Consider the following 57671-nt stretch of genomic DNA (forward strand, 5'->3'; position numbering starts at 1 on the left):
GTAACCCTCTCCAGGCTCCATGAATCTCGTAATACCCACCTGCTTCCTGGCTATCATCCCAGAACCAAGATGTGATAATGCTAACGTCTTTCCCATTTAAAACAACGGGTATTGAATAACGATTGTATGCATCTGTCTCTTCCTTAACATTCAGGGAAACAAGTTGACCATTTAAACCAGGCCACCATCCTGTGAAATTATCCTCGACTATTCCTGTGTCTGGATCGTAAATAACGTTATTGTCCATCCCGAGGTGAAGAATCTCTGTCTCATTTTCATCTAAGTAATAACCTAACGTACTATAAATATGTTCAATGCTTTCGTAGTCATTTTCACTAATTTGAACGGTGAATACATCATCGTCTCCAGTAGAAAGATCTTCGATGTTAATCGTATCAGTTTCATTGCTTAAGCCGGATGTATACTCTCGGATAAACGTACCGTAATCCTCTGAAAACTCAAACTCGAAATACGTTGATAGATTCTGAGAAAAGTTTTGCTTATCCTTGAAAGGAAAATAGATTGAAAGCCCTTCACCATATTGACGAGTCTCTCCATTTACTTTATAGACAACGGCTTCTTTAATAGCTGTTAAAAGAAGATCGGCTTCAGGATAGTCCTTCGTCATATTTCTAGCAAAATGCCCTAAATCAAATAAGTCTGAATAGCCTTCATTGGCACTTCCGCCTCCGTAGCTTTCGGCTTTACTAAGACTCCCGGATATCATATTTCGATCGGACGGCGTCTGTAAGTCAGGAGTTGCTACTTCCATGAGGTCATCAAGGGCATTCAACACGGCATCTATCTTTGATAAATCGGTTACTGATAATGTCACTGTGTCATCAGTATCTTGCTCTTCGGCTTGCTCGTAAAATCCGTCGGCAATGACCTTTCCAAGGGCAGATCCATCCATAGAAGGATTCTGAATTAACCCATCTAAAATAGCGGCATAATTCCAGCCGTGTCCAGGTTCTAATTCTTCAGAAGCTACTAAATTGTTACCAAAAGGACTAACGGTGTACGCAACTTCTAAAGAGGCCATAAGACACGCATCAAAACCGATAACTTCAAATATCACCCCTGTTTGATCATAAGCATCTTGCAGAGCGGTATGTAATTCCTTTAGAGAGAGGTGGTCTAGGTCATTTACTTCATCAACACCAAACCCACCAAGAGGCCCTCCACCATGGTTCCATAGATTCAGTACATATTTTTCTGCGGGGAAATTGTGAATCGTCCAAACGATAAAATCCGTTAAGGTTTGAGGGTTTCCGATACTCTGATTCCCTATGTCTGCTAAATTGGTTAAACTGCCTTCTTCCACTTGCCATACTTGATTTTGAGTGGGGTCAATTTCTTCATTTAGCCATTGCTTTGTTCCTCCTGTTTGAACAATCACGTTTAAATTCTCACTTGAGCCAATTTCCATCATCTCATCTAAATCAGAAGAACCGGCACCATACAATTCATTGGTCTCTTCATCGACGGTGCTTTCTAAGTCTGTGCCATTTAGAAACACCATAAACGTGTAGTCCGCTTGTTCTGTTCTTATTGGTTCACTGCTAATGTCTAACGTTTTTTCTACTTTACTTATACCCTGTTCGTCATGGACGGCCGTTGTTACCTCTTCATCTGCACAGCCTGTCAAAACAAAGATGAATAGAACACTAGTCCATACCCAGCGAATATTGAATCGATCCCAACCCATTCGTTCACCTGCTTATTTTTTATAAGAAACAAGAAAATTCTATCATTTTTTCAACCAAATATGTGAAGTCTTTTATCACGTTCTATATTGAATAGAGATAGATTAAGCTTTCCGTGCCTTATTAAAGAGGTGTAATCCTATGAATCATTGAGGGAGGAACAGTTCTTGCTCTAACACATCGGCAATCCTTTTACTAGCTAGCCCATCACCATAGGGGTTACTCGCCTTACTCATTCTTTTATATTCTTCTTCATCATCAAGGAGTAATTTAAAATGATGATAGATTGTCTCCTCATCTGTGCCTACTAATTTCAACGTACCAGCGTTGATGCCTTCAGGACGTTCAGTAGTGTCCCGCATTACTAGCACAGGCTTACCTAAAGTTGGGGCTTCCTCTTGAATGCCACCACTATCAGTCAAGATTAAGTATGATCTAGAAAGGAAATTATGAAAATCAAGGACATCTAATGGCTCGATCATTCTTACTCGTTCCGTCTCTCCTAAGATTTCAAAGGCCACTTCTCTAACAGTGGGGTTCTTATGAATCGGATAAATAACCTTAATATCTGAATACTCATCGACAATTCGCTTGATGGCTTTGAACATATTTCGCATTGGTTCACCAAGGTTTTCTCTTCTATGAGCAGTAATCATAATAAGTCTGTTTTCGGCTGTCCAATCCAGTTGTTCATGAAAATAATCTTTTCTAACAGTAGTTTGGAGTGCATCGATTGCTGTATTACCAGTTACATGGATCGTTAATGGGTCTTTTCCTTCTCTGATTAGATTGGATCTAGCCATTTCTGTTGGTGCAAAATGATACTTAGCAACAATTCCCACTGCTTGACGATTGAACTCTTCAGGAAACGGTGAGTTGATCGTATACGTGCGTAAACCCGCTTCAACATGGCCAATAGGAATGTTTAAATAGAAGCAAGCTAAAGTTGTTACAAAGGTCGTAGTCGTATCGCCATGAACCAAAACCACGTTAGGCTTCACTTCCTGTAATACCGTTCTCATTCCTTCTAAAATATTGATGGTTACATCAAACAAAGTCTGTTTTTCTTTCATGATTGCTAGGTTATAGTCTGGAACGACACGGAAAGCATCCATGACTTGATTGAGCATTTCCCGATGTTGTCCAGTCACACAAACGATTGTCTTTAGTGAATTGCGGTTTTTTAGCTCTTTTACTAAAGGACACATTTTAATTGCTTCTGGACGTGTCCCGAATACGACCATTATCTTCTTTTTCACTGCAATCTCCTTTTATCTATTCTTTATAGTTTTTAAGGTTTTTCGTCGTAATCCTGTCGCGATTAAGCTTTATTTAACATATAAAACCCAATTATTTTACAGGTGGTTTCTCAAAAAAACGTTATATCCAATTATAACTAGTTAATGCTATAATTTCTCATGGTTATTTTAAAAATTATCTGAAAATGAAGTTAGAAGCGTTCTGCTTGAAGAAAAGAGGTATTGGAGTGTGAAGCAAAAATTCTGGAAAAGGATTTTTTTCATTACAGTCACAATTATTGTAGTTGTCTTGGCGACTGGTTATTTTTTGACGTTTACAGGTGAAAATATCTATCCAAATGCCAACAAGAAGCATGCGATGATTCGACTTGAAGATGTTGGACCGGGTGGAGAGTATAACAGTTTTGAAGATTTAGGAAAGTTACGAGCTGTTATGGATTACTTAGAGTCTAATCAAATTCCATTTCATGTAGCGGTTATTCCAAGGATGATAAATGTGGAAAAGGACGGGACTTGGACGGAAAAAGGAATAGATGATCCTAATCCTAATTCGTTCGTTGAGGCATTTATTCAGCTGCTTCAAAAAGCCGAGCAGCAAGGTGCTATTTTGGGGATGCATGGGTATAGCCATCAGTATGGTAGTTCTATAAATATAGATAACAATCACATTTCTGGAATCGGCTCAGAATTTGATGTGGAGGGTGCACCGGAAACGAAGAGGCCGTCATATGCAGCGGAACGAATTACGAATAGTTTAGCAGCCTTTGAAAAAGCTGGTATTCAACCGGCTTTTTGGGAGTCCCCTCATTATCAAGATACACGAGAGCAGGAGAAGGTATTTCGTTCTTATATGGGGATTTTGTATCAGCCTGATTTCTTTTCCTTACGATCCCTCAAGGATATCAATGCATATGATACAACAAATTTGTATGGACAGAGTAGCCTAGGTTCCATTTATGTACCTGCCCCGTTCAGTTATGTGACTGATGAAGCCTCCCTTGATCGAATCCTTTTAAAAGCGTCTAAAGATAATGGATTAGGTTCTTTGTTCTTTCATCCATTTTTAGAATTTCCTTTTTTAGTGGAGGTCTTAGGAACGGATGGAAAGCAGGTGATGCAGGATGGGTTACCTTTATATAAATATAGCGATGAAGATGAAAAAAACTCGTACCTTCATAGGTTGGTTGAAGGCTTCGGAAGGGAGGGATATTCTTGGAAATCACTCCATGAGGTTATTCCGTTTACCCCTGCTCATCGTGTGATTCTGCCGTTAGACTCACAACAAGAGCGTGTGTTGACTGGGGACATAACGGATGATAATCATGCAGATATGCTCGTCGTCAAGAATCGTCGTGCGATAGTGATACCAGGTAGATTCACCTTTCCTAGGAATCAACAACAGCATGCATCTGAGGTTTGGTTAGAGTATGAGTTTACTTTGGAGGATCAGGTACTTCTATTAGATTGGAATAAGGACGGCAAAGAAGACTTGGCCATTTATAATCAACAAACTGGAGAGTTGAGAGTTGGAATGGCTAAGGAAGGTCATTTTGAAATCCCAATTTCTCTTGGGAAACTACCGACTGAACTTGAGTCACTTCAAGTATTTCATTCATTTGAGGATCCTGGATTCGTTGCTAGAGAAGATGACCAAATCCTGTTTATTCATTTTCAAAATGATGAACTTGTGATTAAAAAGGAAAAGGTCTCTCGAGCGGATGACGCCGATTTATACATTGGTAGCTTTCAAAACTCAAAACAAGATGATCTGCTCTTTGTATCCCTTAAAGAACAATCTGCAGCTATTTTCCACTATCAAAGCAATGGACGCCTTTCAAAGGCTAATTCAGTCGAAGGAGTGAATTGGGCTAGGGACGCTCAATTATTAGTTGGCGATCCGGATGGAAACGGTATAAGCGATCTCATTTTGTATGATGCCAAAACAGGTATATGGCAAGAATACATGAACCAAGGAGAAGCTCAGTTTTACTTGTTGGAGAACAGCTTTGGGCCATGGGCTAAGGGAAAAGGACGAAAGGGTGTGGTCACCGATTTTGATGGTAATGGAAAAACAGATATTGCATCATATGATGAAGTCAATCAATTGATTGACATAGCTTTGTCATTTCAAAAGTGAATTCGAGAGGAAGAAAGTGTGAATGCAACAATTCTTTATAGGCATTGCTAATCTATTTCAAATTATTATTTTTTCGGTTAGTATCTATCAAATTATCATCAGTTTGGCTGGTTTTAAGAAACAGAAAGTGGACATGAGAGAAAAGCCTGCTCCAGAAAAGTCATTTGCTATTCTTGTTGCTGCTCATAATGAAGAGCAGGTTATTGCTCCTTTACTTGAAAATCTCAAAAAATTGGATTATCCCAAGGACTTATATGAAGTCATTGTCATTTGTGATAACTGTACAGACCAGACTGCAGAAATTGTAACAAAGCATGGTGTAAAGGCAATGGAAAGGTTTGACGAAGATAGAAAGGGCAAAGGCTATGCCATGGAGTGGATGTTGAATCAACTATGGCAACAGGAACGGCAATTTGATGCAATCATTGTATTTGATGCTGATAATTTAGTTAGCAAAAACTTTCTTCTTGAAATGAATCACAAGCTGATGGACGGTCACCGTGTCATCCAAAGTTATGTTGAAACAAAAAATCCCTATGATTCTTGGGTTACACTCTCATATGCGATCACATATTGGTACATTAATAGAATGTGGCAGCAAGCTAGACATAATTGGGGGATGGCAAGCACACTTGCGGGAACGGGAATGTGTTTTGAATCGAATTTACTTAAGGAAATGGGATGGGATGCCACATCGCTTACTGAAGATGTAGAGTTTACCGCTCGTTGCATTGGTAATGAGGTCTATCCAACATGGGCTAATCAAGCTATTGTATATGACGAAAAGCCGATTAAACTAATGAGCTCAGTTAGACAACGACTCCGTTGGATGAGGGGACATACAGATTGTGCACGGAGATACATGAAACCACTCTTATTACAAGCCATTCGAACACGTAGGTTTGCTCAGTTTGATGCCGTGATGTACTTGTTCCAACCAATCCGGTTCGTTTTTGTTGCAGCTGTGTGGGTGATGTCATTTCTGCAATTAGCTACACCGCTATACACACAGTTTGCATTTCTAAAGACGATACCTGATGAAGGTTGGATTATACTCAATATTGCCTTATTTCTACAATTTCCTATAGTGATGTTAATGGAAAGACGACCTTTAAAGTCTTATTGGGGACTGATCCTTTTCCCTGTATTTCAATTAACTTGGTTCCCGATTACTTTAATGGGGCTGTTCACAAGTAAGAATAAATCATGGAATCATACTATTCATACTCGTTCTATCCGCTTAGAGGATATGGAAGGATAAACAAGTTTACTAAGACTTAACGATTTAGCTAACATAGACCCTAACAAGACGAGGCTAGGACAAAAGTGATTTAACTAATAGCAAATCCGAACAATGGTGGTTGGAGGACGTAAACCGCTCCTGAAATATACTTCGCTTTCCGCGGGAAGCCGGTGAGCCTCCTCGTGCTTCGCACTGTGGGGTCTCACCTTTGGCTTTTGGGTCCCACAGGAGTCTACGTATATTTCATCCGCTTCGTGATTGCATTATTCGGTATTTCAGTTAGGTACTTTAGTTATGTCCCAACCTCGTTTTTACCTTATAGAGAAAAGAAAGACAAACTTTCACTAATCCAAACCATCTTTCGGTTTTTCTTTATGCTTTCTGTTTTTAACCTCGGTAAAAATAGTATCTGCCATCGTTGTTTGAGGTTTCGATGGTTCATTATGAGGAAGCGGCTGAGTTGATTCAATCAGCGATTTTATCATTAGAATATCCTCTTTAGTAGCATATTGTTTATCAGGCTTTAACATAAACCCTAATTGACCGTTCGCTTCAATTGTCGCCCACTGCAAATCAGAAAAATGCTGAATGTTTTGTTGTCTCATTCGTACTTCAAGCATATCGACCGTCAACCTTAGCTTCTTTAAATTACTTTCGTTTACTTGGCCATTTTCAACAACTATAAGTGATTTCCCATAAATAAACGTCTCCAGAGCATCGTATTTTAAAGCGATGGACTCAATAAAAAGAAGTGTAATAACCATTAAAAATGTAATGATCATCGTAATCCAGATATTCCTATCGCCAACAGGTTGAATAATTAATGACCCTACGGCTATCATCATCACTGTCTGAGCAACAGTAAGCTGGGAAATTGATTTTCGTCCAGCCAACCGTAAAATCAGGACTCCTCCTACAACAACGACAATCGCTTTCCATATGAAGTTTAAATCCACAAGAGGCCCCTTTCTCTAAGCATTTTCTAACTCAATTTATTAAGTCTATTAGCTATATAATTTCTATTTTTACCCATTGTTTAAAAAATATTTAAATAAAGGATTGACTACGACCAGTGTTGCATGGTAAATTTATTTCAACTTAAAAAAGTTCTATATCTAAATAAATTGCAATGGTATCTTTGAAACTTTATCATCTACTTGCTAAAGAGATCCTAGTACTCGTCGTTGCTTTTTTTTGGATATATATTTCAGTATTGAAATAAATTAAAACTAAATGGAGGAATGTTAAAATGGCAAAATGGACAGTTGATCAATCGCACTCACACATTAATTTTGAAGTAAAGCACATGATGGTATCAAAAGTAAGAGGACAATTTAATTCATACACAGCAAATGTGGAAGGTGCTGACTTAACGGACTTAACAACAGCTTCTGTTGAATTCAAGTTTGACGTAGCAAGTATCAATACAAGTAGTGAAGATCGTGATAATCACTTAAAATCAGGTGATTTCTTTGATGTAGAAACGTACCCAACAATTGATTTCAAATCAACGAACATCGCAAAAGACGGTGATGACTACAAAGTAACGGGTGACCTTACGATTAGAGACGTAACAAAATCAGTTACATTTGATGTGGAGTATGGTGGAAAAGGCAAAAACCCTTGGGGAGTAGATGTTTACGGATTCGAAGGGCAAACAAAAATTAACCGTGAAGAATTTGGTCTGACTTGGAATGCAGCACTTGAAACAGGTGGCGTTCTTGTCGGTAAAGACATTAAAATCAATGTTGAATTAGAGTTAAATCCAGCTGAATAAGTAATTTTCGTTGAAGAGGCTAGGACATAATAAAAGTGTTTAACTGAAACTCGGAATAATAGATCAGAACTGTGTTTCTACCCAGTCATGTTTATTCCGCTTTTCATTAAGTTAAACACTTTTTGTCCTGGTCTCCTAATATTTTAGCCTTCTATACCGCTAGTCAAAACCCACTCCCAAACCAAATCTATCCACGAACCCCTCATCACTCACTGCCCTCAAGCTCCAACTCATACGTATCAAATGTACAATCAGCAGTAACAATACATTGATTAAAATAGTCGTTATATTTGATTGATCCACGATAATTGACATGGCTTGGATCGCTGAAATATTTCTCATCTAATAACAGAACACTACTAGTGATTTTATCCTTATCTATCTGATTATACAGTTCAGTCATCTTACCAAATGAAAGGTTCTCAATCATTTTTCTCCCTTGAGGCATTGGTGAGAAGAAAAAATGGTAATCGATATTACTACTCTCTAATTTCTCTAGCAATCTCTTGAAATATACTTGTGTCAGCACAGGAATTTCCTGAGTCGTATATGTATGAATGTACTCACCGTAATGAATGGCATCTGCTGTGTTAATTTGATTATTAATTTCAGAGAAATCGAGTGTATCCTTTCCGAATAAAAAGAAACCTTTGTTATCTTTCAGTTTCTCGATCATTTGACCATCGCTAAGACGATTATTTAATCTTCTCCTTATACCTTCGATTAACGTTCCATTATCTTTATAAAAGTAGTCATTAAATGGGAAGGAATTGATACGTCTATACTTTTCCAATGCACTGCTATCATAGGTTGATAGATCTATTGCTTCGTCTTTCTTGGCAACGAATCGTATGAACCGTTCACCGAGTGTCGTTTGTACGTTTGTATCGTGAGAAGTCAAATTCATTGGATTAAGTTCAATGTATATTTTTTTAGGCTTAATGTCTTGTTCTAGTAACCGTTCAACAAAAAAGTAAACTGAGGGGGCCGTAGCACCCCCAACTGATAAATTAACGGTTTCGGTATTGTAATTCCTACTGAGATATGAAGGGTTTAATGCTAATGTTCGAGACGTACCAATGATTAAGTAGTCATAGCTGTAGGTGTTGATATTATCGATCATACTTGATTTTGCTTTCCATGTGGCCCGTTCTAAATCATAGACAAATTGCTGAGCTGTGTACCTCAAGCTATATGTTAAAGATAGGAAGGTTAAGAGAATAGCCAGAAAGACAATCACCCATTTTTTATCGTTCATATACACACCTCTAAAAATTAAAGTATAAAAATTCACTGACTTTGTTTAGTTGGAGAACGGCATATGTGAAAATAGCTGCTGAAAATAATAATGTTCTTATGTTTGGCTTAAAGTTCTCTTTTAGTTGGATTGAATTTTTAAAGAATAAGACCAGAGTCATCGCTATCACGATTGCGGTTAGAGAAAGGATTGTTTCTAGACTTTCGAATGTTCCGACTGTGAAATTGTTTACAGCAAACATCGCCTCTAAAACATTAATAGCGTCCTCCCAGGTTGTCGCTCGAAAGAAGACCCAGGAAATATTGATAAAGTTAAACGTAATAAACCAAGCTAGTAGTTTATTCAACTTGAAGCCAAGAGACTTCCAATAACGACTAATGAGACTTGCTAGCCCGTGAAGAAAACCCCAAAACAGAAAGGTCCAGCCAGCCCCATGCCATAATCCGCTAACTAAGAAGATAATCATAATGTTTATATACGTTCTTTTTCTTCCTTTCCGGTTTCCACCAAGTGGGATATAAATATAATGTGTTAAAAAACGACTAAGAGTAATATGCCATCTTCGCCAAAAGTCTTGGATATCTAATGCTTTGTAAGGGGAGTAGAAATTCACTGGTAATATGATGTTAAATAATAATGCAGCCCCTATTGCCATATCGGTATAGCCACTAAAATCAAAGTACAGTTGAAAGGTATAAGAAAGGGATGTAATCCACCCTTCAGTGAGGGTTAAGGCTTCTGTTTGCTCATATCCTTTTGAAGCCCAAACAGCAAATGTATCAGCAATTGCCACTTTTTTAAATAAACCAATTGAAAAGATGAAAATCCCAAGAGAAATATTCCTATAACGAACAACTTTATTTCGTAGCATTTTAAATTGAGGCATCATTTCTTTGTGATGAACAATGGGACCAGCAATCAGTTGCGGGAAGAACGTGACGAAAAGAGCATAATCTAAGAACTGATAATCCTTTGTTTCTCGTCGATATGCATCTACAAGATAAGCAATTTGCTGAAAGGTGAAAAAGCTAATAGCTAAGGGCAAGGCTAATTTCAAGAGTGCAGTATTGGTTGTAAATAATGCATTTATGTTTGTTATGAAAAAGTCTGAGTATTTGAAGTAAGCGAGTAAACCAACATTAAAAACGATACCTATTGTAAGAACTGTTTTCCTATTTATTCTGGAGTGTTCTTTAGTAAGTATTGAGCCAACTGTGTAGTTAAAGAACATTGAAAATAGGATTAAAGGTAAATATGCGACATTCCACCAACTATAGAAAAAGAGTGAGCTTCCGACTAACCATGCTTTAGATGCTAAAATGAATCTTGCTCTGTTAAGAAGAAAATAGATAATAAAAACAGCCGGTAAAAATGCAAAGATGAATTCAAAGGAATTAAAAAGCACCATTCTTCCCCATTTCATGAATTATTTCTTCTCTCTTCAGTGTATATAAGCTTCCTAAAATAGTAAATAGAATGAGAGAAAGCGCTATCATATCTCTACTAGCTATCCCCAAAAATATAAGACTTAGCTGTAATATGTTATAAATAAAGAAGAAAAAAGAAGAGGTGAAGATGTTGTCATTCAAACTAGAGAACCCCTATGGAGAAAATCAGACACTTGAAACAGTTATACTTAATAAGAGAAGCATAGTTGTCTTTGTCAGATACCCTGGTTGACCGGTTTGTCGCCAGCTACTTACGCAGTTGCGTAAGCATTATAGCGAAATGACGAAAACTGGCTATCAATTAATTGTTGTAGCTCCAGCGAGTGGCGACTTCTTGAAGCAGTTTGATCAAGCATTTGGGCCTTTCCCGTACCCTATTTACGGTGATCCAACTAAATATTTATACCGTAAAATGGGACATCAGTCGATGCCGAAGTGGAAGTTGTTGATGCAAGCAGGAATAGGATTTATCAAAAATGGTAAGAAAGCTTTCATGCCTGATAATACAAGACAAAGAGAGCTTGTCAAAACGGCAATGAAGTCTCAAGATATTTATATTCAGGGTGGTACATGGATATTTAATGAAAATGGCAAAGTTGTCTGGAGTCATATTGATACAGAGCCCGAAAATCATGCTTCAATTCATGACCTTCTAACTATCATTAAAAAATAGTAAGTATTAGTATGGATGTAATATAGAAGCAATAAGTTACTAGTTGACAGAATAGTAGAAAGTAAAAAATATTGAAACGTGTGCCTAGACTGAGGACGAATCTTAGAAAGTGTACTAATGAATGAACTTGTAAATGTAAATAGTAAGCCGCTGAAGGGGATACACCTCTTTTTCAGCGGCCTTTTGAGTTTATGAATGCTTCATGCTTATGAAACCTTAAATTGACTAATTTCAACATTCAAGTCATCAGCTAATTGGTATAAGTCTTTTGATGACTCTGAAACAAGCTCGGTCGATGCAAGCTGCTCCTGGCCAGAGGCTGAGATTTCCTCCGTACTCGCAGCGAAATCCTCGGCTGTATTAGCCATGTTTTGAATCTGGTTTGAGATGGTCTTTGATTTTTCATTTATTGTATCAATGGCAATGGCTGTATGCTTAAAGCTATCTACAATATTATCGTACGTGATTTTTATTTTGCTAAATGCTGATTCTGTTATTTTGAGTGCATCCTTTTGTTCCTGAATCAAGGAACTTGAGGTACTAATATTTGTAACAGCAGCATTTGATTTCTCAGTTGTTGTGACAATTAATTCAGTAATTTCCTTTGCTGATTTTGAAGACTGCTCAGCTAATTTTCTAATTTCCTTCGCAACAACTGCAAATCCTCTCCCTGCATCTCCGGCTCGACTAGCTTCGATCGAGGCATTTAATGCTAGCAAATTCGTTTGTTCAGAGATTGAGGTACAATGCCACTAACATTTTCGATGACCTCACTTAGCTCTTTAATGGATTGATTAGCTTCAGTAGAAACATTAATATTTTGATCCATTTTTATAATTTGTAAATCAATTGTCTTTTGTCCCTCGATCACGGCATCAAGTGAAGCAACTGCCTGATCAGCACCTGATGAAGCTTCATCCGTGATATGTTCAATAAGCTTTACCATCTCTAACAGCGATTCATTAATATCATTAATGGTTTCTGATTGCTCGTTATTACCAATCGCAATACTATCAATTGTTGAGACAACCTGACCGATCGAAATGGCGTTTTCTTCTGTTCTTTTTGTTAAGTCATTAGAATGAGTGGTGACTGTTGATGAAATGTCCTGTAGTCTCATGACCATCTCCCTCAGTACCTTTCTTGTTTCCCTGAAAGCCAAAGCCATCTGTCCTATTTCGTCTTTTGTCATTACTTTCTCTATAGCTTGTTCATGATCCTCACGTAAATCGAGCTTGGATGTTCTTTCAACAATATCAGTCATTGTTAAAATAGGTTTTGAAATTATTTTTCCTAATATATATGAAAGAATAACTCCAATTACTAATGAAATAGCTAACCCAATTAAAATAGGAGTTGGAAGAAGGAAGCCTCCTTGTACTGTAGCTACGGCATCAGTAGTCTCTTCAATAGGTGCCGTCGCAGTCCCGCCCCTCATAACTAATGAACCAATGACATTAATGGATGCAACAATAATTGAATTAATTAATGATAAAAGAATAATTTTAGTAGAAATCTTAGTGTTTGTTTCCTCCAAGTAAGTAGATTAATTAAGTGAATAAGTCGAATTTAGATTGTATATAGTCCTTCTTTTAGATTGCAATGAACTGATTTTGCTATCTCGCTCTAATACGTTAAAAAAGGCATCAACAACGTATGGATCAAACTGTGTACTCTTATGCTGTTGAAGTTCATCAAGAACCGAGGTCCAGTCTGCCTGTGTTCGGTAATTTCTTCTTGATGTCATTGCGTCAAAAGCATCTGCGACAGCCATAATTCTAGCTTCAAGTGGTATTGCATTCCCCTTTAAACCATGAGGATAGCCAGTACCATCGAATCGCTCATGATGATATTGGATCATGTTTAAGATGCCGCTCTGTTTAAAACGATGGATATGCTTAACTAAATTAAAGCCTATGACGGGGTGCTGCTTAATCTGATCATACTCTTGATCAGTTAATGCAGATGGTTTGTTTAAAACGGCTTCTGGAATGCCAATTTTTCCAATATCATGAAGCAGGCCACCATAATAAATATTTTCACAAACTCTTCTCGGAAGCTTCATTTCTAGTGCGATCTTTTTTGAGTAATCTGCGACATTTTGAGAGTGAAATGCTGTGTATTCATCTCTTGAGTCTAGTGATTTTGCTAAACTATTAATAAGGTCAATTGTGCTTTTTTTCTCATTAAAATATTTTTCAAGCAATGTCACAATAAAAGCGGCAGTCACAAATGATGTGAACCAATGAAAGAAAAACATATGTAGATTCATATGTGAAAAATTCGGCTCACCTAGAAGGGCAATAAAGCCACTAGAGATCGCTTGGATCGATAGCTTCCGAAATGACAATGCAGAAAACGTTAAGATAATAAGATTAATTCCAAAGCTCAAATCTCTGTTATCAAAGAATTGGTTAGCATAGAAGTAGATAGGAATCATCAGAAGAAATAACCAACGGTAAATATATGTTTTTTCTATTAGTAAAGATAATCTGGATTTCAATCAGGCTCGACTCCTTTGAAGTGGTTTCCTATTAGTAATATAGGTTGCAAACCTTAAAAGAACCTTAAGCCAATATTTAGGATGCCGATTCAAACTAATCATGTTTGCTCATTTATTAATTGGGGTAACTGGTAGTAGTGAGGATTTATTTTTAAGAAGGAGGATGAATAATGAGCGATAAGCGTCGAGTTAACCAAAGTAGTAAAGAAGAACAATTGGACAAGTTCACAGTAGATGATCAAGGAAAAGATCTGACGACGAATCAAGGCTTGAAGGTGTCTGAAGATGAATTTTCTTTGAAAGCTGGTGAACGTGGCCCGACTTTAATGGAAGACTTCCATTTCCGTGAAAAAATGACTCATTTTGACCATGAACGAATCCCTGAACGGATTGTCCATGCACGTGGTTATGCTGCTCATGGTGAGTTTGAAGTGTATGAGTCAATGAAAGAATATACGAAGGCAGGGTTTTTACAGGATCCTAACAAAAAAACACCAGTTTTTGTTCGGTTTTCAACCGTTGCTGGTTCACGTGGGTCTGGCGAACTAGCAAGAGATGCCCGTGGCTTCTCTACAAAATTTTATACAGAGGAAGGCAATTATGACTTAGTTGGTAATAATATTCCTGTCTTTTTCATTCAAGATGCGATCAAATTTCCTGATTTGGTTCATGCCCTTAAGCCTGAGCCACATAATGAAATGCCACAAGCGGCTTCTGCTCATGATACCTTTTGGGATTTCATTGCAAACAATCAAGAATCAGCTCATATGATTATGTGGGCAATGTCAGATCGTGCGATACCGAGGAGCTTTCGAATGATGGAAGGCTTTGGGGTTCATACATTTCGCTTTGTGAATGAAGAAGGTAGAGCTCATTTTGTGAAATTCCATTGGAAGCCTGTTCTTGGAACCCATTCTGTCGTTTGGGATGAGGCTCAAAAGCTTAACGGGAAAGACCCTGACTTCCATCGTCGCGACCTATGGGAAGCAATTGAAAACGGCGATTATCCAGAATATGAATTAGGTGTGCAAATTCTAGCTGAGGAAGATGAATTTAAGTTTGATTTTGATATTCTAGATCCGACGAAGCTTTGGCCAGAGGAAGACATCCCGGTCAAACGTATTGGAAAGATGACATTAAATCGTAATGTTGATAATGTATTTGCTGAAACGGAGCAAGTTGCCTTTCACCCAGGTCACGTCGTACCAGGAATTGATTTCTCAAATGATCCATTACTACAAGGGCGCTTATTCTCTTATACAGATACACAATTAATTCGTCTCGGTGGGCCGAATTTTCATGAGTTACCAATTAACCGTCCTGTCTGTCCGTTCCATAACAATCAGCGTGATGGATATGGTCGTCAAACAATTAACAAGGGACCGGTTAGCTATCACCAAAATTCTCTAGCAAATAATACACCAAGACCAGTAAGTGAGGCTGAGGGTGGTTATAAGCATTATCAAGAGAAAATGGAAGGTCATAAAGTAAGGGCTCGAAGCCAAAGCTTTGAAGATCACTTTTCTCAAGCGACTTTGTTCTGGAATAGCATGAGTGAAACTGAGAAAGGCCATATTATTCAAGCCTTCAGTTTCGAGCTTGGTAAAGTGAAGAGCAAATCCGTACAGCAACAAGTAGTGGATATGTTTGGACATGTTAGTAATAGACTTGCGACAACGGTTGCTGAAGCAATTGGGGCAACACCACCACAGGTAGAGGATAGTGGGGTAACCAAAGCATCGGCTGCTTTAAGTCAGCTGAATACGAAGATGAAGCCAGCTACTCGTAAGGTTGCGGTTCTTATTGATCACGACTTTGATGAGAGTGTTGTTAATCCAGTGTTGGAGAACTTAAAGGATGTTGGAGCACAGCCCGAGTTTGTAAGTGGAAAGTTAGGAATGGTAAAAGGAAGTAATGGGAAAGAGATTGAAATTAATCATACGTTACTAACTGCAGATTCTGTATTGTTCGATGCTATTTATATCGTTGGTCCATTTAACGAGAACAGTACCTTTTACAAGCAAACCTTACCGTTTGTTAAAGAAGCTTATACACACTTCAAACCAATTGGTGCAACAGAAGAAGGTAAAAGCATACTTATCTCAAACCAAATTGAGCAGGGCCAAGGTGTAATTTACGGCCTAGAGCAAAAGGAATTCTCAGAGAAGTTTATTGATGCAATTTCTGCACATAGACATTGGGATCGTCAAGTCGTTTAAATATTGAGAAGGGTGACTCAGGGCAATGCTTTTTGAGTCACCCTTCTTTTCTATCTCTTACTTGTTTGTGCTATGCTGTTTATTTGGTAATTTACGATTTGCGTGGGCTTTCCCTTGGCGTTTTTCGTTTTGCTTAGCTTTTTGCTGATCTTCATGTAACTTCTCAACAAATTCATGAGTATCCATTAGAAACCCTCCTTCGAAATCATTCATTGTTAATTTCCCTCAAAAATCATCGTCAATGCATGTAAGTAACTGGAATCGATTGAAGTGAGTGATTATTACAAAATGATTCATACTAGGAGTAACAAAGATCAAATCAAATACCAGACTTATGCTGTGAAATTACCGTCATAGCTTAGCATGATTGCTGACTTTACTCCGTCTATTGTTGAAATATGGTTAATAAAGTCCATGTCGGCTTCCTTTACTCTAATTTCGTAAGTGACTTCATAGTCATCACCTGGCATCACTGATTTTGATTTTATGACATGTTTTTTTGTGTGGCCTGAGACAACGTGCTGTAATGAGTTTTCAACGGAAATATCTTCATATTTAATAACAAGCAAATAGGGATTTTCAATTGTAATTTTATTAATAAAGATGATAAAAACAAGTCCAATTAAGATTGATCCAACAATGGCTAGTGGAATGAAGCCAGCTCCGCATAGAATTCCTGCAACAATTGCCCAAAACATATAGACGATATCAATCGGATCTTTAATTGGTGTGCGAAAGCGGACAATCGACAGGGCTCCAACCATCCCGAGTGAAAGCAAAACATTCGATGAGATTCCCATAATAATTAAGGCAGTAGCCATAGTCATAATAATTAACGAAATATTATACGTATGGGAATAGATGACTCCTGAGAATGTCTTTTTATATACAAAATAAACGAACAATCCGACTACAAATGCCACTAGTAATCCAATCAGTGAATCAACAATTGAAAAGCTACTCGTTTTCTCTAAAATACTTGATTTGAAAATATCATTAAAATTTATACTATCCATTTTCATTTCCTCCAGTAGATGATCGTCTTTAATCTGAATTAAGTATTAACCGTACATTCGGCTTATTTGGTATTTTGAATACGTTCCAAGACGTCTGTCTCCTACCTGTAATAGCTGCTTAATGATAGTTGGAATATATTCATCGAATTTCACCTCAAGAATGACGATATCGGAGTTCGTTTCCACCATAGCCAAATCAGGGTTAAGTACGTCATTATTACGAAAGCTTGTTTTAATCGAACTATCAAAGGTGACACGGACATTCCCATACTTGTAAATGAAAACTTCCCGTTCATAATCAACAACAGTAATTGGCTTAATCTGGTATAAACTCATTTGATAATATAATTCTTGAATAAGTGGTCTTGAATCAAACTCCATCCAATCGATATGACCACTTCTCATTTGTTCATACTCAGCAGCTGTAATTCGGCAATTTTGCTTATACGTTAAGTTATTACGCTTGCTCTTTTTTTCTAAGTTCATATAGGACGTATTTAAATCATAGAGTCGTACTCGAAACTTATCTCGTTCGTAAAAGCCTTCTTTCTTTTGGGTAAGGACCTTATTATCGAAGTTATCGAAGTAGACACTTCGGATTAAATAGGTTCCTTTACTATTAGCATGTGGATCCAAGTCCATATAATGTTTCAGCTTATTTCTAAGTAGATAACAATCCATTTTTGAGATCTCATGCTTTAATTCTCTGCGTCCTTTCAAACCAGTTAAACTACTCATATGCGGAAGCCTCTTTCCTATATTTCTTTTATGCGATGGCCTTATTATTGAGGACAAACCTTAAACAAACCTTAAAAAAAGAGAGTGAATCAAAAGGGTTGTTTGTTAACCCTTTGATCCACTCTCGTAACTATGTTCTATTATTTCGGTAATCTCACTTTAAAGGTTGTGCCTTTATGTTGGTTCTTAAAAACAGATATTGTTCCGCCATGCTTTGTCACAATCCACTGAGCAATTGATAAGCCTAAGCCGACACCACCAGTCTCACGAGAGCGTGCTTTATCCTCACGGTAAAAACGTTCAAAGATGGAATTCATATTTTTTTCATTGATTCCAATCCCGGTATCGGTAACCTCGAAAACAACCTTTTGATCCTCCATATACGTTTTTACCCCGATACTGTCATGTTCACCAGTGTACTTTAAGGCGTTATCAAGAAAGATAACGAAAAGCTGATGGAGTCTGACGTCATCTGCTTCGAAAGTGACCTTGCTATTTAGGTTAAGCCAAAAATGCTTTTCCTGTGATTCTGCTATTTCAATATAAGGGGCACAGACGCTTTTAACAAAGGAATCAAATTGAATGGTTTGTTTCGTTAATTCGGTTTCGGTTGAATCTGCCCGCGCTAGTGTTAACAAGTCAGAGGTTAGCTTAGATAATCGTCTTGTCTCAGACAAACTAAGAGCAATATTTTCGAACTTGTTGATAATTTTTTCTTCAGGCTCAGTTAGCAGTAATTCTAATTTATTTTGAATAATCGTTAACGGAGTTCGTAATTCATGCGATGCATTTTCAACGAATTCTGCTTGTTTGTTCCAGGATCTGATTATTGGCTTCATCATTTTCTTTGATAATAGATAACTTGCAGAAATGGATAAGGTAATGAAAATGGATGAACAGATGACCATAAGCTTTCCGAAATTATTTAATATGGTTTGCTCAGCATCTGTATTTATAATTAATTGTGTGTAAGCAACTTCTTCATTATCTTCGGTATCATTTTCAAAGAGAAGATATCTAAAGTGGTATTGGTCATTGATAACAATATTAGTAAATTGATTGAGGTTGGTTAGATTAAGCTCGTAATCCTGTAAATAATTCTCATAAAATAATGATCCGAGTTCATTTTGATTAACTAGTTCCCCTTCCTTCGTCCAGTCCAACACAATAATCCTTGGGTTTAGATTATTCTTTGGACGTTCTTCAATTGGGGGACCTTGATCCATCTCTTCATCACGCATTGGACGCTTTTCTTCCATAAACGGATCATTTAACTGCATTTCTTTGAAATTTAGTAACTCCTTATCTGTTTGAGAAAATAAGGTAGTCTGTACCTGACTGTAAATAATTACACTAAAGACCGTAAAAATGATCGTAAAGGCGATGAAGTTTAAAATCATAAAGGTGAGCTGCTGTTTTCTAAATACCCTATGTTTAAACATGATCCTCACCTTTTTCAGTGAGCATATAGCCTAAGCCACGGAAAGTTTTGATGTAGTGATCATAATGATACTTTTTTAAGGTTTTTCGTAAATTACTCGCATACACTTCAACAACAGTTGTAGACGTATCTGATTCAAAGCCCCAGATCCGATCAAAAATTTGTTCCTTTGTAAGAATAGTGTTCTTGTTATTAATAAAGAACTCTAGTAAGTCAAACTGTTTTCCATTTAATTTAAGTGAGTTGTCACCAATGAAGGCGGTCTTTGTTTTAACATTTAGTTTCAAATCCTTAAAGGAAATGGTATGATCCTTAAATTCTCCGTTTGATCTGCGAATGATCGCTTCCAATCGTAATAAAAGCTCAGCACGATGAAATGGTTTTACTAAATAATCATCGGCTCCAACCTTAAAACCTTGAATTTTATCATCAATTCCGTCTTTAGCCGTCAAAATAATGACGGGCGTTGTAATTTGTTTTTCTCGCATTTGTTCGAGTACTTGATAGCCGTTTAAGTGTGGAAGCATTATGTCTAAAATGATGACGTCAAAAATATTCTGTTCAGCAAGAAACAACCCCTCTTCCCCGTCAAAGGCTTGTTCTATTTCAAATAGTCCTATTGTCGTTTCTTTAATGGTTTCAGACAGTGCGTGATCGTCTTCAATAATTAGTAGCTTCATTAGTAGATCTCCTATTCATTAGTAAGAGGCCGGGGACATAACTAAAATGTCTAACTAAAATAATGAACCAGTCTCCTTAGTTATTTTGATTATAGGCTGAATCCAATTTATTTCAATGTTTTTTTCGTTTTAAGGTTTTGTTAAGGTTCGTCTCTAATAATAGGTCGTGGAAGGTCACATTCCTATTACTAGATCCTAGAGGAGACGAGAATATGAAAAAGAAATCAAGATATGTTCGAATGTCAGTTGCCGTTTTAAGCCTGCATCTGTTATTTGCTTGTAGTGATGATTCTGCTACAAATTCAGAAGCGAGTACAGCATCAGAAACGACAAATGAAGCAGTAAATGAGGAGGTCACTACAACAATTAGTGAATGGGTTACCTATTCGGATGAGGACTACTATACCGATTGGAAAAGCGAAAATCCCTATTATATTGAACTGAACGGTTCAGATGCTGATTTTGATAGCAATGCACCAATTCTCTATCAGGATGGCGTTGTGACAATTAAGACAGGCGGTGTTTTCGTATTTAGTGGACAGCTAGCGAATGGACAGATTGTCGTAGATGCAGAGGATAAGAACACGGTTAAGATTATTTTAAATGGAGTGGAGATTCATTCCGAAACTAGCTCAGCCATCCATGTCGTTAATGCAGAAAAAACGACGATCTCTCTTGTTGAAGATACTGAGAATATCATTTCTGATGGGGAGCAGTATGTTTTTGTAGATGCGTCAGATGATGAACCAAATGCAGCCATTTTTAGTAAGAGCGACCTCACAATCAACGGAAGTGGGAAGTTGGTTGTGAATGGAAATTATAACAATGGGATAACGAGTAAGGACCAATTGAAAATTACTGGAGGAAACCTCGAGATCGTTTCTGCCGATGATGGATTAATGGGACGAGATATCGTCGCTGTCCAAGCAGGAAACATCCAAATAGAAGCTGGTGGAGATGGGATTAAGTCAACAAATGACGAGGATACGACAAAAGGGAATATTGCTTTAGAAGGAGGAACATTTGACATTGTTGCAGGTAATGACGGAGTTCAAGCTGTAGCATCATTATTGGTAGACGATGGAGTCTATACAATTGTATCTGGTGGAGGCAGTCCTGAAACCATTGCAAATGCTAACAGTATGCGAGGCGAGGGACAGGTGGCTCCAACAACAGAAACAGAGTCAGAAAGCTTTAAAGGGTTAAAGGCTACAAAAGACTTAATTGTTGCAGGAGGTAGCTTTTTAATTGATTCTGCAGATGACGGGATCCACAGTAACGATACCATTACAATTGGTGGCGGTGATGTAACGATTGCTTCGGGAGATGATGGCATTCACGCTGATGGCTCCATCACAACTCAAGGAGGAAACATTACAGTCACAAAGAGTTATGAGGGACTTGAGGGTAATGCGGTAACGATAGAAGATGGGAATCTCCACCTAACTGCAACGGATGATGGAATCAACATCGCAGGTGGAAATGATGGATCAGGAATGGATATGGCTCAAACTAGCTCAACAAGTGATCGTCTGCTAGCAATTAATGGTGGGTTCACCTATGTTAATGCAGAAGGAGATGGCCTAGATTCTAATGGGTCGATCACGATGACGAATGGTACTGTAATTGTAAATGGACCGACAAATAGTGGTAATGGCGCTCTTGATTATGATGGTAGCTTCGGTGTGAGTGGTGGGACATTAATTGCTGTAGGAAGTGCAGGAATGACTCAGTCTGCTTCTGATACATCGAAGCAATTATCTGTGTTAATGAGCTATTCTGAAACACAAAAAGCAGGAACACTGGTTCATTTAAAGGGCAGTGATGGAAATACAGTGATCACATTTAGTCCAGAAAAGGATTACCAATCCGTTATGATAAGCTCACCTACCCTTACGACAGGGACGTCTTATACGTTATTCTCAGGAGGGACTGCAACAGGAAATGAACTAAATGGACTATACACAGATGTAACCTATCAGAATGGATCAGAAATAATTGAATTTACACCAACTGAAACAGTTACGTGGTTGAATGAATCTGGGATAACAACGGGTGGCATGAATGGACCAGGTGGTGGAATGAATCAAGGAGGAATGATGAATCCAGGAGGAGAACGTCCTGAAAGAGGAGCTCAGGGAGCAATGTTCGATAGTTTAGATGAAGAGACGAGAGCAAAGGTTGAAGAAATTATGGAACAACAGCAGGCCGGGACAATTACAAGAGATGAGGCTCAGGCCCAGCTTGCAGAATTAGGGGTTGAATTTGGTACAGGAAGACCATAGTTGGATAGTTAACCGAACTCTAGTGAACTGAAAATTTAGAAAAACACCTTTGAAAAATTGAATCTCAAAGGTGTTTTTCATGTAATCTGCACTTTTTCCCCAGTCTTCTTGGTGCTGAGAGAATCTATGCTGTCCGAAGCTGATAGAATCTGTAGACATTTTTGATAATGACTTTTAGTACAGAGTAGAAAGGTACAGCTACTAAAATTCCAATAAATCCGTAGACGGTTCCCGCTGCAAGTAGTAACAGAATAACAGTTAAGGGATGTATCGATAGCTTGTTGCCGATAATTAATGGCGAAACAAAGTTTCCTTCTAGTTGTTGTACGATGAGAAGAATAAGCAAAATCCATAATACCATGACTGGATCAGTCAAAAGAGCAATAATAATGGCTGGGAGAATTCCTAAGGCCGGACCAATAATCGGAATAACGGCAGTTACAACGACAATTAAAGCCAGAACAATAGCATAATCTAAACCAATAATTAAATAACCAATATACATTAAAATCCCGTTCACCAAAGCAACAAGCATTTGCCCTCCAATATATGTTGAGAGGGTCTGATCGATATCATGTAAGAGCCTTTTCCCCTCATCCTGATGCTTCTCAGGCAAAATTTTAAGTAGGTATGGGAGCAAGCGTGGTCCATCCTTTAAGAAATAAAATAAAACAAATGGCACAATAACGAGTACAGTTATAAAGTTAGTAATGGTAGATACAATTGCGTTTACATTATCTCCTATCTTCGCACTCTGGTTACTTATATAGGTAATGACCCTCTGTTTTGCTTCTTCATAGGACATCAGACCAAAGTTATTTTCATTAACTAGTTGCTTAGTCTGTTCTTCATTTTCTTCAATGATTGTTGGGACATCTTGAGCGAATTGTACAAATTGCTCCTCAACCGATCCGCCTATTGATGCACCAGCTAACACAATACCCCCGACCAATGTAGTAAAGACAATCAATATGGCCACTGATCGTGGAATGTACTTAGCTTTGGCAAGAAATTGTACAATTGGTTTGAAAATATAATACAAAAATCCAGCAAAGAGCAGTGGGAAAAATAAAATAGTTGCAAAATTAATGATTGGACTCAGAATAAATTGAACTTCGCCTAATAAATACAACGTGATTAACACTAAAACAACACCAGTTAAGTATTTGAAAAAAGGATGTTTAATCCACATTTCACTCGCCTCCTATAGCTATAACTCTATTTCCTTGCCTATTCCCTTACTGCAGGAAAATACACATTTCACCGAAACCTATGAATGGAATATAAAAACAAATATGTACAAATATTAAATATATATTGAAATTGATAATCATTATCAAGTATGATAGTGGTGATTAAGATTTGAGGAGGGAACTATGAATGTTTAGACAGACAAGAACGTTATGATTCGTTTGGAATCATAAAGTGGGTGGAAAGCATGGGAAATAATTGGTGTTCATTTAACTAGCATCATGTTAGTGATATGCCAGGTCCATCCCATTTTGAAAGTAACCAAGATGTTTATAATCTGCTTGGTCAAAAGGTAAATTCAAATGCTATAGTACTTTTTTTTTACTATTAACTGAGAATAGTTATCATCTACTAAGACTAAAGACTTAGTGAAAGGATGGAAATATGGATCAGTCAGCAAAACAAATCGCACAAAATGCAACGTTTCAGTCATTTGTAAATAGCTATATTCGTGAAATAGACGGTGGAGTTTGGTCCCAAACGGAGCAATGGATGAATGAGAACCGAACATCGATACTTCTTACTGGAGACCAAATGCTTGAGCTTGAACTGCCCCATCAATCAATTAAGGTCGCTATTGAAGTTAAGTATCAGTCCCTTGTTGGTAGGCAATTATTTGGTGTCTTACTGAAATATTGTCGAGATAGTCAAGAATGGTACAAAGAAGATTATCTTCCTTTCTTGATAACGCTTATTCAAGAACTTCATTTGATGAGTAAATTGACGTGTGATAATGAATATGCTTCACATTATGATGAACTAATCCTTCGTCTAATTGAAAGCTTTCAAACGATGACAAACTATATTGAAAAGAGGATGAACAACTTTGTGGCTCCTCCTTTTAATGAGTTGAGATTTATTGCTGCAGAACAATCACTACATTTTGGTCATTGGCTACATCCGACACCTAAAAGTAGGCAAGGAATGGCACAATGGCAGCATAGTAGCTTTGCTCCAGAACTTGAAGGCTCTTTTCAGCTACACTATTTCCAAGTTAATCGCAAATTAATAAAGGAATCATCCATTCTGCAAGAGAGTGCAAGTGAAATCATAAAGAATTCAGTTTCAAACTGGAAATGTTCATCTAGTATTTCTGATGATTCTTGTATCATTCCAATACATCCTCTTCAAACACAATGGTTACTACAACAGGATTATGTTAGAAAGGCGATGGAAGAAGGGATAATTGTTAACTTAGGAGCACATGGTCCCAATTATACAGCGACATCTTCGCTTAGAACTGTGTATAACGCCGAGGAAGCTTATATGTACAAGTTCTCCATTCCGGTAAAACTAACTAATTCGTTACGTGTCACTCAAAGACATGAACTAGAAGCTGGTATTGTTATGGCGAGTTTAATAAGCAAAATTTCATTTTTAGAAAACTATCCATCGTTTCATATCATTGATGATCCAGCCTATATAACTGTCGATTTACCAAATCAAGAGGAGTCAGGATTTGAAGTGATAGTGAGATCCAATACCTTTCCAAAAGGGAAAGATCGAGGAATAAGCTTAATAGCAGCCATAGTCCAAGATCCTATGCCAAACAGGAGCTCACATCTTGCCCAAGTGATCACTGAACTAGCTTATGAGGAATGTAGGTCGATTGAGAAGGTGAGTATAGATTGGTTTAAGCAATATTGGAGTTGTGCAATTGAGCCACTAATTCGTTTATATGATGAATATGGAATTGCTCTTGAAGCACATCAGCAAAATAGTGTGTTAGACATATCGAAAGGGTACCCTGAAGGTTATTATTATCGTGATAATCAAGGATACTACTTATCCAATTACTATAGTAAGAAGTTACGAGCTATTGAGCCATCACTAGCGAAAACACCGGAGCTCTTTTACGACGATTGTCTCATCCAAGAAAGATTTACCTACTATTTATTTATGAACCAACTATTTTCTGTCATTTATAGATTTGGTGCTGATGGCCTCATAAGTGAAAACAAACTTATTCACTGGACAATTAATGAATTAAAACTATTAGAGAGACAATTAACAGGGCAAGGGAAAACGTTTGTTCAATCCATTTTATTGAAAGAAAAGTTAGCCTTTAAAGCAAACCTTCTGACAAGGTTTCATGATGTTGATGAATTAAAGGCCAAATTAGAACAAGCGGTATATACAGAAATACCGAATCCGTTCACCCTTCATAACAAGGAGGAAGAGCATGAACAAGCTATTTCAATTTCCTTATAATAAGGCGGCGACACGAGTACGAAGGCAGTTGGTAGAGGCGATCTTATTTGAGGGTTTGGTTGAATATAAGGTAGAACAGCTAGTTAACGAACCGCCCTTAAGCTCCTTTGTATTTGGGACAAAACGCAAATACTACTGCGTCGGTAGAACCACGGCGTTTAACCGCATCAGACTGATAGAAAACCGTATTTTTGAAAAGCTTCCAGGCTCACAGCTTAGAGAAGCCTTGATTGAAGAGGTTCTTGAAGAGGTTGTATCTGATATGAAAACGAAAGAACGCATACTAAATGAACTGTTACAAACGGTTAGATTATGCGAATGGAATGAAAGTCATATCGTTCAACTAAGATCCCGGAGAGAATCTAGTTATGAAGAGCTAGAATCTGAAATTACTGAGGGTCATCCATATCATCCATGCTTTAAGTCACGAACGGGATTTACATTAGATGATCATGAAAGATATGGTCCAGAGGCTAAACAGAGCTTTAGTCTTAAATGGCTCGCTGTTAGAAGAAACAGAGTAACACTGTCTGTTCCAGAAGACGAGGTGGAATTTTGGATTAGCGAGCTTGGCATGACAATGTGGCAAGAACTTTTAAGTCAGCTTAAGGAAAGAAATTTGACGTTTGGAGAGTATACCTTTCTACCTGTTCATCCGTGGCAATGGAAAGCGATTCAACATCGTTTGCTGTCAGAAAGTATAAAGAAAAGTGACATTTTATTATTGGACGTGGGCGGGGATCGGTATAGATCGACGCAGTCAGTTCGCACGTTATGGAATGAATCGAACCCTAAGCGAGCATACATCAAACTGCCAATGAATATGGTAAATACGTCTTCCTTACGAAAGCTGGAGCCTCACTCAGTCTGTGCAGCACCATCTATTTCAGCTTGGATTGAGACCATCATTCAATCTGACCCTTATTTGAAAGAGGAAGCGTCTCTTACAGTGTTAAAGGAATATGCAGGTATCATGTTTGAAGGTGAAGATGGAAACGAGAACAAGGAAATAGAAGGACAGCTTGGAGTCATCTGGAGAGAAAGTGTGCACAATGATCTAAAGAAAGACGAAGACGCAGTGCCGTTCACGGCCTTAATGATCATGGAAAATGATGGTCAGCCATTTATTGCTCCTTGGCTCAAACAATATAATGCCCAAAAGTGGGTGGAACAGCTCATCAACGTAAGTGTCATCCCGGTTTGGCATCTCCTTGTTGCCCATGGAATAGCAGTTGAAGCACATGCCCAGAATATGATATTAGTGCATAAGAACGGCTGGCCAATTAGAGTCATTTTAAGGGATTTTCATGAAAGTGTAGAGTTTGTTGAAGAGTATTTAGAAGATCCGAGTAGGGTCCCATTATTTGCGACTATTCATAAGAACTATAAGGATGGACCTTTAGATCAGTTTTTCTGGATGTCGTCTGTAGAGGCTTTAAGAGAATTGGTGATGGATACTTTATTTGTTTTTCATTTAAGTGAGTTGTCGTTCTTGCTTGAGAACCAAAACAATTATCGAGAGGATTTCTTTTGGAAGCAAGTTGATCAAGCTCTTATAAAACATTTAGAACTATTTCCTCATTTAATAGAACGGCATCAACAGCTTCAATATGCGAATGATCAGATATACGTCGAGTCGCTACTCAAAAAGAAGGTTCAAAACAAGGGAGATGAAAGTTTCCGCCATCTGGTCAATAATGTTTTTTCTGAATTTAGACAAAAGGGGAATGAGATATGTTCTATATCGACGACCGCTACTACACAATAGATGATTTAGAAGCTCAATTCGAAAAATATGAAACGATATCCTATTTAAGAGATTGTCAGGACTATAGGCTTGCTGTTTGTCTACCTGATCAATTTCAGTGGCTATCTCTTTGTTTTTACATAAGAAAGAAAGGAGGATCCGTCTTTCCTATTCATCCTTCCACACCAAAAGAAGGGGCAATTCGAATGGCGTCCAACGTAGCTAGTCATTATTTACTCTACGAATCAATTGAGACAGCTATTGAACTCTCCGCACATAAGAGTGATGGGAATGGAGTGCTGATTCAAATGAGCTCAGGTACAACAGGGGAACCGAAGTGTATTGAACGTACATGGGATTCAGTCGAAGAAGAAATCACAGCATACACAAGAACATTGCCGATCGATCACTTAACGACATCAATCATTGCTTGCCCAATTACTCACTCCTATGGATTGATTAGTGGAGTGATGGCTTCCTTAGAAAGAGGGGCTGAACCAGTGATTATAACGAATATGAATCCTAAATACTTATTGAAAAAGCTCAGAGAACAACCAAATCATATCCTTTACGCATCACCAACTTTGCTACATACACTCGATCGTTTAAAGGACGAGAAGCAGCACTTTAATTATGTTATGACTTCGGGAACAATCATGCCATCTAAATGGTTCATTTCGCTAAAGAAATCTTCCCGTCTTGTTCTTCAGCAGTATGGCTGCTCTGAAGCAGGATGCGTGACCATTCAAGGTCAGTTAGAGGATGTACGAGAACTTGGCTATCCATTGCCCCACTTAAAAGTAAAGGCAGGTAACGAAACAAACCCTGAAGAGATCATAATTGAAACATCTGAAAAGATAATCTATACAAAGGATGTAGGATATATAAAAGAGGGAAAGGTGTTATTTGTTTCAAGAATTGACGACATGATTAACGTTGCTGGTTTAAATGTCTATCCACAGGAAGTGGAAGATGTCATTTTAAATGATCCAAGAATAGAGGAAGTTGTTGTATATAAGAAACAAAATAAGCTATCAGGTGAACGCGTTTGTGCTCAATTTGTTTCAACTGATCCAGTAGAAGGCAATGAGCTTAGAGATTGGTGCTCTAAATTTCTTGCTCCATTTCAGATTCCAATGGAGTTTACTCGTGTCACTGAAATCGAAAAGCTACCAAATGGAAAAATAAGCAGAAGGAAAATAGGGGGCGTTCTTGTATGACGAAGGAGGAAATTATCACAATTATTTACGAGATCTTGGATAAAAAAATAGAACTTCCTACGCTGTCTTATTTTCATGAGAACGCTCGCTTAAATGAAGATCTTTATATGGATTCCGTCATTATTCTTGAACTTATCCTACATTTAGAATTAGATTACGGTTTTACTATTCCGGATGAACAGATGGATCCAAATGATTTCAAAACAGTAGAGAGGCTTGCCCTTTTTTTAGAAAAGCGGCAAAAGGAAGCGACATTGGAGGGAGAGCGATGATTAAAGTTCATTGCTTTGTAAGTTGTGTGTGTGAAGTCATTAAGAAACAGCCGGGTGTGGATCATCGTCCTTACTATTTCGGGGTGTGGGACGCTGACTTTGATGTCATTGACGGGATTTTAACCTACCACTCTGAGCGGATAGATCATGCTTTTTTTGAAACCTGGTATGAGCAACTGTATGGGATTAAGCTCTACAAATGGTACGATGAAAGTCGTTCAAAACAAGAAAATCTAGCAGAGATCCAAAGACTTTTAGAAAACAAGCTGCAGCATCAGCACATTATGGTCATGCTCGATTTGTCTAAGCTGCCGGAGAGAGAAAATAAATTCAACCAACAGCCATTTCCTCATTACGTCATGCTTGAAACTACGGATAATGATGAAGAATGGTTTATGTTTGACCCTGACTTCCGCTGGGAAGGTGTGTTACCAAAGGAAAGAATTCTGAACGCAATTAATGAACCGTCCGTTGGAGGGGGGTATTATTTCAATACAGAAGCACTAGTTGCTCCTACAACTGAAACAGTAGAGGCTTATTTTAATACTTGTATCAAACACGACCGCAATCCGATGACAGATACGATAACGGAACTAATCGAGATGTACACTGTTGGCAAAGAGAAAGAAGAGCTTTCTAAACTTTCGCTTGCGTTGAAGCAGGTACCTGTTTTAGCAATTAGAAAGTATGCATATGAACATGCCTTTGCGTATTTTTGGGAAATCCTTGAATATGATGAGGACGGGTTTGAAGCATGGTGCGATGAGATTGAACGCCTAGTGAAAGGCTATACGACAATACAATATCGAGCAATGAAGCTTGCAATGACGAAGGATCTGTTGTTAGTGGATAGCATTTATACCAAGCTAGAGGAACAACAACGACTAGAATTTAAAATAAAGAGCGGCTTACAAGAATGCTTTACTGCATGGTCAAAACTGAAGCAAACCAAGAAGGTGGTGAGTTAATGAATCTGTCTCTTTGTACAATCTCATTTCGGCATCATCTATACTCCATCGATCAACTAGCGCACTGGGCAGCAACTCAACATTTTCAAGCAATCGAATTGTGGGGAGTTCATGCAAAGAACCTTTCAGATCAATCTCATTATAATGCGAGTTGGCTTGAGTCTTATGGTTTAAAAACGAGCATGCTTAGTGACTACTTACCCTTGGATTCATCGATCCCAGATATGATGAGGGAAACGAGAAAGCTCTCAACACTTGCTAAGCACTGGGGTACGAGTAAGATTCGGACATTTGTAGGGAGAAAAGCAAGTGTAAAAACGAGTAAAGAGGAAAGGGCTATACTTGTTGAGCGAATTAAAATGATATGTGAGTATGTCGAATCACAAGGACAATCGATTCTTGTTGAAACACATCCGAATACGTTAACAGATACCTTAGCGTCGACATTGCAACTTATTTCTGAAACCAATCATCCTGCTCTTCGTGTGAACTTCGATGTTCTACATATATGGGAATCGGGAGTTGACCCAATCGAGGCAGTTAAGCAGCTTCAACCGCATGTCTCTCATTTTCACTTTAAGAACATTTCTTCTCGTGAACACTTACATGTATTTGCACCTGATAATGTATATGCAGCAGCAGGTTCTAGAAAAGGAATGGTTCCCTTATTTGAAGGAGCAGTCAATTTCCGTGAGTTTCTATTAGAAGTCTTCCCAATGATGAAAGTAGAAGCATCCTTAGAATGGTTTGGGCCGAGTGTTAAGGAAGTGTTAGCAAAAGACGGAGAAGAAGTTAGAAAGATGTATAAGATTGCTGAAGCAATAACATAAAAAGACTAGGCCACTTCACATTGTGGCCTAGTCTTTAGTTATAGGGCGTGAGATTATTGAGAGTTGATAATCGAGTTCGCTTTGGTCGCTGTTTCATTCATTGCCTGTGCGATGCTCTCACTGTCTTTTGTTAACGTTTCTACAGTTGCATTCATTTGCTCAAGACTTGCACTAGCTTCTTCAATAATAGCTGCTAATTCTGATGTTGATTTTTGAACATCGAGGGTATTAAGGACAACCTCTTTTGAAAATTGTTCAGTCTCAACCGTGTTAGCGTTAATCTTCTGGAACATTAGTTTAAGCTGGTCAAAATAATGAGCAACCTCTTTAGATGAATCGAGCATGCTTGTCACTCTTTGCTCACTTGAGCTCATCTTCTCTAATGTTGTCATATTATCATTGTTAACTTGATCTAGATTAGATGTGATATTCTCGGCTGTTTGGTTTGTTAATTCTGCTAGCTTGCGGATTTCTTCAGCAACGACAGAAAAGCCTTTACCTGCTTCTCCTGCACGAGCTGCTTCAATTGAAGCATTAAGTGCTAACAAATTCGTTTGACCAGAAATTTGCTTAATGCTATCCGAAAATGTATTTGTTTCTTGTATTTTCTTGCTTAATTCGATAAATGTTTGATTAAGATCACTAATGAAGGAATGGATATCCTGGACATCCTTATTAAATAAAGCAACCTTCGCTTCGCCCTTTGTAGCAACTTCTTTTGTCTGTTTCGTTTCTGTAGTCAATTCACTCATTAAATTCTGCAGTTTCGCCATAATCTCATGAGAGGTTTGAGCGTTTTCGGTAACACGGTAAATTTCTTCACTTTGGAATTGACTTCCGGTAGCAACCTCATTAATACCAACCTTCATTTCAGCCTGTGCTCTAAGGTTGCTTTGGATATTCTCATTTGCATTTGTCACACCATGCAGAATGCTCGACATATCCCTTTGAAGCTCTTCCTTTTTAACTTTCTGTTCATTTGCATTGTTTTCTGTCTCAACAAGTAGATTCTTAATGTTGCTTTGCTGTTTGTTGCTTAAATGGATAAGAATAAACAGAATGGCTCCTGCTAAGATATACGTCAAAATAACTGTAGGGGCGGTCTCCTTCAAAGTGCTGACTGTTGGCCCTTGTTTAGAAATCGTCAGTAGTAAGTTTAGCAATCCTAATGTAAAGCCAATTGTGAAGATTTTCTTATCAAATGGCACGACTGATAAAATAGCAAGGAAGAAGGTAACAATCACGATCGACCAGCTTCCACCAGTTACGTATAAACCAACAACTGAAAAAATATTAACTAAAATAACAGTGATATATGGAAATAGCCTTTCCCCTTTAAAGAACTTAGTACAGGAGATGAATAGTAATGAAAAAATAGCTAATTCAGAACCGAAAAAAATACTCCCTGTTGAATCCTTTGTTACTAATGCTTTTACAAAAGCTAATGCCAATGAAATAGCAAAGACCGAATACATTAAGATATTCTTACTTTTTCTATCCTCCATTAGCATCTGTTGAACTTGGTTCATATTGAAATCTCCTCTATATGATATTATTCGACATTTTTCGATTGTCCCTTATATCGGATTAAATAGTACATTACTGAAGTATTTTGAAAAAATAGATGATTTAGAATGAGAATTCCTTTGTTATCGCCTCTTGATAGTATTCAAAATAATGGTTGAAAATAAATAAATACTTGCAGGGTTTTTACTTATTTTACGCGAAGGTACGTTGTAACAATGAATAAATTTGGCATGGGATGAGTGATCATTATGAAAAAGAAGGTCGTTTTAGCAGGCGGTACAGGTTTTATTGGCACATATTTTGCAGAAGAATTTAGGAAACTAGACTATGAGGTCAAAATGATTTCAAGACAATCAGTTCATACCCAATGGGAGGATAAAGCAGCGATCATTGATTTGCTTAACGGTGCTGATCTGTTAATAAACTTAGCTGGTAAATCAGTTAATTGTCGTTATCACGAGAAAAATAAAGAAGAAATAATGCACTCAAGAACGGAAACGACAGAAAAGCTTGGGGAAGCTATACTAGAATGCTCTAATCCACCAAAGCTTTGGATAAATTCTAGTACGGCTACAATCTACAGACATGCAGAAGATCGGCCGATGACAGAAGATCAAGGTGAAATTGGTGCAGGTTTTTCAGTTGATGTTGCAAAAGCCTGGGAACGCTCATTTTTTCAATATAAACTACCTGAGACAAGGCAGGTCGCCCTCCGAATTGCAATTGTATTAGGAGAGCACGGCGGCGTAATGACCCCATTTAAAAACTTAGTTCGTTTTGGCCTTGGAGGACATCAAGGGACAGGCGAGCAAATGTTTAGTTGGATCCATGTAGAAGACTTATTTGAAATCACCCGTTTCCTCGAGAGGAACGAACAATTAAGTGGTGTGTTTAACTGTTCTGCTCCGAATCCAGTGAAGAATAGGGAATTGATGAAACAACTTAGACGTGTCATGAATCGTAATGTTGGACTTCCAGCAGCTAAGTGGATGTTAGAAATTGGAGCATGGTTGATTCGAACAGAAACAGAGTTAATTGTAAAAAGCCGATGGGTTATACCTGAGAGGTTAGAAAGAGAAGGATATACTTTTAAATATGACACATTAGAAAAAGCATTAAGACAAATGGTCTAAACAATAAACAGAGGACGTTCCTTGCTACTTTGAGCTAATTTAAGTACAATGAGGAGATGAAATTCTATTGTTTTGAAATGAGGGACATAAATTGAATAAAGAATCCATTTACGGATTAACATTTGAACAACTAACTGCTTGGTTATTGGAGCATGGACATAAAAAATTTCGCGCATCTCAAGTTTGGGATTGGCTGTATGTTAAGAGAGTCACTGATTTCGCTGAAATGACAAATGTAAACAAAGAATGTCTTCAATTATTAGCAGATCATTTTGTTATCCATACATTAGAGGAACATATTAAACAGGAGTCAAAGGATGGTACAGTCAAATTTCTATTCAGATTAGTCGATGGGAACTTAATTGAGACTGTACTAATGAAGCATAAATATGGGTTATCTGTTTGTGTGACAACACAGGTAGGCTGTAACATTGGCTGTAGCTTCTGTGCTAGCGGACTTCTAAAGAAAAGCCGAGACTTAAATAGCGGGGAAATCGTTGAACAAATTATGAAGGTTCAGCTTCATTTAGACGAGGTTGGCAAGAGTGAACGAGTCAGTCACATTGTTATCATGGGTATTGGTGAGCCATTCGACAACTTCCAAAATATGGTAGACTTCCTAGAGACAGTGAAGGACCAAAAAGGATTATCAATTGGAGCGAGACATATCACCGTATCAACAAGTGGACTTGCGAATAAAATTTATGAATTTGCTGATTTAAATCTACAGGTTAACTTGGCGATTTCATTACATGCCGCTAACGATGAGCTTAGAACACGTATCATGAAAATCAACAAGGCGATTCCAATTGAGAAATTGATGAAGGCTGTTGATTATTATTTAGAAAAAACAAATAGAAGAATTACGTTTGAGTATATTCTTCTTAGAGATGTAAATGACCAAAGAGAGCATGCTACAGAGCTTGCCAATTTAATTGGTGAAGACCGTCGCCGGCTTGCATATGTTAACTTAATCCCATATAATCCGGTTGATGAGCACAGTCAATATCAACGAAGCACCGACGAATCAATTCGTGCCTTTTATGATACCTTGAAAAAGAGAGGGATCAATTGTGGTGTTCGTCTTGAACACGGTACCGATATTGATGCTGCATGTGGGCAGTTAAGAAGTAAGCAAATTAAAAATGCCTAATAGGAAGGCACTGAAAAAGGATCGTTTCCTTTCTCGGTGCTTTTTTTATGGTTTTGCAACAAAATAATTACTAAATAATGTTAAAATAGGGAATGTGAGTGTAGCAAACATATATGAAGGAGTTGATGAGATGAAAGAACCACTTACAAGCTCGAAAAGCCTAGGAGAAAGTCTTGATTTGACCTTTACGTTAAGTAAAAAATACTTTTCTTCCTTTATAGTAATTTTACTTGTTTTAATTGGACCTATTTATGCCTTGCAAGCGATTGTTCAGCTTCTGTTTGGAGTTAATTTCTTTAGGGAGTTAGGTGAAGGAAGTAATTGGATAGATCAAATTGCGTCGAGCTTTGAAGTAGAGATGGAACCGACGGCTTCTCTTCCAATTGATAATTGGCTACTTGTACTTGGAATAGCTAGTTTTGTCTTGTATCCAGTTGCCCAAGCGGCAATTATTCTTGCAATTAACTACATAAGAAAGAAGGAAACCTTCACAGTAAAGGGTGTAATTAAAGAAGCCTTTGCCCTTTTTTGGAACATCCTTGGAGGAAGTATTCTCTATTTCCTTATTGTGATCGGCTTTATTTTTGTTCCTAGTATTCTATTGGTTTTTATCGTGATTTTTAGTATGACCTTTGACACTGTCTTTAGCATTATTCTTTCAATCTTAGTGGGTGTTGGCTTTCTAATAGCTACTATTTATTTTTTAACTAGATGGAGCTTCTTTCTTGGTTCTATTGTCTTAGATGATACTACGCCAGGGTTAGGGAGGAGCTGGACGCTTACAAAACGAAGAGTATGGGCGACTATTGTTTTTTATGTCATCTTAATGGTGATTCTCGGAATAATTGTCTTTGCACTTGAAGCTTTATTTGGAGCTCTGCTTGGTAACAGTGTGTTATTTAACCTAATTAGGAATGTAGTTACGTTAGTCACAACACTTTTTTTCTCTGTTGGCTACACAGTGAAGTTTCTAGATCTAAGAGTAAGGCAGGGAGCTGAGGATTTAAAGGAAATGATTGAGGAATATGAGCCGAAATAAGTTGATAGCTTGTTGTAAAGGTAGGTGAATGTATGGCAGCAAGAGACGAATTAGAAGCGATTCTAAGTAAGGAGGAATATACGCAGTATTATGACCAATCGCAAGGTTTCTTTGCAAAGTGGATTGGAAAAGCGTGGACATGGTTTCTTGATCAATTAGCTAAGTTATTTCCAGCGATTGAGCGATCTAGTGGTGTACCTGGAATGGTTTATGTTGTTGCCGTTGTGGTTGTAGTTGTCGTTCTGGCGATTGTCCTATTTTTAATTAGTCGCAATATAAAACGTCGTCATGATTTCCGGGAAAATAAACCACTCCAATCAATGAACGAAATCAATTGGTCATCAAGCATGCACATGGATGAATTGAGGAAACGAGAGCAAGCTGGGGATTACAAAAGCTCTACTCGTCATTTGTTCTTAGCACTACTGCTACATTTCCATGAAAATAAGTGGCTTGAGGCAAGAATATGGAAAACGAATTGGGAATATTATGATGAATTACAAAAAGTAGACCAACAAGCTGCAAGTATGTTTAATGATGTTGCACTTTTGTTTGATAAGGTGACGTATGGGGAGCATATCGTTACAGAAAATGAATACATGCATTATAGAGGTAAAGTGATGGAATGGTTAGACAGCAACCTGCAAACATCTAATCAGAAGGAGGAATGAAGACGTCTTGGAAAAGAGAAAAACATTGAGACGAACTTGGATTTGGCTAACGGTTCTTCTCCTATTATTTACTCTTAGTAGTTATATTGTGCTAGACCAGCCACCGAGAGAATTTCCGCCGAACGTTTCTCATTCGCCGTCTCCTTCTGGTGTCAAGGCACTTTATACATATTTAGCAGAAGAGAATACCAACCAAAGTAGGTGGTCTCAAGATCCTGAGCTTTTACTAGCCAATGGACATGAGCAGTTACTTATTATGATTGAGCCAGCCTTTATCCCAAGTACAGAAGAAATGAACCAATACAGAGCATTTATTGAAGACGGGAATACGGTTCTACTTGTGAGTGAAAATCCTACTGGGATGTTTGATTTGAAGGCAAGTCCAGTTGCTCCTTCCGAGGAAGAGATTATTGTAACCGATTCGAATGGACAGGATTTTACTGCCTTCATTCCTTCAACTGTTCGCTTGATGACGGATGAAGATGATGAAATCTTATTGGAGGATGAAGATGGCGTTATCGCCTTTAAGCGGAGTATTGGCGAGGGTGAATTGATCGTCTCCAACTCTCCAAGTTGGTTTCAAAATGGGCAAATTCTTGAAGCGGAGCATCTCACTCTTGTCTTGGAACTTCTTGATGAACATCAAGCAACAACGGTTCTGTTTGATGAGTATATTCATGGGCAAGAAAATGCCGAAAAGCTGACGAATATTTATCCGAAGTGGTTTTTATTTAGTTTACTCCAAGCCTTCCTCCTAGCAGTATTATGGGTTTGGTTCCGTGGCAAGAGATTTGGTCCGATTCTTGTTGCACGTAAGGAGTCTGTTCGATTTAGTGATGAGGCAATTAACGCTCTGGCTGCTTGGTTTATTCGGAGCAAACGTTATTCAGACTCCTTGGCAATCCAGGCTGACTATATGAGGATATTGCTACAGGAACGTTGGGGTATTTCCTACTCGAAGGATTGGAAGGAAATAGGCCCATTGTTAGAACGGAAGTGGAGTGATGTATCTCCACAGGATCTTCAAGAGTTTCTAGGCGGATTACAACAAGTATTGAATAAGGAGAAAATAAGCAAGCAGGAATTTCTATTCTGGTCCAAGAAAATCGACCAATTACAGAAAGGGGTGGAGCAAGGATGAGAACTGAACTTGCAACATTACTAGAAGACTATGAAAAAAGAATCCTTGGTCAAAATACAAATATAAGATTATTACTTGCTGCTGTTTTATCGGGCGGGCATGTTTTACTTGAGGGAGTGCCAGGTACAGGGAAAACACAAATGGTTAAAAATCTCGCATTCCTGTTAGGAGGTACCTTTAATAGAATTCAATTCACACCCGATTTACTACCAAGTGATATTACAGGTAGTACCATTTACAACATGAAGGACGGCCAATTTCAAACTTTAAAAGGACCGATCTTTACCAATGTTTTATTAGCAGATGAAATTAACCGAACACCAGCAAAAACCCAGGCGGCACTTCTTGAAGCAATGGAAGAGAAACAAGTGACCATTCAAGGTGAAACCTACTCACTTCAAGATGTTTTCTTCGTCGTTGCGACTCAGAATCCAATGGAGTTTGAGGGGACCTATCCACTTCCTGAGGCACAGCAAGATCGTTTCCTATTTAAGCTCCATATTGAATTTCCATCATTTGAGGAAGAAAAGCATGTGCTAAAGCAAGTCATTGAAAAAAGCTTTAATACAGGTAGAGCAGAAGCCGTATTAGATCTGCAAACATTTCTATCAATAAGAAAAGAGATTGAACAAGTAACAATTAGTGACAGTGTGCTGACGTACATTATGGAGATTGTTAGAAAAACGAGAGACTCTGAGTCCATTCGTTTTGGTGCTAGTACAAGAGCGGCTATTTCCATCGGAAAGGCAGCTCAAGCTTGGGCCTATTTAATGGATCGAGATTATGTCACACCAGATGATATTAAAATGGTAGCAAAACCTGCATTAAGACATCGAATTCAATTATCTCCACATATGGAATTGGAGGGGGCGACTGTTGACCAAATTATTGAAGAGCTTGTTGGGTCGATTACTGTTCCAAGGTAGAGGAATTGTTCCGACAGCTAAATTAATGATCGCCTTTTCATCTATTTCATTTCTATTAATTGTTGCTTCGTTCTTTGGGATCTCATGGACATGGGTTCTACTTATAAATGGTTTCTTCATAGCTGGAAGTTTAGTTGATTTAATGCTTTCGCCAAATAAAAGACAAATTCATTTTCAACGAACGATACCGGAGGAAATGGAAAGGAACCTTACCTATCATGTAGAGATTTCTGTGGTTAATGAGTCGTCACACCGCTTTCACTTCAGGGTGGTTGATGGGCTTCCACAATCATTTTTACGGCCATTCCCTTTAATTGGGCAAGTGAATGAACAGATGCAGACCGTTCTTCTATATGAAACGAAAGCACCAGTAAGAGGAAGCTATATTGTTGATAAGCTTCATGTAAGATACCGAAGCGTTCTTGGCTTATGGGAGAAGCAGACAACAGTCTCACTTGAGACAAAGGTTAAGGTCATACCAGATTTAACGGAGACTAAACAGTATCTAGAAAATGCTCAACAGTTTCTGAAGTATGAAGGGGTCAATATTCGTCGTCAAAAAAAGGGCATGGGAGAGTTTTCAAAAATCCGCAATTATGTTGTTGGTGATGATCCTAGAATGATTAACTGGCGTCAAACAGCTAAGCTACAGGAAGTGATGACAAATGAATATGAGCCAGAGCATGGGAAATACATTACGATTTTGATTGATTGTGGCAGGATGATGGGGGCCGAACTAAAAAAAGGCAATCGCCTTGAAAGAGCTTTGGAGGCTGCGTTAACTGTTGCTGCTGCCTCTTTGCAAAAAGGAGACCATGTGTCGGTTATTGCTTTTTCTAATAAAGTAAAGGTATACGTACCTCCGGCAAAGGGGATGGCTCATCTCCAAACGATCCTTCATGCAATCTATCATTTAGAGGTTGATGCAGTCGAATCAAACTATGCTGATATTCTCCACTATATCCAAACAATGCAAAGAAAGAGAAGTTTGCTTTTGTTATTTAGTGATGTACGTACGTTTCTCCATGAAGAAAGTGCTCTAATCTATTTATCACGACTTAGAAGACAGCACTTGTTCCTAATGATTGGTGTCGAGGATCGAACCTTGCTTGAAAAGGCAAGCCAACAACCAACGCACCTACATGTGACAATGGCTAAGAGCATGGCAATGCAACAGTTGATAATCAAAAAACGTGAAAAGAATAAGTGGGAGAAGAGTGGCCTCCATATGCTGGAGGCCAGGGAGGAACAGCTAGCAGTCACAGCCGTGTCCTCATATATAGACATTATGAATCGAGGGTTGCTCTAGAATCTTTTCTTTTAAGAAGTGCTTTCCCAATGGCAACATAGAATACGAGCCCAAAGACGGTAATGATGGCGACAAGGTATTTTGCTTCAAGAGAAATGGCTGCTGGTGTAATAAATCCTTCAATTACACCAGCAATAATAAATAAAGGAATCGTGCCAAGTAACAATTGAACCGAACGTTTTGCTTGTTCCTTTAATTGATAGCCTCTTGAATAAGAACCAGGAACAAATAACTTGTACCCCATCAATAGACCTGCTCCGCCAGCAATGAAGATCGCTGTTAATTCAATCATGCCATGTGGAACAATATAAGCCCAGAAGTCATAGGTTTTGTCATATTGCCAAAAAAGGGCGGCAAGAGCTCCAATGATGATTCCGTTGTAAATAAGGATATAAATGGTGAGTAAGCCAAAGGTTATTCCACCTGCAAACGCCAAGATCGCAACTTGGATGTTATTTGTCATAATTTCTGCAGACATTACAGGAGCATCAACCATCCCGTCACTGGCTCCAAGTTGATCAGGATTAACCCCTTGTGCAATTTGAGGGGGAAGAACAGAATATAAGTGCAGTGGATCATTAATGACTGCAGCAAAGCTTCCTGCCGCTCCTAATGTAAAAAGAAGCATAGCAATAACGACAAATCTCCATTGTTCAGAAAGCAAACGAACAAATGTGGTGCCAAAGAATGTTCTAATTTGTTTCATACTTGAAACTTGATCACGATAGAGTAAGTTATGAGACTTAGCAACGAGGCCATTTAAATAGGCTGTTACATCATCCTGCCCGAAATAAGTTTGACTATAAGACAGGTTCTGTGTGGCCTTCTGGTAAAGTCGATGAAATTGGTTAATTTCTTCACCAGATATATGTCGCTTCTGTTTGTGCAATGTTGTCATTAGTTCCTCTAGTTGTTTCCAATCAGCACGATGCTGCTTAACAAATTGCTTTACATTCATAATAGCACCTTCTTACTGTATGTTGTTTATTCTGATGAACTCCTTCTATAGTATAGTATCAATAGAAAAATAGAAACATGTAAAAGTAAAAATGTTCCATAAAAGGAGGGCTCTATGAGTCAAGAAAAGATTGAAATCAAAACACCAGAGTATGTCTCGTTACAGTATCAAACCGCAGGGCTTGGAAGTAGGGCTTCCGCGTTCATCATCGATCAAATCATCATCACAATCGTAAATATTGCCATGGTTCTTTTTTTCGTTTTTGTCATGATTGGCCAAGATAATTTATTCATTGAGTCATCAACGGTGCCAATTGCAATTATGGTTATTAGTATATTTCTTGTTAATTGGGGTTATTTTTTCGCGGTAGAGTATTTTTCTGGTGGACGAACGATTGGGAAGAAGATGATTGGGATTAGAGTTATCCAAGAAAATGGCCACAGTATTACTTTACTAGCAAGCTTTATTCGTAATCTGTTAAGAATTATTGATCAACTCCCTGCAAGCTATTTACTAGGAATGACCATGGTTTTCTTACATTCTAAGCATAAACGTTTAGGGGATATCGTTGCAGGCACAATCGTTGTCCATGAAAGAAGGAAGAAACAAAATAAGAAGATGACGCCTCTTGAAAAGGAAATAGAAAGAAGAGGTCTCTCGTTAGATGATCTTGTTTTAGAGGAATGGGCGATGAAGGCAATAACAGCAAAAGAGTGGGACATCCTCAAAACATATAGTGAGCGTCTTTCTGGATTGCCTTTGTCAGAAAGAAAAGAACTAACTGCCAAAGTTGGAAACATTATATTGGTTAAGGTCGGTCTAGAGACCGGAGACAAAACAGAAACGGAACTGGAAAACATGCTCCTTATTGTTTATTTAAAGCTAAGAGAAGAGTGGGAGTTTGAATTGTAAAGTTATAGTAAAATTTGAAATACCCTGAAGGCAAACGCCTTTGGGGTATTTTTCTTTTACCACCAGTGTGTTGAATCATGAAAGGTTAACAGATTCTTAATATTTCTTTGCTATACTCTCCCTTATATATAGGAGGGGTCTTGATGGGAAGAGAGAGAGAAACTCGTACAAGCTTTTATGAAAAGGTCTTTCAAAAGATTGATTTGAAAGCTCGGTTGTTTACTTTATTCTTTGCGATATTAGTTATTTCGGTAGTTGCTGTTGGTCTTAGTTCATATTTACAAGCGAAGGATGCAACGACGGAAACCATTGAAAATAGACTAATACGAGAAGCAGAGCTAATGGGGCATATAGCTGAAAATTTAAAGTTTCTGTACGTTAGTGATGAAAGTTACTTTAATCAAGAGCTAAACAAGCATATAAAAGCACAGAAAGAAACGTTAGAAAAGGAAGGGATTCAACCAGAGTTTTTCTATATTACTAATAAAGAAATAACTCCGTTTACAGTCAGTGAGCAAGAGTTACCGACCGTGAGTGAGGCCATCGTAACCGAAATGATTGAGGTTAAACACGGTGTATTACATAAAGAAATTGAAGGTACTGCTTATACCATTTCATTCCGGGAAATGAATGAAATCGGTGGCGTTTTTGCACTTCTTGTCCCAGTAGAGTCATACATGGGCGCTATTGAAAAAATGGCTAATATGACCCTCATTGTGGTCATTGTAAGTATTGTTTTATCATTTGTTCTATTAGTGTTTTTCGTACGTTCAATTACGGTGCCATTGAACAAAATTAGAAATATGATGAGAGATATCCGCGAAGGTAACTTTCAAAAAACAAATGAAATAAACACAACGTTACCTGAAATTATTTCATTGCACAAAAGTTATTCGGCTATGATTGATCATATAAGTATGATTTTGAAGGATCTTAACCATACAACGATTAAATTGGAGCGGACAGGAGAGGGCTTAAGGACATCTTCTGAGGGCACTCTTGCTTCAAGTCAACAGCTAGTTACGGCTATAGGTCTCGTAAAAGAAGGGTCAGAGCAAACAGCAAGTAGCTCAGAGGGCAGTCTAAATCAATTTAGAGAAATGAAGCAGATAACCCAGGAGATGCAAATCAAGATGGGGAAGGTGTTTGGTCATTCCGAGGATATGAACGACTCCGCTAAGCAGGGTGAGCATAATATGACGGATATGATTGAAATGATGCACTCCTTCGAGCATGATTTTCATCATCTCACATCAACAATCCAAGACGTAAAGGAAAGCTCACTATTGATTGCAAATATGGTTGGTTTAATAAAAGGAATCTCTGAACAAACGAAGCTACTCGCGTTAAATGCAACGATTGAAGCAGCTAGAGCGGGAGAATCAGGAAAGGGATTTGCCGTTGTTGCAACTGAGGTTCGGAAATTAGCTGAACAATCGACGAAAGCAACAGAAGAAATCACCAATTCAATTGTGAGAATGGAAGGGAAGACCGTAGAGGCTTCAAAAGAATTTGAACAAATGCTAGCAAAGACAAAGACTAATTTAACAATGGCGAATCACTCAAAGCAATCGTTTGATTTGCTAATGCAGGAAATTACAGCAGTGAGTCATAATCTCAAAGAGATGCAGGACGAGCTCAACCAATTCAATGAAACTATACCAACACTCGAATATTCTGCAGACCGCCTTTCTTCAATTTCTCAGGAAACATCAGCAAGTGCTCAGGAAATGCTAGCAACTAGTGAGCATCAAATCAAACAAATGGAAAATACCCATCAAATTGGCTTAGAATTAATCAATCTAGCTACATCGCTATCCAAGATGACAAAGCAATATACGATAGAATAAAAAAAGAGGTTGGGACATAACTAAAGTGTCTAACGGAAATGCCGAACAAAGCAATCACATAGCGGATGAAATATACGTAGACTCCTGCGGGATCTAAAAGAGGCCACTGAAAAAGGTGTGATTTTCACCTTTCTTTAGTGGCCTTTAAGCAATGAGCGAAACCGTTGCATTGTCTTAAGCCTGCTATGAGTGGGTTTCTCATAGAAGGCGTGCAACGTGAGGAGCCATTGCTGCTTCCTCGAACTTGCCCAAAGGGACTTTTTCAGTGGCCTCATCTAAAAGCCAAGGGTGAGACCCCACAGGCGTAGACGAGGAGGCTCACCGGCTTCCCGCGGAAAGCGTAGTATATTTCAGGAGCGGTTTATGTCCGCTAACTATTGTTACTCGGATTTTCTATTAGTTAAATCACTTTTGTCCCAACCTCTATTTAATCACTACTTTAATTTAAAGTGCTGAATAGAACCTTGTAATTGTTCGGCAAGTTTTGCTAGAGATAGAGTGGCTGATGTAACCTCTTTTGAAGAAGCCGCCTGCTCTTCCATAGATACAGAGACTTGTTGAGTTTTTGAAGCAGTCTCACTTGAAATAGTTGTTATTTGTTCAACACTTGAAGAAATACGTTTAATGGATGATTGGATAAGTTCTGATGCTGTTGAAACCTCTTGGATTTGTCCAGTGACATAATCAACCGATTGCTGTATATCATCAAATGTATGTTCAACGGTTTTGATCGCTTCAATGCCTTTAGAGGATTGTTTCACTGTTTCATCCATTGACTGAACCGTTTCCTCTGTTTCTTTCAAAATGGCTGTAATTAGACTCGTAATCTGCTCAGATGAGTTTTTTGATTGTTCAGCAAGATTTCGGACCTCATTTGCTACTACAGCAAACCCTTTTCCATGCTCACCTGCTCTAGCTGCTTCAATCGCTGCATTTAGGGCAAGTAGATTTGTTTGATCAGAAATTTGCGTGATCACGCCAATAATCTGACCAATTTCTTTTGAGCGTACCTCAAGCTGTTTAATTTTCTCGGCAACCTGTTGAATCTCATCATTTGTTGTTTCAATTTGTGAAAGAGAGGAGTCAATAATCGTAGCACCTTCTCTTGCTTTTTCTGATGTCGTATTTGCTGCCGTTACTACTTGCTGAGCATTTGCAGTTACCTGTTGTACACTAGCTGTTACATCACGGAGAAGATCGGCACTTTGTAAGACATTGTCTGATTGATCCTCTGCCCCAACGGCGACTGCTTGTATCGCTTCAGTTACTTGTTCGGTGACCCTAGTCGATTGCTCTGAAGAGGCAGAAAGTTCTTCAGCAGATGCAGCTACACTTTCGGACGTCGTGCTAACTTGATGAATCATCGTTTGAAGGTTTGCTAGCATTTGATTGAAGGAATGAGCTAATTCACCAACTTCATCCTTGGTATTAAGCTCGATTGGGTCGATAGTTAAATCACCCTGGGCAATTCGCTGAGCTGACTTTGAAACGATACCAATTGGTTTCACCATTCTTCTTAGAATAATAAAGATAACAATCGCTGCAAAAACGATGCTTAGGATCATCACGATGATAATGTTTGATTGTAACCCTTGAACAGAACCCATATAATGCTCAACTGGAGTATACGTTAAGATCGTTAATTGATTATCCTCATTCTCTATAAAGGTTCCCATATTCTCTTGATCATTAAGAGTAAAGGTTCCGTAGCCTGATTGTGCTTCTTGCATCTTTTCAAATAAGTCACTAATTCCACCCGCCTGCTCACTGAAATTTAAATTCAGAGCAAGGTCTGCTTGACTTGAGGCAATGACAAGGCCAGATGGATCCAAAATCATAGTATTACTTTCCTCGACAGAATCGGTTGCGACTAGTACCTCAGTTAATTTATTAATATCAACAGCAATAACAAGAACTGAAAGAATCTCTCCTGTTTGCTGATCCATAATTGAATTAGAGATTGTAATAACAGGTCTGCCTGTTATTGGAGAATACATATAGTCACTTGCTGAGACTCCTGGATTTTCTAGTTGTTCAAAATAGTAAGATTCTAGCTCCTTATCGAAAACGTGACCGACAGAATTGCCACCAACACCATCAATGAATACTTTATCGTCATAAGAAAAAAAGAGGTTTTCATATAACCCATTTGATGAGTTAACACGTTCGGCTAAATTTTGAGCAATTACTTCAACCTTTTCTTGATCAATTTGATTGGTTTCATTTAACTCATCAAAGAACTCGATCATAAAAAGCTCACTAACCATTGCTTCAGATAATTGGAATTGTGAATCAAATACTGATTCAAATTGTTTGTTTTTTTCATTTGCGACCGAGCTTAAAGAGTTTCTAGCTTCGGTTTCTAGTGCATTTGAAGTGGTGTAGCTCGTGTAAACTAACGTAATTAACATTGGAATAATTAAACAGATAAGGCTAGTAAGAAAAATTTTCAAAAATAAACTGTTTTTATAAAATGACCTTTTCTTCATTTGTTGCACTCCCTTTAGTTGGTTAAAGTTTTCTTTACATATAGTAGCACGAAGGATCAAAAATAGTACAGTATTTAAACTTAAAATATTAAAATAAAATAATTTTGACATAAATGATCGATTATTCTTCTTTCTTTTTACTAACCTAAAAAGTTTGCAATAATGTTAAAATTTCGATTGACAAAATTAATTGGAAAATTATACAATGTGGTTACTATTAAAAGGGGGGTATATGAAATGATTGTTTTAAAGTATAGTATCTTTACAACTTCAAACAATGTAACCCGCCTAAAATATCGTTCCTTTTAAAGGACTATTTATTTTGTTATTTACGCAGGTTACGTAACTTAGTAGCGTGCGATTTTGTCTTTTGGGGGCGTCATGCACTAACGCATGACGCCCTTTTTGTGTTTAACGGTTGTTCCGAGTATTTACTCGTTAACAATAAATTAAAAAAAGTGAAAGGAGTTTTTGACAATGAAGCAAGTTGAGGGGATCCGCATGATTAAATCAGATTGGACAGAAGATGGCTAACGAAGCAATAAAAATGGAAATAATGGAGGAGGAACTTGTTTTATGTTCTCAGTACTTTGGAAACTAGGTTGGTTTTTTAAGCAATATTGGAAGCGATATACGATCGCAGTCCTATTACTAATTGTCGTTAGCTTCTTGGACGTCATTCCACCAAAACTAATTGGAATTGCTATTGATGAAATACAGTTTAGACAGTTGACGATGGAACGGCTACAGGAGCTTTTATTATTTTATGGTGGATTAATCATCGTAAGTTATTTAGTCACGTATGTTTGGATGTACCAGTTGTTTGGGGGAGCTTTTTTAATTGAACGTATTTTAAGGTTTCGTTTCATGAGACATTTGCTTTCAATGACTCCTCGCTTTTTCGAAAAAAACCGTACAGGTGATTTAATGGCAAGAGCAACAAATGATTTGAAAGCCATATCAATGACTGCCGGTTTTGGTATCTTAACGTTAATTGATTCAACGATTTTCATGATTATTATTATTGCGGTCATGGGTTTTACGATCAGCTGGCAGCTTACTCTAGCAGCATTGATTCCATTACCATTGATGGCAATTGCTATTCAATTTTATGGTAAATTAATTCATCAACGGTTTACAGCCGCTCAAGACGCATTCGGTAACTTAAATGACAATGTCTTAGAATCGATTGCGGGAGTGAGAGTAATCCGGGCCTATGTACAAGAAAAGGCAGATGAAAAAAGATTCAAAGATGAAACAGAAGGCGTCTATGAGAAGAATATGGGAGTTGCAAAGGTAGATGCCCTTTTCGAGCCGACGATTAAGATTTTAGTTGGGTTAAGCTATGTTATTGGACTTGGATATGGTGCTTATCTAGTTTTTCACCAAACAATTACACTTGGTCAATTGATTAGCTTCAATATTTACTTAGGAATGCTTATTTGGCCAATGTTTGCAGTAGGGGAGCTCATTAATGTCTTACAACGAGGGAATGCTTCCTTGGATCGTGTAAATGAAACACTTTCCTACGATCCTGATGTCAAGGATGCAGATCAGAGCCTGACAGTGGCAAGTCCAGAAACAATTTCGTTCTCGGATGTTACCTTCCGCTATCCTTCATCAACGTCGGATAATTTGAAAAATATTTCTTTATATGTTGAGAAGGGGCAAACCATTGGGGTTGTTGGTAAAACAGGTAGTGGAAAGACAACACTCTTGAAACAGTTGTTACGTGATTACCCATTAGGAACTGGAAGCATTTCTATATCGAATACACCGCTTGAGCAGATCCCAGTAGATGATGTACATTCCTGGATTGGATACGTTCCACAGGAGCAAATTCTATTTTCGAGAACAATTCGAGAAAACCTTAAGTTTGGGAAAGAAGAAGTTAGTGAAGAAGAGATTGAATATGCACTAACTTTAGCCGCATTTGATAATGATTTAACTGTCCTTCCAAAAGGGCTAGATACACTCGTTGGTGAGAAAGGGGTTGCCCTATCTGGGGGACAAAAACAACGAATTTCAATTGCACGAGCGTTAATTAAAAACCCAGATATTCTTTTACTGGACGATGCGATGTCTGCTGTTGATGGAAAAACAGAAGCAAAAATGATAGAGAATATTCGCAGAGAACGTGCAGGAAAGACAACATTTATTACGACACATCGCCTTTCAGCAGTCCAACATGCAGATTGGATTGTAGTCATGGAAGACGGCGAAATCGTAGAAGAGGGTACACATGAGCAGCTACTTACGCTCAATGGATGGTACAAGGAGCAATTTGACCGTCAACAGTCTGAGTCATATGGGGAGGTGAGCTAGATGAGAAAGCAAACGGCAGGAAAACGCCTTTTCCAATATGCTCTTCTGTATAAACGGACGATTATCATCGCATTATTGATGTTAACTGTTGCTGTTGCCGCGGAACTAACTGGGCCTTTTATTGCAAAGAAAGTTATTGATGATCATATGATGGGAATTGAAAGTCCTTGGCAACAAGTTATGACAGAGGATGATAAAACAGTTACTTATCAAGGGTTGCTATATAAACGGGCTCAATATGTGACGAGTGATGATGAAGTTGGTGAAGAACTGTTACAACTTGTTCAAGTTGGTCGTTCCTTTTATGCTGTTGATGAGCATTTGGCCTTTGATGGTCAAAGAGAACTCAACGGAACGAATTTAACAATCACACAAGGTGAAAACGAAGCAAGCTATACGGCTGTTCCTTTGACACAGTCAGAGCTCATTGCTTTTTATCAACCAGAAGTTCGTCCAATCATTATGCTGCTTGCATTTTACGTTGGATTGCTTCTGTTCGCAGCCTTCTTTCAGTATGGAAAAGCAATACTATTGCAAAAGGCTGCAAATCGAATTATTCAAAGAATGAGAACCGATGTTTTTGAGCATATTCAACGAGTACCGATCAATTACTTTGATAATCAACCAGCAGGTAGGATTGTTTCACGTGTAACAAATGATACCGAGGCCATTCGTGAACTCTATGTAAAAGTGTTAGCGACATTCTTTACGAGCGGGATTTACATGACTGGAATTTTCGTTGCACTATTCTTACTAGACACAAGACTTGCATTAATAACTATGTTAGTTGTGCCAATCATTTTAGTGTGGATGTTTGTCTATCGTAAGCTAGCATCAAAGTATAATTATTTAATTCGTACAAGAGTTAGTGACATTAATGGAATGATTAATGAATCGATTCAAGGAATGCCAATCATCCGTGCCTTTAGACGAAAGGAACAGATGTCAAAGGAATTTGAAACATTAAACCAGGAGCATTTCACGTATCAGAATAAGCTATTAAGCTTAAATGCTCTAACATCCCATAACCTTGTATCTGTCCTTAGAAATCTTGCTTTTGTTGTTTTGATTTGGTATTTTGGTGGCCAATCGATGACTGCTGCAGGGCTCGTCTCAGTTGGGATGCTATACGCCTTTGTTGACTATTTAAATCGGTTATTCCAGCCAGTAACAGATATTGTTAACCAGTTAGCACAGCTGGAGCAGGCTAGAGTTTCTTCAGAGAGAGTGTTCGAGCTTCTAGATGAAGAAGGGGAAGATGTAAGTACAGAACAGCTTCCGAGATATGAGGGACATGTGAAGTTTAATGATGTTTCTTTTTCATATGATGGTGAGCATGATGTCTTAAAGAACATTAGCTTTGAAGCGAGAAAAGGCGAGACCGTTGCATTGGTTGGTCATACCGGTTCTGGTAAAAGCTCAATCATTAACTTACTCTTCCGCTACTATGATATTAAACGTGGTGAGATTACGATTGATGGTATCAATGCACAGACAATGCCTCGTCAGCAGCTAAGAAAGCACATGGGGATTGTTCTTCAGGATCCGTTCTTATTCACTGGTACGATTGCAACAAATGTTAGCCTAGAACACCCAACCATTTCAAAAGAGCAGGTTATTAAAGCATTGCGTGATGTCGGAGCGGATCGCTTTATCGAGAAGCTACCGAATCAATATGATGAACCAGTTCTAGAAAAGGGGAGTACATTATCAGCTGGTGAAAGACAGCTAATCTCTTTCGCACGTGCATTAGCATTTGATCCAGCCGTCTTAATTTTAGATGAGGCAACAGCGAATATCGATACCGAGACGGAAGCGATGATTCAGCATGCCTTGAATATTGTCAAAGAAGGAAGAACAACCTTTATTATTGCTCATAGATTGTCGACGATTAGACATGCTGATCAAATTCTTGTACTTGATCACGGAGAAATTGTTGAACGAGGCAATCATGAAGAGCTTCTTCTTCAAAAGGGGAAATACTTTCAAATGTATCAGCTTCAACAGGGAAGAGAAGTATCTGTTGTCAGCTAATCGAAAATAAAAAAGGGTATCCAAAGGAGAATGACTCCTCGGATACCCTTTTTATTTATAGTATTATTCACTAGGATGGACCATTTTTTCAGGACGAACATATTTATCAAAGTCTTCAACAGTAAGAAGTCCGGTTTCTTCTGCCGCCTCTCTTAATGTTAATCCCTTTTGATGGGCAAGCTTAGCAATTGTTGCAGCATTCTCATATCCAATATGGGGATTTAAGGCTGTAACAAGCATCAGAGATTGATCCAAGTTTCTTTGAATTACATCAAGGTTTGGTTCAATTCCAACAACGCAATTATCATGGAATGAAGTAATTGAATCAGTCAATAATTGAACTGATTGTAAAAAGTTATAACCGATAACAGGTTTAAACACATTCAATTCAAAGTTACCTTGACTTGCAGCAAATCCGATAGTAGCGTCATTACCCATCACCTGGCAGACAACCATTGTTAAAGCCTCACTTTGCGTTGGATTTACTTTCCCCGGCATAATTGAACTACCAGGCTCGTTTGCAGGGATATTAATCTCACCGATCCCTGAGCGGGGTCCACTTGCTAACCAGCGAACATCATTAGCAATTTTCATCAGATCAGCTGCCAGAGCCTTCAATGCCCCATGTGTATAAACCATTTCATCATGACTTGTAAGTGCATGAAATTTATTCTCTGCCGTTCTAAATGATTTACCTGTTAGTTGACTAATTTCTTTAGCAACTAGCTCACCGAATGCGGGATGGGCGTTAATACCAGTACCAACTGCTGTTCCCCCAATAGCAAGCTCACGTAATGTTTCTAAGCTTTGCTTAATCATTTCTTCGCTTTTCTCAAGCATACGATGCCAACCACTTATTTCTTGTCCTAGTGTTAACGGGGTTGCATCCTGTAAGTGAGTACGACCAATTTTAATGATATCGTCAAATTGATCTGATTTTGTTTTGATCGTTTGTTTAAGCTTGGTTATTGCAGGTAATAAAAAGTCTTCCATTTTCATTAAGGTTGCAATATGTAATGCCGTTGGGAACGTATCATTTGAACTTTGTGAATGGTTGACGTCATCGTTTGGATGGACCTTTTCCTCTATTCCTTTTTCTTTTAACAGTTGATTCGCACGGAAAGAGATCACTTCATTCACATTCATGTTAGACTGAGTTCCGCTTCCTGTTTGCCAGACCTTTAATGGAAAATGATCATCAAGTTTACCTGTTAAGATTTCCTCAGCTGCTTGTTCAATGACTGCTGTTTTTGCCTCACTTAACTTACCTAGCTTGTGATTGACACGGGCTGCACTCATTTTCAGAATAGCAAAAGCATGAATGAGTTCAATTGGCATTTGTTCCAGACCAATATTGAAATTCAGACTACTACGCTGTGTTTGAGCACCCCAATATTTATCTGCACGTACTTCAATTTCACCCATTGTATCCTTCTCAATTCTCATGTTCATATGATCGCCTCCTTAATAGTAATGGTAAAAAAAAGCAGAGTATGAAGTCAACTAAAAAGATGAATCCCTTTTACTACTATGTGCATGTGACGGAAAAAATAATAATATAGTTATTGACAATGAGAATCATTACCAACTATACTTGTTAATGTAGTGAGAATGATAATCGATTATTAAAAAGGGGAGAAATACACAGATGCAGGGGAAACAGAGACTAAAGATATTTTTATTTGTTTTGTTAGCGTTTACGATTTTCTTAACAGGTTGTAATCAGGAGGACGCAGCTCCTGCTGAGGATACGGAACCAGAAACGACAGAAGAAACAACCGAGGAAGCAACAGAAGAAACAAGTGATGTACGAGAAATTGAACATGCGATGGGAACAACTCCAATTGAAGGAACCCCAACCAAAATTGTGACCTTATATCAAGGAGCAACTGATGCTGCAGTAGCGTTAGGAATTAAGCCTGTTGGTGTTGTTGAGTCTTGGGTACAACAACCTACATATGAGTATCTTCGTGATGATTTAGAGGGTGTTGCTATTGTTGGGTTAGAGAACCAACCGAATCTTGAGGAGATCGCAAAGCTAAAACCAGATCTAATCATCGCATCTAAGCTTCGTCATGAGGAAATTTACGAGCAACTTGAAGCAATTGCTCCAACAGTGACACATGAGTCAGTGGAATTTTATAAGGAAACGCTTGAGTTAGTTGGTCAAGCTACAAATAAAGAAGCAGAAGCAGACCAAATTCTAGCTGATTGGGATGCGAGAATAGCTGATTTTCAAGGCAAGGTATCAGAGAAGTTAGGAGATCAATGGCCACTTAATGTGTCTCTCCTTAATTTCAGAGCAGATCATGCACGTATTTACTATCAAGGATTCGCAGGAGCAATCTTAGAAGAGCTTGGCTTTACACGTCCAGAAAATCAGCAAGTGGATGAATGGGGAGTTCAGCTTCAAGATAAGGAAAGCATTCCAGAAATGAATGCAGATGTATTCTATATCTTCAATGAAGATGATGAAGCGGTTAAGAAAACATTTGATGAATGGACTAGTCACCCATTATGGGAAAACCTTGATGCCGTTAAAAATGACCAGGTATTTATGGTTGATGAAGTGACTTGGAATATGGCTGGTGGTATTCTAGCTGCAAATCTAATGTTGGATGATATTTATGAGCGCTTTGAATTAGAGCAATAGGAACAGCAAAAAGCAAGGATTGCGAGAGAAAAAAATCTCTGCAGCCCTTGCTTGTTTCTATTTAATTATGACTGAAGAGAGGGAGAGCATGAGACATTTATTTTCTCGTATTCCTGGTGTAGGTCTTGTCTTAATGATTTGCTTATTTATTCTTTTGTTTTTTTTAAGTATGGCACTTGGGAAAACACCTATACCATTTCCGATACTAATTGATGCAATCTTTAATTATGATCCAACTAATACAGAACATATGATTATTATGACCTCCAGATTGACAAGAGCACTAATCGCAAGTGTGATTGGGGCAAGTTTGGCGATATCTGGTGCATTGATGCAAGCGTTGACAAGAAATCCGCTAGCAGCTCCCGACATATTTGGTATTAATGCAGGTGCGTTATTCTTTATTGTATTTGCAGCTACTTTCTTTTCTATGTCCTCGCTCGTTGGCTATATGTGGGTAGGCTTTTTAGGGGCGGCTGTTGCAGCAACCTTTGTATACGTAATTGGTTCATTGGGGAGAGACGGGTTAACCCCTATAAAAATTGTACTAGCAGGAGCGGCAATTACAGCTTTATTTGTTTCATTCACGCAAGGCTTGCTGGTCATTAATGAACAAGGTCTGCAAAGCATTTTGTTCTGGCTTTCGGGTTCCGTTGCTGGAAGGTCGATTGATATGTTAATCCCGCTTTTACCTTTTGTGATCTCAGCGTGGGTAGTGTCAATGTTCTTAGGTAGATCAGTTAATATTCTCCGTTCAGGTGAAGACGTTGCAAGAAGTCTAGGTCAGCGAACCTTGCTGGTGAAGCTAGTGATTGGGTTAATTATTGTTTTTCTTGCGGGCGGTTCTGTTGCTATCGGTGGGGCGATTGGGTTTATCGGATTGATTGTACCTCATATCGTCAGAGGAATGGTAGGGATAGACTACCGCTGGGTGCTTCCATATTGTGCATTTGGTGGTGCTGCATTGCTCCTCCTTGCTGATATTGGAGCCAGATTCATCATTATGCCTCAGGAAATGCCAATCGGTGTCATGACGGCAATGATTGGGACTCCATTTTTTATCTACATTGCTAGAAAGGGGTTAGCTAAAGGTGAGTGATATCAACTTTCGAAACAAGTCAGGTTCAATTTCCTTTCAAGTAGAAAAAAGAAATATTAAAGCATTCATTTATCTAACGATTGTGGTACTTATCACATTATTTATCGGAATATCTGTTGGTAGTACATGGCTTAACCCAATAACTGTTATTACCCATTTGCTGGGTCTTAGTGATGAACATACGTATATCATCCATACCCTCAGGCTTCCAAGAGTTCTATTATCCTTTTTAGTAGGAGCAGCATTAGCTGTATCTGGTTTGATTCTGCAATCCTTGGTACGTAATCCTCTGGCCTCTCCAGATATTATTGGAATTACTGGTGGTGCGTCTGTAGGAGCTGTTTTCTTTTTAATTACATTTGCAGGAACAGTGAGCATCAAATGGCTCCCTGTATCAGCTATTACTGGTGCATTACTAGTGGCGATTCTTGTCTATTCTCTGTCATGGAAAAATGGAATTACACCAATTCGTCTTGTACTTATTGGAATTGGTGTTTCAGCCGGAATGAGTTCACTAACAACAATGATGATTGTCTTAAGCGAAATGGCAATCGCGACAAAGGCATATGTTTGGCTAACAGGTAGTGTGTACGGAGCTAACTGGGAGAATGTCTACGGCATGCTGATATGGGCATTGGTCTTTATCCCGCTTACGTTTCTTTTCTCAAGAACGGTTAATGCTAAGCAGTTAGGTGATGATGTTGCGACTAGCTTAGGTATCCATGTTCAGCTGCAGCGCTTTGCACTGCTTTTTATCAGTGTTGTCCTGGCTGGTTCTGCCGTTTCTTATGCTGGGGGAATTGGCTTTGTTGGCTTAGTTGCACCACATATTGCAAGAATGATCATTGGGCGATCCTTTGGTCCACTTATTTTTAGCTCTGCCTTAATTGGTGGACTACTTGTTTTAGTTTCCGATATTATTGCACGAACGGCCTTCTTGCCATTGGATCTGCCTGCAGGTGTATTCACTGCTGGAATTGGGGCCCCTTTCTTCATCTACTTACTGTTTCGTAAAAGAAATATGTAACCTCTTTCATCAGCGGCAGTTGTGATATACTAGATGTGGAAAATAGATACATAAAGTGAGGGATAGAGACATGATTTGGGAAAATAAGATTGCGACAACATTACAATGGTCTAGTGAAATTTCAAATCTTGAAGCAAAGCAAAAAGTAGCAAGGAAAATGGCTGAAAGAGTTAAAGATGGTGATGTCATTGGCATAGGCTCAGGTTCAACGTCTTTTTTGGCACTTCAGGAAATTAGTAAAAAGGTAAAACAAGAACAGTTAAATGTCCTGGCGATTCCAACGTCACATGAAGTTTCGCTAACATGCTCTATTTTAGGAATGCCTACCTCAACATTATTAAATGCTCGTCCTGATTGGGCGTTTGATGGGGCAGATGAAGTTGATCCACAAAAAAGCCTAATCAAAGGTAGAGGTGGAGCGATGTTTGCAGAAAAGATCGTCATGAAGAGCTGTGAAGAAAATTATATCCTAGTAGATCCATCAAAGTTTGTAACTTACTTAGGGGAGAAATTCGCAGTACCAATCGAGGTTGATCCACGAGCTGTGAATCTAGTTGAGACGGAATTAGCTAGATTACATGCAACCGACATCAGCTTGAGAATGGCAGTATCTAAGGACGGCCCTGTTATCACTGAAACCGGAAATCTTATTTTAGACGTAAGGTTCAAAGAGATTCCTACGAGCTTTGAAAAGGAAATCAAAGCAATCCCAGGAGTGATTGAGACAGGTTTATTTATTGGCTATCCAATTGAAGTATTATCAACATAATGTCTTATTTAAAGTCTTCCTCAAGTCAATTGAGGAAGACTTTTTTTATTGTCTTAAAAGCAGAACTAGTTTTCTTATCAAGAGTTCAGGGAAGAGATAGTTTATGAGGTAACGTTTGTAATTTTGAATGGGAGGAACATATGAGTGCTGAAATAGTTGGATTTAGTATTATCTTAATCGGTATATTATTATTACTTGGGAAATGGATAAGGGTGAAATTCTCTATTTTTCAGAAATATTTCTTACCTAGTTCGATCATTGCTGGTTTTATTGCTCTACTATTAGGTCCTGAAGTGCTAGGTAAGATATTCATTCTTTTTCAGGGCGAGGAGACATTCCTATCAGATGGCCTCTTCCCTGAGAATGTCCTTGATTCTTGGTCAACCTTTCCTAGTCTTTTAATTACAGTAATCTTTGCAAGTCTATTCTTAGGAAAAAGGATACCAAGCTTAAAAGAAATTTGGTTCACTGCTGGTCCCCAAGTTTCCTTTGGGCAAACGATTGCTTGGGGTCAATATGTTTTTGGATTACTTCTAACTTTATTAGTCTTAACACCGTTTTTCGGTTTGAACCCAATGGCTGGTGCCTTAATTGAGATCGGTTTTGAAGGTGGACACGGAACAAGTGCTGGTTTGGAGGAGACCTTTGTAGAGCTTGGATTTGCAGATGGTGCTGACCTTGCGATTGGTTTAGCAACCGTCGGAGTCGTTTCCGGTGTTGTTATAGGTATTATCTTAATAAATTGGGGAGTTCGAAAAAATAAAACGAATATATTAACTGATCCCAATGATCTACCTGAAAATAAACTAAGAGGCATCATTGAACAAGGCGAGCGTCCATCTGCTGGGAAGATAACGACTAGTCCTGAATCAATTGAACCTCTTGCTCTACATATTGCTGTCTTAGGTGTCGCTATATTAATTGGTAAAGGATTATTAGAGGGATTAATCTTTCTTGAAAGTATCACCTGGGGAGCGTGGACAGATACAGAGATTATGACCTATCTTCCACTGTTTCCATTAGCTATGGTTGGTGGCGTGTTATTACAATTATTTATTAATAAATTTGATACCTTTAGGCTTGTCGATCGACAAATAATCTTACGTGTACAAGGATTTGCACTAGATTTTCTTATCGTCAGTGCAATTGCTACATTGTCTTTAACAGTAATCGGCAACCATTTGGTACCTTTCCTTCTGTTAGCTCTAACGGGGATTGTTTGGAATGTTGCTGCTTTCATTCTTTTAGCACCTCGTATGATACCGAATAATTGGTTTGAAAGAGGTATCGGTGATTTCGGTCAGTCAATGGGGATGACCGCAGCCGGCTTAATGCTAATAAGAATAGCTGATTCAAAGGGAGAGACTAAGTCACTTGAAGCCTTTGGGTATAAACAATTAATGTTCGAACCAATGGTAGGTGGGGGTCTCTTTACTGCAGCATCGGTGCCATTAATTTATCAGTTTGGACCAATACCCGTGTTTATTTTTTGTTTGGTTATTATGCTTGGCTGGCTCGGGTTAGGTTTGTTTTATTTTGGTAAAAAATGATAAAAAGAGCTTGGAGAAGAGTGATTTAACTAATAGAAAATCCGAACATGATAATGGCTGAAGTAAACCGCTACTGAAATATACTTCGCTTTCCGCGGGAAGCGCTGAGCCTCCTCGTCTACGCCTGTGGGGTCTCACCTTTGGCTTTTGCATCCCGCAGGAGTCTACGTATATTTCATCCGCTACGTGATTGCTTGTTCGGTATTTCAGTTAGACACTTTATT

At 38.3% G+C, this 57671-nt stretch carries 46 protein-coding genes (1 of these 46 only partly in view); 28 read left to right on the plus strand and 18 right to left on the minus strand.

Annotated elements, in window-relative coordinates:
• Together J7W16_RS16095 and wecB are read right to left on the minus strand one after the other, a co-directional pair.
• Positions 1 to 1708, minus strand: the 5' portion of a protein-coding gene (locus J7W16_RS16095) for a clostripain-related cysteine peptidase (protein ID WP_210598502.1). It extends 257 nt beyond the left edge of the window; 1708 of the gene's 1965 nt are visible here — the first part of the coding sequence; its start codon is at positions 1706 to 1708; the stop codon falls past the left edge of the window.
• Positions 1709 to 1852: 144 nt separating this feature from the next.
• Complete coding sequence (wecB, locus tag J7W16_RS16100) at positions 1853 to 2950, minus strand: non-hydrolyzing UDP-N-acetylglucosamine 2-epimerase (RefSeq protein ID WP_210598641.1); 1098 nt, start codon at positions 2948 to 2950, stop codon at positions 1853 to 1855.
• 244 nt (positions 2951 to 3194) lie between these two features.
• Here wecB and J7W16_RS16105 point away from each other — a divergent pair, with 244 nt between their 5' ends.
• Positions 3195 to 5102 (plus strand): DUF2334 domain-containing protein, encoded by a 1908-nt coding sequence (locus J7W16_RS16105; protein ID WP_210598503.1) that lies wholly within the window; start codon positions 3195 to 3197, stop codon positions 5100 to 5102.
• Positions 5103 to 5124: 22 nt separating this feature from the next.
• Positions 5125 to 6363, plus strand: a complete 1239-nt coding sequence (locus tag J7W16_RS16110) for a glycosyltransferase family 2 protein (RefSeq protein WP_210598504.1) — start codon at positions 5125 to 5127, stop codon at positions 6361 to 6363.
• A gap of 326 nt (positions 6364 to 6689) precedes the next feature.
• On the opposite strand, the gene J7W16_RS16115 is transcribed toward J7W16_RS16110, so the two are convergent.
• Complete coding sequence (locus J7W16_RS16115; RefSeq protein WP_210598505.1) at positions 6690 to 7301, minus strand: DUF421 domain-containing protein; 612 nt, start codon at positions 7299 to 7301, stop codon at positions 6690 to 6692.
• 293 nt (positions 7302 to 7594) lie between these two features.
• On the opposite strand from J7W16_RS16115, the gene J7W16_RS16120 reads away from it, so the two are divergent.
• Positions 7595 to 8122 carry a YceI family protein gene (locus J7W16_RS16120; RefSeq protein ID WP_210598506.1) on the plus strand — a complete coding sequence of 176 codons (528 nt, stop codon included), beginning with the start codon at positions 7595 to 7597 and terminating at the stop codon, positions 8120 to 8122.
• 205 nt (positions 8123 to 8327) lie between these two features.
• Here J7W16_RS16120 and J7W16_RS16125 read toward each other — a convergent pair whose 3' ends face one another.
• Both J7W16_RS16125 and J7W16_RS16130 read right to left on the minus strand, forming a co-directional pair.
• Positions 8328 to 9380: a DUF1574 family protein gene (locus J7W16_RS16125; RefSeq protein ID WP_210598507.1), complete on the minus strand. Its 1053-nt coding sequence runs from the start codon at positions 9378 to 9380 to the stop codon at positions 8328 to 8330.
• A gap of 10 nt (positions 9381 to 9390) precedes the next feature.
• Positions 9391 to 10785 carry an MBOAT family O-acyltransferase gene (locus J7W16_RS16130; RefSeq protein ID WP_210598642.1) on the minus strand — a complete coding sequence of 465 codons (1395 nt, stop codon included), beginning with the start codon at positions 10783 to 10785 and terminating at the stop codon, positions 9391 to 9393.
• A 302-nt stretch (positions 10786 to 11087) separates the two neighbouring features.
• Between J7W16_RS16130 and J7W16_RS16135 the strand changes: the two genes are divergently transcribed.
• Positions 11088 to 11501 (plus strand): peroxiredoxin-like family protein, encoded by a 414-nt coding sequence (locus J7W16_RS16135; protein ID WP_210598508.1) that lies wholly within the window; start codon positions 11088 to 11090, stop codon positions 11499 to 11501.
• Positions 11502 to 11707: 206 nt separating this feature from the next.
• Here J7W16_RS16135 and J7W16_RS21990 read toward each other — a convergent pair whose 3' ends face one another.
• Genes J7W16_RS21990 through J7W16_RS16145 form a run of 3 tightly spaced genes read right to left on the minus strand, consistent with a single transcriptional unit; the run spans position 11708 to position 14004 of the window.
• Positions 11708 to 12220 carry a methyl-accepting chemotaxis protein gene (locus J7W16_RS21990; protein WP_246880061.1) on the minus strand — a complete coding sequence of 171 codons (513 nt, stop codon included), beginning with the start codon at positions 12218 to 12220 and terminating at the stop codon, positions 11708 to 11710.
• Positions 12214 to 13038 (minus strand): HAMP domain-containing protein, encoded by an 825-nt coding sequence (locus J7W16_RS21995; protein WP_246880062.1) that lies wholly within the window; start codon positions 13036 to 13038, stop codon positions 12214 to 12216. The genes J7W16_RS21990 and J7W16_RS21995 overlap by 7 nt, the downstream gene beginning before the upstream one ends.
• A 9-nt stretch (positions 13039 to 13047) precedes the next feature.
• The gene (locus J7W16_RS16145) at positions 13048 to 14004 is read right to left on the minus strand and encodes an HD-GYP domain-containing protein (protein WP_246880063.1); all 957 of its coding nucleotides are present in this window, start codon (positions 14002 to 14004) and stop codon (positions 13048 to 13050) included.
• A gap of 170 nt (positions 14005 to 14174) precedes the next feature.
• Here J7W16_RS16145 and J7W16_RS16150 point away from each other — a divergent pair, with 170 nt between their 5' ends.
• Positions 14175 to 16223, plus strand: a complete 2049-nt coding sequence (locus J7W16_RS16150; RefSeq protein WP_210598509.1) for a catalase — start codon at positions 14175 to 14177, stop codon at positions 16221 to 16223.
• A gap of 57 nt (positions 16224 to 16280) precedes the next feature.
• Here the strand turns inward: J7W16_RS16150 and J7W16_RS16155 are convergent, their stop codons facing one another.
• The 5 genes from J7W16_RS16155 to J7W16_RS16175 form a co-directional block, all read right to left on the minus strand.
• On the minus strand, positions 16281 to 16409 hold the full coding sequence (locus J7W16_RS16155) for a DUF4023 domain-containing protein (RefSeq protein WP_210598510.1): 129 nt from the start codon (positions 16407 to 16409) through the stop codon (positions 16281 to 16283).
• Positions 16410 to 16555: 146 nt separating this feature from the next.
• Positions 16556 to 17239: a DUF4956 domain-containing protein gene (locus J7W16_RS16160; RefSeq protein ID WP_210598511.1), complete on the minus strand. Its 684-nt coding sequence runs from the start codon at positions 17237 to 17239 to the stop codon at positions 16556 to 16558.
• 45 nt (positions 17240 to 17284) lie between these two features.
• A complete protein-coding gene (locus J7W16_RS16165; RefSeq protein WP_210598512.1) occupies positions 17285 to 17977 on the minus strand; it encodes a polyphosphate polymerase domain-containing protein in 693 nt (230 codons plus the stop codon).
• A gap of 140 nt (positions 17978 to 18117) precedes the next feature.
• Entirely contained in the window at positions 18118 to 19419 is a 1302-nt protein-coding gene (locus tag J7W16_RS16170; RefSeq protein ID WP_210598513.1) for a sensor histidine kinase, read from the minus strand.
• Complete coding sequence (locus J7W16_RS16175) at positions 19412 to 20098, minus strand: response regulator transcription factor (RefSeq protein ID WP_210598514.1); 687 nt, start codon at positions 20096 to 20098, stop codon at positions 19412 to 19414. The genes J7W16_RS16170 and J7W16_RS16175 overlap by 8 nt, the downstream gene beginning before the upstream one ends.
• Before the next feature lie 212 nt (positions 20099 to 20310).
• On the opposite strand from J7W16_RS16175, the gene J7W16_RS16180 reads away from it, so the two are divergent.
• Positions 20311 to 22383, plus strand: coding sequence for a carbohydrate-binding domain-containing protein (locus J7W16_RS16180; RefSeq protein ID WP_210598515.1), 2073 nt, complete (start codon positions 20311 to 20313; stop codon positions 22381 to 22383).
• A 124-nt stretch (positions 22384 to 22507) separates the two neighbouring features.
• On the opposite strand, the gene J7W16_RS16185 is transcribed toward J7W16_RS16180, so the two are convergent.
• Positions 22508 to 23575, minus strand: a complete 1068-nt coding sequence (locus tag J7W16_RS16185; RefSeq protein WP_210598516.1) for an AI-2E family transporter — start codon at positions 23573 to 23575, stop codon at positions 22508 to 22510.
• Between the two features lie 443 nt (positions 23576 to 24018).
• Here J7W16_RS16185 and J7W16_RS16190 point away from each other — a divergent pair, with 443 nt between their 5' ends.
• From J7W16_RS16190 to J7W16_RS16215, 6 genes are read left to right on the plus strand one after another with little or no spacing between them, the layout of a single operon-like run.
• A complete protein-coding gene (locus tag J7W16_RS16190; RefSeq protein ID WP_210598517.1) occupies positions 24019 to 25845 on the plus strand; it encodes an IucA/IucC family protein in 1827 nt (608 codons plus the stop codon).
• Complete coding sequence (locus J7W16_RS16195) at positions 25817 to 27613, plus strand: IucA/IucC family protein (protein ID WP_210598518.1); 1797 nt, start codon at positions 25817 to 25819, stop codon at positions 27611 to 27613. The genes J7W16_RS16190 and J7W16_RS16195 overlap by 29 nt, the downstream gene beginning before the upstream one ends.
• Positions 27580 to 28812 carry an AMP-binding protein gene (locus tag J7W16_RS16200; protein ID WP_210598519.1) on the plus strand — a complete coding sequence of 411 codons (1233 nt, stop codon included), beginning with the start codon at positions 27580 to 27582 and terminating at the stop codon, positions 28810 to 28812. Before J7W16_RS16195 ends, J7W16_RS16200 begins: the two co-directional genes overlap by 34 nt.
• The gene (gene asbD / locus J7W16_RS16205; protein WP_210598520.1) at positions 28809 to 29084 is read left to right on the plus strand and encodes a petrobactin biosynthesis protein AsbD; all 276 of its coding nucleotides are present in this window, start codon (positions 28809 to 28811) and stop codon (positions 29082 to 29084) included. Before J7W16_RS16200 ends, asbD begins: the two co-directional genes overlap by 4 nt.
• A complete protein-coding gene (locus J7W16_RS16210) occupies positions 29081 to 30052 on the plus strand; it encodes a DUF6005 family protein (RefSeq protein WP_210598521.1) in 972 nt (323 codons plus the stop codon). Before asbD ends, J7W16_RS16210 begins: the two co-directional genes overlap by 4 nt.
• Positions 30052 to 30882 carry a sugar phosphate isomerase/epimerase family protein gene (locus tag J7W16_RS16215; protein WP_210598522.1) on the plus strand — a complete coding sequence of 277 codons (831 nt, stop codon included), beginning with the start codon at positions 30052 to 30054 and terminating at the stop codon, positions 30880 to 30882. The genes J7W16_RS16210 and J7W16_RS16215 overlap by 1 nt, the downstream gene beginning before the upstream one ends.
• Positions 30883 to 30935: 53 nt before the next feature.
• Here the strand turns inward: J7W16_RS16215 and J7W16_RS16220 are convergent, their stop codons facing one another.
• Positions 30936 to 32411: a methyl-accepting chemotaxis protein gene (locus tag J7W16_RS16220; protein WP_210598523.1), complete on the minus strand. Its 1476-nt coding sequence runs from the start codon at positions 32409 to 32411 to the stop codon at positions 30936 to 30938.
• Positions 32412 to 32657: 246 nt separating this feature from the next.
• On the opposite strand from J7W16_RS16220, the gene J7W16_RS16225 reads away from it, so the two are divergent.
• The 7 genes from J7W16_RS16225 (at position 32658) to J7W16_RS16255 (ending at position 39781) form a co-directional block, all read left to right on the plus strand.
• Positions 32658 to 33542 carry a TIGR01777 family oxidoreductase gene (locus J7W16_RS16225; RefSeq protein WP_210598524.1) on the plus strand — a complete coding sequence of 295 codons (885 nt, stop codon included), beginning with the start codon at positions 32658 to 32660 and terminating at the stop codon, positions 33540 to 33542.
• Positions 33543 to 33633: 91 nt separating this feature from the next.
• A complete protein-coding gene (gene rlmN / locus J7W16_RS16230) occupies positions 33634 to 34695 on the plus strand; it encodes a dual-specificity RNA methyltransferase RlmN (protein WP_210598525.1) in 1062 nt (353 codons plus the stop codon).
• A gap of 130 nt (positions 34696 to 34825) precedes the next feature.
• Positions 34826 to 35734: a glycerophosphoryl diester phosphodiesterase membrane domain-containing protein gene (locus tag J7W16_RS16235; RefSeq protein WP_210598526.1), complete on the plus strand. Its 909-nt coding sequence runs from the start codon at positions 34826 to 34828 to the stop codon at positions 35732 to 35734.
• 32 nt (positions 35735 to 35766) lie between these two features.
• On the plus strand, positions 35767 to 36405 hold the full coding sequence (locus tag J7W16_RS16240) for a DUF4129 domain-containing protein (protein WP_210598527.1): 639 nt from the start codon (positions 35767 to 35769) through the stop codon (positions 36403 to 36405).
• Positions 36406 to 36412: 7 nt separating this feature from the next.
• Positions 36413 to 37546 carry a DUF4350 domain-containing protein gene (locus J7W16_RS16245; RefSeq protein ID WP_210598528.1) on the plus strand — a complete coding sequence of 378 codons (1134 nt, stop codon included), beginning with the start codon at positions 36413 to 36415 and terminating at the stop codon, positions 37544 to 37546.
• Positions 37543 to 38472, plus strand: a complete 930-nt coding sequence (locus tag J7W16_RS16250; RefSeq protein ID WP_210598529.1) for an AAA family ATPase — start codon at positions 37543 to 37545, stop codon at positions 38470 to 38472. Before J7W16_RS16245 ends, J7W16_RS16250 begins: the two co-directional genes overlap by 4 nt.
• Positions 38423 to 39781, plus strand: coding sequence for a DUF58 domain-containing protein (locus J7W16_RS16255; RefSeq protein WP_246880064.1), 1359 nt, complete (start codon positions 38423 to 38425; stop codon positions 39779 to 39781). The genes J7W16_RS16250 and J7W16_RS16255 overlap by 50 nt, the downstream gene beginning before the upstream one ends.
• Here the strand turns inward: J7W16_RS16255 and J7W16_RS16260 are convergent.
• The gene (locus J7W16_RS16260; protein WP_210598530.1) at positions 39759 to 40739 is read right to left on the minus strand and encodes a stage II sporulation protein M; all 981 of its coding nucleotides are present in this window, start codon (positions 40737 to 40739) and stop codon (positions 39759 to 39761) included. The genes J7W16_RS16255 and J7W16_RS16260 overlap by 23 nt on opposite strands.
• A 114-nt stretch (positions 40740 to 40853) precedes the next feature.
• Between J7W16_RS16260 and J7W16_RS16265 the strand changes: the two genes are divergently transcribed.
• Positions 40854 to 41651: an RDD family protein gene (locus tag J7W16_RS16265; RefSeq protein WP_210598531.1), complete on the plus strand. Its 798-nt coding sequence runs from the start codon at positions 40854 to 40856 to the stop codon at positions 41649 to 41651.
• A gap of 143 nt (positions 41652 to 41794) precedes the next feature.
• Positions 41795 to 43501 carry a methyl-accepting chemotaxis protein gene (locus J7W16_RS16270; RefSeq protein ID WP_210598532.1) on the plus strand — a complete coding sequence of 569 codons (1707 nt, stop codon included), beginning with the start codon at positions 41795 to 41797 and terminating at the stop codon, positions 43499 to 43501.
• A gap of 434 nt (positions 43502 to 43935) precedes the next feature.
• Here J7W16_RS16270 and J7W16_RS22640 read toward each other — a convergent pair whose 3' ends face one another.
• Complete coding sequence (locus J7W16_RS22640) at positions 43936 to 45990, minus strand: methyl-accepting chemotaxis protein (RefSeq protein ID WP_210598533.1); 2055 nt, start codon at positions 45988 to 45990, stop codon at positions 43936 to 43938.
• Positions 45991 to 46566: 576 nt separating this feature from the next.
• Here J7W16_RS22640 and J7W16_RS16280 point away from each other — a divergent pair.
• On the plus strand, positions 46567 to 48315 hold the full coding sequence (locus tag J7W16_RS16280; protein WP_210598534.1) for an ABC transporter ATP-binding protein: 1749 nt from the start codon (positions 46567 to 46569) through the stop codon (positions 48313 to 48315).
• Complete coding sequence (locus J7W16_RS16285) at positions 48316 to 50349, plus strand: ABC transporter ATP-binding protein (RefSeq protein WP_210598535.1); 2034 nt, start codon at positions 48316 to 48318, stop codon at positions 50347 to 50349. It abuts the gene before it with no gap.
• Between the two features lie 63 nt (positions 50350 to 50412).
• Here the strand turns inward: J7W16_RS16285 and fumC are convergent, their stop codons facing one another.
• Positions 50413 to 51801, minus strand: a complete 1389-nt coding sequence (gene fumC, locus J7W16_RS16290; protein WP_210598536.1) for a class II fumarate hydratase — start codon at positions 51799 to 51801, stop codon at positions 50413 to 50415.
• Positions 51802 to 51997: 196 nt separating this feature from the next.
• Here fumC and J7W16_RS16295 point away from each other — a divergent pair, with 196 nt between their 5' ends.
• The 5 genes from J7W16_RS16295 (at position 51998) to J7W16_RS16315 (ending at position 57447) form a co-directional block, all read left to right on the plus strand.
• Entirely contained in the window at positions 51998 to 53002 is a 1005-nt protein-coding gene (locus tag J7W16_RS16295; RefSeq protein WP_210598537.1) for an ABC transporter substrate-binding protein, read from the plus strand.
• 88 nt (positions 53003 to 53090) lie between these two features.
• Complete coding sequence (locus J7W16_RS16300) at positions 53091 to 54101, plus strand: FecCD family ABC transporter permease (protein WP_210598538.1); 1011 nt, start codon at positions 53091 to 53093, stop codon at positions 54099 to 54101.
• Positions 54094 to 55128 carry a FecCD family ABC transporter permease gene (locus J7W16_RS16305; RefSeq protein WP_210598539.1) on the plus strand — a complete coding sequence of 345 codons (1035 nt, stop codon included), beginning with the start codon at positions 54094 to 54096 and terminating at the stop codon, positions 55126 to 55128. The genes J7W16_RS16300 and J7W16_RS16305 overlap by 8 nt, the downstream gene beginning before the upstream one ends.
• Before the next feature lie 70 nt (positions 55129 to 55198).
• On the plus strand, positions 55199 to 55897 hold the full coding sequence (gene rpiA, locus J7W16_RS16310) for a ribose 5-phosphate isomerase A (protein WP_210598540.1): 699 nt from the start codon (positions 55199 to 55201) through the stop codon (positions 55895 to 55897).
• A 140-nt stretch (positions 55898 to 56037) separates the two neighbouring features.
• Complete coding sequence (locus J7W16_RS16315; protein WP_210598541.1) at positions 56038 to 57447, plus strand: sodium/glutamate symporter; 1410 nt, start codon at positions 56038 to 56040, stop codon at positions 57445 to 57447.
• Positions 57448 to 57671 lie beyond the last annotated feature (224 nt).

It is taken from the genome of Halalkalibacter suaedae, from assembly GCF_017939705.1.
GTDB classification, from domain to species: Bacteria; Bacillota; Bacilli; order Bacillales; family Bacillaceae_D; genus Halalkalibacter; species Halalkalibacter suaedae.

Excerpts from the sequence above, each read along its gene's own strand:
- J7W16_RS16250 (WP_210598529.1), top strand. The coding sequence starts at position 37,543 with ATGAGAACTGAACTTGCAACATTACTAGAAGACTATGAAAAAAGAATC.
- J7W16_RS16165 (WP_210598512.1), bottom strand. The coding sequence starts at position 17,977 with ATGAGTAGTTTAACTGGTTTGAAAGGACGCAGAGAATTAAAGCATGAG.
- J7W16_RS16175 (WP_210598514.1), bottom strand. The coding sequence starts at position 20,098 with ATGAAGCTACTAATTATTGAAGACGATCACGCACTGTCTGAAACCATT.
- J7W16_RS16300 (WP_210598538.1), top strand. The coding sequence starts at position 53,091 with ATGAGACATTTATTTTCTCGTATTCCTGGTGTAGGTCTTGTCTTAATG.
- J7W16_RS16260 (WP_210598530.1), bottom strand. The coding sequence starts at position 40,739 with ATGAATGTAAAGCAATTTGTTAAGCAGCATCGTGCTGATTGGAAACAA.
- J7W16_RS16180 (WP_210598515.1), top strand. The coding sequence starts at position 20,311 with ATGAAAAAGAAATCAAGATATGTTCGAATGTCAGTTGCCGTTTTAAGC.
- J7W16_RS16210 (WP_210598521.1), top strand. The coding sequence starts at position 29,081 with ATGATTAAAGTTCATTGCTTTGTAAGTTGTGTGTGTGAAGTCATTAAG.
- wecB (WP_210598641.1), bottom strand. The coding sequence starts at position 2,950 with ATGGTCGTATTCGGGACACGTCCAGAAGCAATTAAAATGTGTCCTTTA.
- J7W16_RS16315 (WP_210598541.1), top strand. The coding sequence starts at position 56,038 with ATGAGTGCTGAAATAGTTGGATTTAGTATTATCTTAATCGGTATATTA.
- J7W16_RS16110 (WP_210598504.1), top strand. The coding sequence starts at position 5,125 with ATGCAACAATTCTTTATAGGCATTGCTAATCTATTTCAAATTATTATT.
- J7W16_RS16225 (WP_210598524.1), top strand. The coding sequence starts at position 32,658 with ATGAAAAAGAAGGTCGTTTTAGCAGGCGGTACAGGTTTTATTGGCACA.
- fumC (WP_210598536.1), bottom strand. The coding sequence starts at position 51,801 with ATGAACATGAGAATTGAGAAGGATACAATGGGTGAAATTGAAGTACGT.
- J7W16_RS16235 (WP_210598526.1), top strand. The coding sequence starts at position 34,826 with ATGAAAGAACCACTTACAAGCTCGAAAAGCCTAGGAGAAAGTCTTGAT.
- J7W16_RS16150 (WP_210598509.1), top strand. The coding sequence starts at position 14,175 with ATGAGCGATAAGCGTCGAGTTAACCAAAGTAGTAAAGAAGAACAATTG.
- J7W16_RS16160 (WP_210598511.1), bottom strand. The coding sequence starts at position 17,239 with ATGGATAGTATAAATTTTAATGATATTTTCAAATCAAGTATTTTAGAG.
- J7W16_RS16155 (WP_210598510.1), bottom strand. The coding sequence starts at position 16,409 with ATGGATACTCATGAATTTGTTGAGAAGTTACATGAAGATCAGCAAAAA.
- J7W16_RS16120 (WP_210598506.1), top strand. The coding sequence starts at position 7,595 with ATGGCAAAATGGACAGTTGATCAATCGCACTCACACATTAATTTTGAA.
- J7W16_RS16280 (WP_210598534.1), top strand. The coding sequence starts at position 46,567 with ATGTTCTCAGTACTTTGGAAACTAGGTTGGTTTTTTAAGCAATATTGG.
- J7W16_RS16285 (WP_210598535.1), top strand. The coding sequence starts at position 48,316 with ATGAGAAAGCAAACGGCAGGAAAACGCCTTTTCCAATATGCTCTTCTG.
- J7W16_RS16170 (WP_210598513.1), bottom strand. The coding sequence starts at position 19,419 with ATGTTTAAACATAGGGTATTTAGAAAACAGCAGCTCACCTTTATGATT.
- J7W16_RS16240 (WP_210598527.1), top strand. The coding sequence starts at position 35,767 with ATGGCAGCAAGAGACGAATTAGAAGCGATTCTAAGTAAGGAGGAATAT.
- J7W16_RS16125 (WP_210598507.1), bottom strand. The coding sequence starts at position 9,380 with ATGAACGATAAAAAATGGGTGATTGTCTTTCTGGCTATTCTCTTAACC.
- J7W16_RS16220 (WP_210598523.1), bottom strand. The coding sequence starts at position 32,411 with ATGAACCAAGTTCAACAGATGCTAATGGAGGATAGAAAAAGTAAGAAT.
- J7W16_RS22640 (WP_210598533.1), bottom strand. The coding sequence starts at position 45,990 with ATGAAGAAAAGGTCATTTTATAAAAACAGTTTATTTTTGAAAATTTTT.
- J7W16_RS16190 (WP_210598517.1), top strand. The coding sequence starts at position 24,019 with ATGGATCAGTCAGCAAAACAAATCGCACAAAATGCAACGTTTCAGTCA.
- J7W16_RS16265 (WP_210598531.1), top strand. The coding sequence starts at position 40,854 with ATGAGTCAAGAAAAGATTGAAATCAAAACACCAGAGTATGTCTCGTTA.
- rpiA (WP_210598540.1), top strand. The coding sequence starts at position 55,199 with ATGATTTGGGAAAATAAGATTGCGACAACATTACAATGGTCTAGTGAA.
- J7W16_RS16185 (WP_210598516.1), bottom strand. The coding sequence starts at position 23,575 with ATGTGGATTAAACATCCTTTTTTCAAATACTTAACTGGTGTTGTTTTA.
- J7W16_RS16215 (WP_210598522.1), top strand. The coding sequence starts at position 30,052 with ATGAATCTGTCTCTTTGTACAATCTCATTTCGGCATCATCTATACTCC.
- J7W16_RS16200 (WP_210598519.1), top strand. The coding sequence starts at position 27,580 with ATGTTCTATATCGACGACCGCTACTACACAATAGATGATTTAGAAGCT.
- J7W16_RS16195 (WP_210598518.1), top strand. The coding sequence starts at position 25,817 with ATGAACAAGCTATTTCAATTTCCTTATAATAAGGCGGCGACACGAGTA.
- asbD (WP_210598520.1), top strand. The coding sequence starts at position 28,809 with ATGACGAAGGAGGAAATTATCACAATTATTTACGAGATCTTGGATAAA.
- J7W16_RS16270 (WP_210598532.1), top strand. The coding sequence starts at position 41,795 with ATGGGAAGAGAGAGAGAAACTCGTACAAGCTTTTATGAAAAGGTCTTT.
- J7W16_RS16295 (WP_210598537.1), top strand. The coding sequence starts at position 51,998 with ATGCAGGGGAAACAGAGACTAAAGATATTTTTATTTGTTTTGTTAGCG.